Here is a 57264-nt window from a genome sequence, read left to right on the forward strand (position 1 = left end):
GGAGACGAAAGAACATGAAGAAGAACCTGAGAAAGAAATTCGCGGCCGTCGCGCTCACAGCGGGAGTGGCTCTGGGCGGCTGCAAAGTCGGCTCCTCGCAGGCCTCCGAGGTCGGCGCGGCCTCGAATTCCATCGCCTCGGGCTCGTCGGCGGGCTCCGCAAAATTCGCCGCGACGGACGGCGATGGTTTGAAGACGCTCGACTCCCTGCGCAGCGCGTCCGAGAAGTCCGTTCCCTCCGGCGACGTGTATTCGACGACGGTGACGGCCGCCAAAGCGACCGTCGAGAGCGTCATGGCGGAGAATCAGAAGCCGCACGCCGATTCGAACGACGCGCAGTACGACGCCGCCTCGGCAACCAAGATCTCGCTGAACGGCGCGTCCGCTTCGGTCGAGGGCTCCGGCGCCGCGGCAAGCGAGGGCAAAGTGACGATCTCCTCGGCTGGAACCTACGTGCTTTCGGGCAAATTCACCGGCCAGATCCTGGTGACGGCCGCGGATTCCGACAAGGTGAAAATCGTGCTTGACGGCGCCGAGATCTCGTCTTCGACCGACGCCGCGATTCGCGTGAAGAGCGCCGACGAAGCGGTGGTCATCGCCGCCGAGGGCACCGTCAACTCGGTGTCCGACACCTCAAAGTACGCCGATTCCAGCGGCCCCACGGCTGCAATCGCCTCTTCGGCGGACCTGACGCTCGGCGGCGCCGGGACGCTCAACGTGACCGGCAACGGCAACGACGGCGTCTCCAGCTCGGACGGGCTCGTCATTCTGGGCGGCAAGATCAACGTCAAGGCCGCCGACGACGCCGTGCGCGGCCAGGACTACGTCGTCATAGCCGGGGGGACCCTCTCCCTTCAGGCCAAGGGTGACGCGGTCAAGGCCGACAACGAGACCGCCTCGGGCCGCGGATACGTGCTTATGACGGGCGGAAACGTCACGGCGTCGGCGGGCTCCGACGCGATCGACGCGACGTCGGACGTGGTTCTCGCCGGAGGCTCGACGAAGGTGGCGAAATCGCAGGAGGGCGTCGAGGGCGCCACAATCCTCCTGGCCGGAGGCTCGGCGGCCATAACTTCCAGCGACGACGGGTTGAACGCCACCGGCGGCGACTCTCCGTGGCTGTCCGTGACCGGCGGCGACTGGACGGTCAACGCCCAAGGCGACGGATTCGACTCGAACGGCGCAGGCTACATGGGCGGCGGAAAGATGACAGTCTGGGGGCCCACGAACGGCGGAAACGGCGCCATCGACGCCGAAAGCGGCCTGACGATGGCCGGGGGCGCCCTTTTCGCCGCGGGATCCCAGGGCATGGACCAGGCGCCCGCGACGTCCTCCGCGCAGGCCTCGATCAAGGTCACCGGTCAGGCGAGCAAAGGCTCGACCTTCGCTGTGTTCGATTCGAACGGCAAGCAGATCGCCTCTTACACGCTCGTGAAGAACGCGGGTTCCTTCGTGTTCTCCTCGCCCGACATCGTCAAGGGAAAGAAGTACACGATCAAGGTCGACGGCGAGCAAGTCGTGACCGCGACGGCCGGAGACTACGACGAAAACCGCATGAGCATGCCGGGAGGCCGGAGGTGACCGGAGGCGGAAGACAAAGGGGAGGCAGCCGATGACGGGAGGCGGCGGACAAAGGGGGAGACGGCTGATGGCGGGAGGGGCCAGGCAACAAGGCGAGGCTGTCGGCGACGAGAGGCCGCCGGCGATCGCGCTCTAAACGCGACACGCCAGAGCCAGACACGCCGATCCGGGAGAAGATGCCCATCGGGGAGGCGGGGAATCTTTTCCACAGCTTGTGGACAGTTCGGTGGAGTTTTCCACACATGTGGACTCGTTTCGTCCACATGTGTGGAAAACTCCGTTTCTCCGGTGCTGCGAAAGGCAGCAGTCAGGCTTCGCTTCGGCGGACCGCTTCGCCTCGTTGGATCGTTTGCCTCGACGGGCCGCCGTCTTTCGGCGAAGGCGAAAAGGCCTTCGTGGGCGCTGCGTGCCTCTGCGGCACCGAGTCCGCAACGGCCGCACTCGCGTCGGTTTTCGCGAAGAGGCTTCTACGGGGCTCTTGCGGAACCGAATTTGTGTCGGAGGCGCAGGGGAGAATCGTTTCAGCCGCCCGCCGGGCGGCCCGAAACACCCGGTTTGGTGTGGAAAGGAGGAGGATAAGTCGGCCGGTCGGCGTGTCTGTGTGCACAGCTTCTCCACCAGAAAGGAGAGGCAGTCCACAGGGCGAATGACAAGGGTGTCACTTGTCACCCGGACACAAGCCCTTGTGGTCTAACCGAAAACCGACCACAAGGTGTAGTGTCTTCGCGTGTGCCGCTCAGGCGGCGCGACTTGGATTTGATGCGTACCCCGGGTTGGTCGGAGACGACCCGCTCAAGGGATCGGAAGGAGCGGCTCTTATGAGCGTCACTGTTTACACCAAGCCTTCGTGCGTTCAGTGCAACGCGACGAAGCGGGCGCTGGCGAAGGCCGGGCTCGCCTACCGCGAGGTGGACCTGACTCAGGATGCCGAGGCGCTGGAGACGGTCAAGGCGATGGGTTACCAATCCGCGCCCGTGGTTTTCGCCGAGGGCGACCACTGGTCGGGCTTTCGCCCTGACAAGATCAAGGCGCTGACGGCGGCCGCTCGAGAGTCGGCGGCTGTCACAGCGTGACGGTGAACGGGGCCGGGCGGCGCCTGCGGCATCGCCCGGCCCCGTCCGGAGCCCTTCATAGATCGGCAGGCCTCGGATGGCAAAGCTCGTCTACTTTTCATCGGCGACGAACAACACCGAAAGATTCGTCAAGAAGCTGGGCATGCCCGCGTGCCGCATTCCGCTGCGCCCGAAGGAAGGGCCGCTCCGCGTAGACGAGGAGTACGTCCTCGTCGTCCCCACATACGGAGGGGGCAACGCCAAGGGCGCTGTTCCCAAACAGGTCATCAAGTTCCTCAACGACGAACACAACCGCTCCCTCATCCGCGGCGTGATCTCGGGGGGGAATATGAATTTCGGCGCGGCCTACGGCTTGGCCGGCGACATCGTCGCCGCCAAATGCCACGTGCCGCACATGTACAGATTCGAATTGCTCGGGACGCCCTTGGACGTGGCCCGGGTTCGCGAAGGTTTGGAGAAGTTTTGGCAGCAAGCACGTTGACGGACACGGGCGAGGAGAGCTACGAGGACCCGAATCTCGACTACCACGCCCTGAACGCCAAGCTCAACCTCTACGACGCCAATGGCCTCATCCAGTTCGACGCCGACAGGGCCGCGGCGCGCCAGTACTTCCTCCAGCACGTCAACAAGAACACCGTCTACTTCCACGACCTCGAAGAGAAGATGGAGTACCTCGTCAAGGAGGGGTATTACGAGAAAGAGGTGCTCGACCAGTACCCCTTCGACTTCGTCAAGTCGCTCTACAAGGCGGCCTACGCCAAGAAGTTCCGCTTCCCGACTTTCCTGGGCGCCTTCAAGTACTACACGTCCTACACGCTCAAGACCTTCGACGGCACCCGCTACCTCGAGCGCTATGAGGACCGCGTGTGCATGGTGGCTCTCACGCTCGCCCGCGGCGACCAAGATCTCGCCGTCGACCTCATGGAAGAGATCATCTCGGGGCGCTTCCAGCCCGCGACCCCCACATTTCTCAATGCGGGCAAGGCCGCCCGCGGCGAGCTCGTCTCCTGCTTCCTCCTGCGCATCGAGGACAACATGGAGTCGATCGCCCGCGGCATCAACTCCGCGCTCCAGCTGTCCAAGCGCGGCGGCGGCGTCGCCCTCAACCTGTCGAACCTGCGCGAGCTCGGCGCCCCGATCAAGAGAATCCAGAACCAGTCCTCGGGCGTCAACCCCGTCATGAAGCTCCTCGAGGACTCCTTCTCCTACGCCAACCAACTGGGCGCGCGCCAGGGCGCCGGAGCCGTCTACCTCCACGCCCACCACCCGGACATCCTGCGCTTCCTCGACACCAAGCGAGAGAACGCGGATGAGAAGATCCGCATCAAGACCCTCTCCCTCGGCGTCGTCATCCCGGACGTCACGTTCGAGCTGGCGAAGAACAACGAGGACATGTACCTCTTCAGCCCCTACGACGTCGAACGGGTCTACGGCGTGCCCTTCACGGAGATCTCCGTGAGCGAGAAGTACCGCGAGATGGTCGATGACAAGCGCATCCGCAAATCGAAGATCAACGCCCGCGCGTTCTTCCAGACCCTCTCGGAGATCCAATTCGAATCCGGGTACCCGTACATCGTCTTCGAGGACACAGTGAACGCGGCGAACCCGATAAAGGGCAAGGTCACGATGTCGAACCTGTGCTCGGAGATCCTCCAGGTTTCCGAGGCTTCCGAGTACAACCCGGACCTTTCGTACGCGCACGTGGGCAAGGACATCTCGTGCAACCTGGGGTCGATGAACATCGCCAAGGCCATGGACTCGCCCGACCTCGGCAAGACGGTCGAGACCGCCGTGCGCGCCCTCACCGCCGTTTCGGACATGACGGACATCCGCTCGGTTCCCTCCATCGAACGCGGGAACGCCATGAGCCACTCCATCGGCCTGGGCCAGATGAATCTGCACGGCTACCTCGGCCGCGAGCGAGTCTTCTACGGCTCCGAGGAAGGCCTCGATTTCACGAACATGTACTTCTACACGGTGCTGTTCCACGCGATCCGCGCCTCGATGGAGATCGCGCGCGAGCGCGGAGAGCGCTTCGCCGGATTCGAGGATTCGACGTACGCCACGGGCGAGTTCTTTGACAAGTACGTCGAGGGCGCGTGGGAGCCGACGACGCCGAAGGTGCGCGAGCTGTTCGCAAACGTCCACATCCCGACCAGCGAGGACTGGGCGGCGCTGCGCGAGGACGTCCGGCGGTACGGCATGTACAACCAGAACCTTCAGGCGGTTCCGCCGACGGGATCGATCTCTTACATCAACCATTCGACGTCGTCGATCCATCCCATCGTCTCCAAGATCGAAATCCGCAAGGAAGGAAAGATCGGGAGGGTCTACTATCCGGCGCCCTACATGACGAACGACAACCTGGAGTACTACCAGGACGCCTACGAAATCGGCCCCGAAAAGATCATCGACACCTATGCGGCAGCGACCCAGCACGTGGATCAGGGGCTCTCGCTCACGCTGTTCTACCCGGACACCGTGACCACGCGCGACGTCAACCGCAACTACATCTACGCCTGGCGCAAGGGCATCAAGACGCTCTACTACATGCGAATCCGCCAGCAGGCGCTCGAGGGCACGGAGGTCGCCGGCTGCGTCTCGTGCATGCTGTGACCGTCGCGGCACGGAGGTCGCCGGCTGCGTCTCGTGCATGCTGGACGTGCGCCGACGCCCCCGCCTGGGGGCCGCTCTAGTTTCTGCCTCTGCCCCGTATGGGCGGCTCGCCGCGGTCGTCTCGCCAGGAGATTCCCAGGGCTATGTCTCCGTTTCGTGTGGACGGCTCGCCGACTCTGCTAAGACCGCGCGAGCCTTCCTCTCTGCCGTCGAGCGTTTCGGTTGGAGTGCGCGAAGGCGGTGTTGGCGGCTTCTTGTGCTGTCAATCGGCGCGGAGAACACAGGTAATTGGCGTAGAGACCACAGGATGAGCGGCTGGTTAGCGGGGTCTGGCAGCACGAAAGACGGCCTCCAAGCAAAGGAGGCCGTCAGAACATTGATTGCGGCTTTCAGAACATTGATTGCGGCTTAATTGCTGGATTCAGCGCGTTTCCCAGTCTCCGACGACGGAGGAACGCTGCTGCTTGCTGTCTTCTTGGCTCTGCGGCTCCGTGCCTCTGCAAGCTGCTCGCGTGCGGATTTGGTCGCTGGGACGACAGGGACAAGCCGCAGAGTAGAACTTCCAAAGCTGGTAGGTATAAGTTCAAATGCTGGCGCGGTTGACATAATTCGCTCCTTATTTTAAACGCGCAATCTAGCTCGCCAATCGTCGAGAAGACTGCCGAATTCGCTTCGCCGAGTTATTGCTCTGCGCAGTTACAAGTATGCCATTTTGAAGGAGTGAACAAGGAGCACCCCATTCTCTTCGTTTCTGCTGCGAAAGTGGATTGAATCGCCGATGTGTTAGTCGGTAGCTTGAACAATATGTCATAAATCCAAAGTTATAAATGTGGTATAGTTGTATCCGTCATCTAAATCAAAACTAGGAGAGAGTCTGAATGGGTGCCGGCTTTCTGCATCCCTTTCCTGACGAAAGTTACGGGGCGGACCATTACTACATGGCTGCTGTCGTCGTTGACGATCTGGAATATAGAAAGTTGTACGATAGACTGGATCGAGTGGCTTCGACGGCGCATGAGCAGTTCAACCTCGATCTTGACGTTGAGTTCCACGCTCACGACATAATGCAAGGACGCAAATCGTGGGGGTGTTTTCGCGGGCAGGTCCATGAAGCCGTTGTTTTATATCGGGCTGCTGCCCGCGCCGTACGTGAGTCCGGGGCACTGTTGACAATCGAAGGGTCCATGAACCTGAACCGTCGCGTTCGGGGCGTGCAGATCGAGCTGCTCGGACAATTCTTCGCGAATTCGGTTCGCTCCAAGATCGGAAATGGTTGCCCTAAACAAGCTCGGGGCCTTGCAGGCCCCCGGCAGTCAACGCCCCGACCTGCGGTTCGTCGTGCTTCTAGTTTAGTGCGTCCCTTCATTCTCATGTAGGAAACATGTCTCTTGTCATAAGACAAACGTTGCCCACCGACTGACAGCATCCTGCCGCGCGGACGGCTCAAATGGCGAGCCGGGCGATGGCGCGGCGATGCGCGTCGAGCAAACTTGCTCAATGGGTCGCCGCAGCAGTTCGTGAAAACCCGGCTCATGAAAACTCGGCTCTTGAGAACCCGTCGATTTCACCGACAGGCCAGGGCAGCCTCTTTTGCGAGCAGACCCAACGCCGATATGCTGAACACGTGATCGAATTCGAGTCCGTCGGAAAGACGTATCCCGGCGGCGCGGTTGCCGTGGAGAGCTTCACGTACACGGTGCCGAAACATCGAACCGTCGTGCTCGTCGGCTCGTCCGGCTCAGGCAAGACAACGCTGCTGCGCATGGTCAACCGCATGGTCGACCCGACGTCGGGAAGGGTGCTCATCGACGGCGTCGACGTGCGCGAAGCCGATCCCGTCAAACTCCGCCGATCCATCGGATACGTGCTTCAAGACGGCGGGCTCCTTCCGCATCGCACCGTCGCGGACAATGTCGCCACCGTGCCGATCCTCAACGGCACGCCAAGGCGCGAGGCCCGATCCGCGGCGCTGGAGCTTCTCGAACGGGTGGGGCTCGACCCGGAGCTCGGCGCCCGCTACCCGGCTCAGCTTTCCGGGGGCCAACGCCAGCGTGTGGGCGTGGCGCGGGCTCTGGCCGCCGAGCCCGAGATCCTGCTCATGGACGAGCCCTTCGGCGCCGTCGACCCCATCGTTCGCCGCGAGCTTCAAGACGAGCTCGTGCGTCTGCAAGGGGAGATCGGCAAAACGGTCGTCTTCGTGACGCACGACGTCGAAGAGGCGTTCCGCCTGTGCGACGAAGTCGTCGTGCTCGGCGAGGGCGGAAAAATCGCGCAGAGCGGCACGCCGGAAGAGATTCTGGCCGCTCCGGCAAACGACTTCGTGCGCACCTTCGTCGGCGGGACGAAGTCCAACCAAACGCTGCGCGTGCGCCAGGTCGCCGGGCGCAGCGTCGCCGTCGGCGAGGACGGACGCCAGGTGGGGGTCATTGAAGGGCTTGAAGGGCTTGTCAGCGGCGTGAAAGGCGCGGGGGACGACGCCCGGGAGCAGAGCTCCCGAGGACGGGAGGCTCAGCCCCGCCTGCCGCATGCCCTGGACGCCGCTCGGAGTTCTCTGCGCAAGGCGAAGGCGCGGTGGAGGCTCGGAGGCAAATCCGGCGACTCAGCTGAAGGCGGCCCGGTGTGAGCTGGCTGAGCGAGAACTGGCGGTGGGTCGGCGAACTTCTGCGGGCGCACCTGTTCATCGCGCTTCCGGCGACGGCCCTGGCCGTCTTGGTGTCTGTTCCGATCGGCCGCTTCGCGCATCGCTTCCCCAAGGTCGGCGGCGTCATCCTCTCCGGCGCCACGCTGACGTACGCGATCCCGTCGCTGCCGCTGCTCGTGGCCGTGCCGCTCGTCATCGGAACGCCCCTGCGTTCGCCGCTGACCATCATCGCGGCTCTCGGCCTGTACGGCATGGCCCTTCTTGTGAGGACGGCCAGCGACGCCTTCTCCTCGGTGGACCAGACCGTGATCGACGGCGCGACGGCGGTGGGGCATTCGCGCAGGACGCTCCTGTGGACGGTTGAGCTTCCGCTCGCGGTGCCCGTGCTCGTCTCTGGAATCAGGGTCGTCGCCGTCTCGACGGTGGGGCTTGTGACGATCGGGGCGCTCGTGGGAATTCCCAGCGTCGGCACGCTCCTGACCGACGGTTTTCAGCGGGGGATAACGGCCGAGGTCGTGACGGGGGTCGTCGCGACGGTCGCTCTGGCGCTCGCGGTCGACGGGCTCGTCGTCCTGCTCGGCAGGCTTCTCACGCCGTGGACGAGGGCCGGCAAGGCCCCCGGCGCGAAGGGGGAGCAGGCGTGAACTATTTCCTCTCGGCCCTCAAGTGGCTTACAGACTCTGCCAACTGGCGGGGCCCGTCAGGCATCGGCGCGAGGCTCCTCGAGCACGTGATCCTCACTCTCGGCGTCGTCGGGATCGCCGCCGCGATCGCCCTGCCGATCGGGATCGTCGTCGGCCACACGAGGCGAGGCGCGGGCTTCGTCGGCGCCGTCGTCGGCTCTGCGCGGTCGATCCCGACCCTCGGCCTGTTGACAATTTTCGGTTTGATCTTCGGGATCGGGCTCGACGCGCCGATCATCGCGCTCGTCATCCTGGCGATTCCCTCGCTTCTGGCGGGCGCCTACTCGGGGATCCAAGCCATCGACCCCGCCGTGCCCGCAGCTGCGACGGCGATAGGGATGAGCCCCGCCCAAGTGGTCTTCCGCGTGGAGCTGCCGCTGGCTCTGCCCGTCATCGTGGGCGGACTGCGCGCGACAGTGCTCCAGGTGGTGTCCACGGCGACGCTCGCCGCATACGTCGCGGACTGGGGCCTCGGCCGCTTCCTCTTCGCCGGCCTGCGGTCCCACAATTACCCGTTGATGCTCGGCGGATCGCTCGCAGTCATCGCCCTCGCGATCGTGTGCGAATTGCTCCTGTCCGCTCTGCAGCGGGCAACCGTGCGCCGCGCCGCGCCCGCCCACACCGCTTCTAAGGAGTGACATTGTCTTTCATCGCACGCATTCTCCAAAGGGTCGCCGCGAAGAACGGCCTCAGGGGCCTCCGCCCGGAAGAAAGCCGCTTCGCGGGCGCCGCGCAAGCCGCGTCCGCCGAACGGCCTCAAGCTGCGCCCGCGCCGGGGGACCAAGCTGCGCACGCACGTCGGACGAGCGCCGGATCGCGCGTCGCGTCGTGCACCGCGTCCGCGAGGGCGCCGCGCTTCGCCAAGGCGGTCGCGATGCTCGGCGCCGTCGCCCTCGCCGTCGGCTGCTCCAACGCCGATCCCCTGCGCAGGTCCGACGGGAAGGACCGGGCAGGCGAAACGATCGTCGTCGGCTCGCAGGATTATTACTCCAACGAGATTATTGCGGAGATATACGCGCAGGCGCTCGAGGCGAAGGGCTACAAAATCGAGCGGCAGATGAAAATCGGCCAGCGCGAGGTCTACATGCCCGAGGTCCGCTCCGGCTCAATCGACGTCTTTCCGGAATACACGGGCAATCTTCTTCAGTACATCGACTCCAAGGCGAGTGTGACGGCCCCCGAGCCCGTATATCGCGCACTGGAGAAGAAGCTTCCGCGCGAGCTCACTGTGCTCAATCAGGCGCCGGCCGCGGACCAGGACTCCTACGTAGTCACCGCGAAGTTCGCCTCGGAGAACGGAATTCGCACCATAGGCGACCTCGCCAAGGTCAAGGGGCGGCTGGTGCTTGGCGGAAACTCGGAGCTCGAATCGCGCCCGTACGGTCCGAAAGGCCTGAAATCGGCATACGGTGTGGACGTCTCTTTCACGCCCATTGAAGACTCGGGTGGCCCGCTGACGATCAAATCGCTGCGCGAAGGGCGCGCACAGGTCGTCGATCTGTACTCCGGAAACCCGGAGCTCTCCACGGGGGAGTTCGTGGTGCTCCAGGATCCGAAGAACCTCTTCCTCTCCTCGCACGTCGTTCCCCTCGTCTCCTCGAAGCTTCCCGTTCGCGCCGCCAGAATCCTCGACCGCGTCTCCGCCAAGCTCACATCCGAAGACCTGCGCGCGATGGGCGCCCGTTCAGTCAAATCCGGCCAGCCCGCTTCGAAGATCGCCAAGGATTGGCTCAAGGGCAAGGGGTTGGGCTGACTGGTTGGGCTAAGCAGCCGGGTCGATCAGCCCGGCCGGTCAAGGGGCGACGGCTTTTCTGCTTGAATTATTTACAGAATAATTAAAGGGTACTTCTCCCCAAACGATATAGATTCCTTGATCTTTAACTAAGTGTTTGAAAGGTTGGATATATAAATTGAATTATTTGTGTCAGGCCACCTAAAAACATGTAAAAGGAAGGTGATTGCTTGTGGGAACACAATTTGCTTTGACACTCGGAGCCCAGACGGAAGCCGCACGCTCGGTCAATGAGTCCGCAAATGACTTCGCTGACTTGCTGAAGCAATTTGGCGAGAAACTCGAAGGAGAGGTGTCTCCTTTGGCCTTTTCGGCAATCGAGACATTCGGGGAGGGAGTCGGCAAGTGGTTTGAAGCGGCCAAACCTTTCCCGGAAGGACTGGTCAACTATTCCAAGGCGCTGGCGGCAGTCGATTCGACGACGGCGGAGACGGACAAAAAGTCGACTGAGGAGTTTTCCGCCGTCTTTGAGGAAATAGCCGCATTGATGGGAGGCGACGAATGAGCGAGAGAACCTTCAAATACAACGAGGCCTCACTGGCCAACCTGACAACTTTGGTTGAAAACATGAGCGCGAATGTGGAAGATCTCATTTCCACTGCGCGAAAGAAGACCGACGGCCAAATCGGAGCGTGGAGCCGGGAGTCTTCCTCTCGGCAGGCTCAGATCGCTTTCGATCAGCGGCTGGGGAATCGCACGGAAAGTTTGACGCAGGCGCTGGATGAAGCGGCCAACGCTCTGGGCGACATCAAAGACCTGGCCCACAACACAGAAGTTCGCAACGTCGCCGTCATGGACTAAGGGGCGAGAATCATGCCCAGTTATGATTTCGAAGTGGACCTCGAGTCCCTCATAAACGCTTCGACGAAGGCCAGCGAGGCCGTCAAGCAAAAGAAAGAGCAGGACGTAGAGGACGTCGTTCCCACGGAGAGCGACGTCGGAAGCGACACCGTTTGGAAGGCTCTCGACGATTTCCAGGATCGCTGGGAACGCGGAATCAACGACATGACCGATGACATCGAAGAGGTCGCCGGACGCCTGGGACAAGTCGCCACGAACTACGTCGACTTCGACAACAAGGCGAAAGAGCGCATGCAAAAGTTCGCCGAGAAGACCGACGGCCTTGAAACGACGGAATTGATAGGAGAGCAAGATGGGAATTGAGCATACCGGCGCGCCGACCTTCTCCATCTCCGGAAGCCCCTCGGCGATACGCGAGAAGGCGACGACGATGCGTTCGCGCGCCAACCAGTACCAAATTCTGTCCCAGTCGTTGTCGTCTCTGTCCACAGACGGATGGACCGGACGGGCAGCCGACCGATTTCGTGAAAAGTTTTCCGTGGAGCCTGGAAGGTGGCAGCAGGCCGCCACGGGTTTCACGAACGCGGCAGACGCGCTTGATCTGTATGCGACGTCGTTGGAAAACGCCCAAACAACCGCCTCTGACTGCAAGACCAACTACGACGAGGCGAATCGGATCACCAAAGAGGCTCGCGAGGAATACGATGCCGACGTCGAACGCGGAAAGCAGGAGAAGCGCGAATGGGAGCAGGTGAACGGTCCGGGGACGTACAATCTGACGATCGAGCCCTTCTCCGACCCCGGTGAATCCATGCGAAACCAGGCCGTCTCCGATTTCGATTCGGCGGTCAGCACGTTGGAGACCGAAGCAGAGACTTGCGCGAGTACGATACGAGCCTCGTGCGAGGGCGCCCCTGAAAAACGCAACTGGTTGGAGACCGGGGTGGCCGCCGTCGGAGAGGTCCTTTACGGTGCCTTCGAGGCATGCCTAGACGTGGGCAAGCTCCTGCTGGATTTAAATGGGATCAGCCTGCTCTTCGATGATTTGATCCCCTTCCTCACGGGAGAGCTCACTGCCGAGGAACTTGCGATGAAATTCCAGCTGCGGGGCGAATCTGTGGTCGCCTTCGGGAAAGCCCTGTGGGAAAACCCCCTCGAGGTGGGAAAAGAGATCGCAAAGGGGGTGCTCGATTGGGACACGTGGGCGGACAATCCCGCTCGCGCCGTCGGCCACCTGGTTCCCGACATCGTTGTGGCGGTTGCGACGGCAGGCGGCGGCACGGCGGCCACAAAATCGTCGTCGCTGCTGGCGAGGCTGGGCGCCCACGCGGACGACGTCGGCGACGTCGCAGGCGCGGCCCGCCGTGTGGACAGGGCCGCCGACGCCGCCGAGACTTCCCGGAAGCTCGACAAGCTGGATTTCACGGACGTCGGCAAGCCGCCAAAGGACTTCTCGCCGAAACCCGGCCTGACCAAAGAGGGGTGGGAGCACAGCGTCGACGAATGGACCGGGAAGGTCTCGGAGGCCAACCCCGGCCTAGACCAGGACTCCGTCAGAGGCCTTCACCGCTACACGGTCAATGAGGGTTACACTAACATGAACGGCGCCCTGCGCAGCGGGGGCGGATCGCCGGAGACCCATAAGCTGATTGAGGATGCGACGAGGGCCCTCGATCGGCTGCCGACCCCCGAACCGGGAGATTTGCACAGGGGGACGGCGTTGCCCAAGGGCGTGGTCGACAAGATGCTCGACGAGGGCGTTTTCTCTGACCCCGCATTCCTCTCCACGTCGCGAGATTCCTCGGTTGCCGCACAATTTGCGGAGACGGCCGCCAAAAATTCTCCCGACAACATCCCGGTCGAGTTCAGGATCAAGAACGGCACGGCGCCCGACATCCAGTCATTCTCGGCCTACGCAAATGAGGCAGAGCACCTTTACAAGCCCGGGGCCAAGTTCGACGTCGTCGAAATGGTGGAAAAGCAGTTCGGATCCAAGCAAGGTTGGAAGGTCGTCATGAAGGAACAGTAGTGCTCGATTCTCCATTCCGAACGCACTTCACCCTCAATGAGCCAATGAAAGAGGCGAAGCAATGACAAGCGACGATTTGAACCTCGATGCCTTCCTCAAGGCGCTTCTCAGCCTTCCTCCCGCTCCGGGCGTGAGCTTCCGCGGGTGGGTCCATCCGGCCGACCTCGGGACGGTCGACGTGGCGACGAAGCTCCTGACTGCGGCGTCGGTCGACATAGCGGTTGCCACCGCGGGTTTCACGACGTCGGAGCTGGGAATCGTCGTCGGGCGCACGGGCCGCGATCTCGGAGCCTTTTCGGCGATGCCCGAAGCGGAGGAAATCACGTACGCACCGGGCAGGATATTCCGAGGTTATCCCGTCGAGACGGTCGACGATCTCAGCGTGCGAGTCTACGAGGAGTGGGTGATCGGCGACGGCGGGCAGCCGGTCTCGATGGGAATCGACCCGAGCGAAGTGGTCGCCATGGTCTCCGCGACGATCCCGAAGGCCAGAGGCAAGGAACTCGCCGTTCCGCGAGAATACTGCAAACGCTTCACGTCCCCGCTCGAGTGACGCGTGCGCGGTCTGCCTATGCGGCGCCCGGAGGGGCGAGATCTGTCAGCGGCGGGAGAGGCCAACGCGATCGCTCCCTGAGGGGGCGCGCGAGCGGCTTCTGAAAAGACAAGCGGGGCCGGGGCTGGAAGGGCCGTATGCGAGCCCCACATGAAAGATTCGGAGAAGGAGAAGTGCACAGATGTCTGATTCCAAGGCAAAGCCAGAGGGGGCTGAGGACGCAGTCGCCGTCAACGGCGTCGTCGATGGGCGGCGGATATGGATCGAAGAGGAGCCCTGGTATCTTTTCGACGGAGCCTTTCCGGTGCGCTTCGAGGACGGGGCTCTCGACTGGAGGCGGCTTAGCGAGTCCGAACGCGAAGAGGTGGTGCGAGTAGACGCCCACATGCGCGGCTTGTACGGAATCGCGGACCCGGCTCCGCGGGTGCCCGCTCCCGCGCCCGACGTCCCGTGCGACCTGGGCTGGTTCATGCCGATTTCCACGCGCAGAGCCCTGATGGACAGGCAGGGGCGCGTGTGTGAAGGCCGGCTTAAGGGATATCACGAGGTCGCGGGGGAGGGGCGCTTCGCCCTTGAGTTCGCTCTCGACGGCGAAAGCTGGTTTCTCCTCAGAGCTGACGGGCTGCCGTGGGCCGCTTCGAGGCATGCCCGCTACTCACGCGTGCCGTCGGTTTGGGTCGATGTGGACATGTGGCGATACGAAGGCGGCGATTTCCTGGAGATCGGAATCGACGTGGAGCGCCCCGAGAAAACGGACCGCGGACGGTTGAGGACGGTCTACATCGAGCGGTGGCCCGACGACGAAGCCAGGTACGGCACGTGCCCGGGTGCGGGCGAGCCTCGCGAAGTTCTGACGCCGATACGCTGGGACGGGCGCGTATGGTGGCGAAATCCCCGATGGTGGGAAGGCATGTTTCCGTCAAATGAGAGCGGACGCGGGATCGACTACAGGGGCCTTGCTCCGACGCAAAAGAAGACGGAGGGGGCCGTTTCGGCCTATTGCAGTGCAATAAGGCTGTGGGACGAACCCATCGTCCACTACACCCGAGAGCGCCAGGCCCGATGGACCGAGCCGATCGGCCCGGGCGTGACGCTCGAGGATCTGCGCAGGCACTACGAGTCGATGGGCTTGGAGTCGCCCTACTGAGTGCCTGAAGCACTCTGCCAAGAGCATGCGGGCGTCCTGGCGCGGATTCAGGCCCTCCGCGCCCGACGATCTGAAAGGCGCCCCGCGGCCGACGATCTGAAAGGCGCCCCGCGGCCGACGGCGGACTCAGGCGCCGGCAGACTCTTCTTTCTCGTCGTCGCCGGGCTTTTGCTCCGCGCCCGACTTCAGACCTTTGCGCGGCGTCCTTCCCTTGCGATCAGGCTTTCCGGCCGGCTCGACGCAGCGTTCGGCAAGGTCCGCCTCGATCAGGAGCCTGCGGGCACGGGCCAGCCTGCGTTGCGCCGCGAACAGCCTCACGAGCGCCACGGTGAGGAAGACAGACGCGACGGCCGCCGTCGCGAAGAACAGCGGCGAGGCGATGAGCTGCAAGACGCTCACAAAGTTGTTGAAGAACACTGAGGGCTCCAGACGGTCGGTGCGTTGCTGCGGTGTGACAACAGCCAAACATATTTTGCACGTTCATTTCGGCCAGGGAAAACCGCCGCTCCGAAGACGCACCGGCCAAGGGGCGCATGGGCACGCGGCCAAAAGGAGGGCACGCGGTCAAAAGGAGAGCACGCGGCCAAAAGGAGGGCGCGCAGGCCAAAAGGAGACACGCAATTCTGAGGCAGAGGCGTCGGCGGGCCGAGAGGAGGCACTAGAATGGATCGCTGGGAAGGCATCGCCGCACGACGCCGCGAGTTCGCTTTGCGAAGCCGACGCGCCGCCGGGGAATTCCTCGGGCATGCGCGACGTTGAAGCCAGCGGCGTCCAAACAGGAGGGCAGATGGCGAGAATCACAGGGTGCAGGCGGATCGTGCTCGCCGTGGTGTGCGCGTGCCTCATGCTGGCGGGCTGTTCCCGGCCCATTCTCAAGCCGCCTGTGCCTCGTCCGCTTTCGGAAGGCGGGCGGGTCGCCCTCGACTCCCGCGCCAAGCGCCACGTGGGCGGCAACGGCTTCTGGACCAGGGACAGGCTCGCCCGGGCAGTCAGGGGCGGCGGCCCGGACCAGCAGAAGCAGCCGTCGGCCCAGGCAACCCAGCTGCCCGCTTCGGCCCTGAACGACCCCAAACTTTCGAACGTCCAACTCGGCGAGGGGACGGTGGGCGTCGGCGAGAACTTCATCGGACTGCCGCAGACGGGAACCTTCTTCTACCGCACGGGGCCGCGCTCGACCGCCGAGTACCACACATGCTCCGGCTCCGTCGTCAATTCGGCTTCGGGGACGATCGTCGTCTCCGCGGCGCACTGCTGGTACAACGTCAACGCCCAGTCGGTCGTGTTCATCCCCCAATTCTCGTGGGTGAACGGCCGGGCTCGAACGCCGTACGGAGTCTGGGAGATGTCCGGTTCCACCATCCACATCGACCCCCGTTACGAGAGCGAGGGCGACGACGGCGTCGCCTACGACGTCGCCGTCCTCAGCGTCGCCCCGAACGTCGCCAACCAAACGATCCAAGAGGTGACGGGCGGGTTCGACATCTCCCTCGACGCGCAGATCGCCCAGCCGAAGGTGGAGATCGTCGGCTACCCGGCCGACGACTCCAGCAATTCGACGTACACCGCCGCCTACCCCCGCCACTGCCTCAACTCGACCTCCGAGTACCAGGAAGCGGGCACGTCTTTCTTCAACATCAAATGCTCCGGAATGGCCAGCGGCGTCTCCGGCGGGCCGTGGCTCGTTCCGAAGACGGTCAACGGCGTGACCAAGTGGTGCATGGTCGCCGTCACGGGCGGCGGCCAGGACGGCGGCGGATACACCGACGACGAATCCGTGGGCGTGCGCATGTCCGGATTCGTCACCGAGCTCATCGCGAAGGCCGAGGCCTTCGACATGTCGAAAGCCGGCGACTGGAGCGGCGCGCGGCTCATGGCGGCCGGCAACTTCGGCGCCGTGGACGGCGCCGACGACCTCGTCGTCTCCTGGCGCAACGGGACGATGGACGTCTTCCTTGGCTCGGGCAGCCTCACGTTCCCGTTCATGGCCTCCCGGAGGGTCTCGCGCGGGTCGTCGTCGAACCTGCCGCCGCGGATGCTCACGACCGCGGACCTCGACGGCTCGGGCCAGGACGACCTCGTCGCCCTTGGGCAGGACGGGAAAGTCATGATGCTCCAGGACCCGGGCTCGAGAGGGCCCCGCCGGCTGATGCATCTCAACCCCCACGATCCGCTCGAATGGGTTCAGGCACGCCAGATCATCGGCGGCGACTTCAGCCCGGACGGCGACCACAAGAGGGACGACCTCCTCGTTGTGTGGGCCGACGGCACGACGAGCGTCTATCTTCACGTGTCCAAACACGGGCTGGCCCGGGACAAGCCGTGGCCCGTCCGCGGCCTCAAGGGCCTGGTCGGCGACGAAGGCGGCGCGAACGGCCCGCTGGCGAGCGGGATCGACGGCGTCGTCGCAGCGGGGGACTTCGGCGGCGGCCGCCTCACGGACGTCATGGTGGTAGGCAAGGACCGCAGCGGAAGGTTCGCCGCGTGGCTCATCACCGACGACGAGCCGAAGGGCGGCCTCCCGGTTTATCGTATCGCGCCCTATGACATTCGGGCCGCGGGAATCGATCCGAGCCAGGTCAAGGCGCTCGCGGCGGGGGATTTCGACGCCGAGGGAACGGGTTCCGACGTCGTCATCGACATGCGGGGATCGCGGGTGCTCATGCTCGCCAACGTGAAGGCTGGCAAGAATCCGACGCCCTCCGACGTGACGGCGGTCGTCAGCCGGTGACCGCGTCGGCGGCCGTGCAGGCATCGGCAGGCCGGCGGACGAATGCCGTCGACGGGCTTGGTTTCCGGCTCGCATGCCCAGGATTCGCGTGCCGCCTAGGGAGCCGCGCATCACTTTTGGGGACCCGTCGCCAGAGATTCGGTTCGCAATTTGTTGCAGACCGTGAAACAGTAGGGAGGTCGGCTCGCAAGGTCCTCCCGGAAGGAGAATGAGAATGACCCGTAGGCCGTTCGCGCGCACATCGGCCGCGTTCGCGGGTCTTCTCATGGCCCTCGGGGCCTGCGGCCAAACGCCGAAGCCGACGTCGCCGTCCGGCGCGGGAGCGTCCACGACGGAGACCGCCCCCGCGCCCACCCTTGCCGCCCTCAAATACGCACCGAAAATTCCGGGAACGGCCGCTCTCCTCGAACGCAAGGAGAGCGGCCCCGGCGAACTCGCGGGCGTCGTCGTCAGCGGAAAAACGGTGGTCTCTGTGCACCACGACTTCAAGGCGAAGAGCTCGGAGCTGGCCGGATACGTGCCGGGCGAGGCGAAGGCCTCGTGGAAGAAGACCGCAGACGGATGGGTCGACTGCGTCGGAGACTCGCCCACCGTGTGCCTGGCCTCGAACTACGAGGACGGCGAATGGTCGGTGAGCGATCCGCGCATCCTCAATCCGGCCAGCGGGCGGTTCAAAGACCTCAGCGTCGGCCCCGCCGGCACCTTCCAGTTCGTCGGCGTGCGCGAAGGGGTCGCCTACTTCCTCACCTGGGACGGAACGAAAGACGTCCACGTGACGGGGTTCGACGCCGACGGCGCCCCCGTCGCGGACAAGAACTTGAGAATCGCCGCCCCAAAGGTCGCCGCGCCAGAGACTGAGGGGGCCGAAAGGAAGCCCTCGGCGTCGGCGGGCGAAAAGGCTTCGCCGACCCATGGAAAAGCATCCTCCTCCGCGGCCGCCAAGCGGCCGAAGACGCCGCGGGCTTCGAGCGCTTCGCCTTCGAGCGGCAACTCGCCGTCGCGCGCCGGTTCGTCCGGCTCTCCCTCCGACGCCGCTTCGCCTTCGAACGGCCCGTCGTCGAACGGCGTTCCCTCCGGCACGCCGCCGCAAAAGAAATCCGCGCACAGGCCGGCGGCCAGGCCTCCGGTCTCCCAAGCCACGGGAATTCGCGCGCAGATGACCGGTTCTTACCTCGTCGTGCGGACGGACTCTATGTCAGGCGTCTACTTCACCCGCGGAAATCGCTTTGTCAGGAAGGATTTCGACGGCGCCTGCGCGGCGCTCAAGGACGGAGTGGTCTGCGAAACCGAATCGGGCCTGGTCGGAATCGGCGCCGGGGCGGACGACGCGTGGGAACTCGAAGCCGACGTGACCGTGCTGAGCTCGGCAGTCGAGTCCGACTCCAGCCTTGCGGACGCCGAAGCGGACATGCGCTCGCGGCTTGGCCGGGCCAGTGGCGCGGGCGACGCGGCGCCTGGCGAGGACGCCGAGGCTTCGGCGTCGCCGACGCAGTCACACGAGGCCGGCGGCGACGCGGCGGGCGAAGGCACGGCGGGCGAGGGCTCCTCCACCAGTTCGAGCGACGCGGCGCACCCCCTTCCCCCGGGCAAGCGGTACTTGGCCTCGGGGCCGAAGGCGCCGGTGCTCCTTTCCGCCGGCGACGGGAAGCTCTCGATCGACGGCAAGCGCAGCACAGTCATCGGCGAGGCGAAGGTCAAGGGCGTGGACCTCAGCCACGACATCGCCGTCGTCAACGTCGAAACCCACGGCAAGTCTGCGGGCGAGTCCAAGGCGCCCGCCATCGTTTCGTCGATCCTCGTCGACGGCGACGGCGCGACGGTCGCCGGAATCGACAAGACGCGCGCCGACCAGCTGCTCGCAGAGGCGAACGGAGGCGACGCGCTGCGGCCTTACGGCTTTGCCTGGCAGGGGAGCCGTTTGGTCTACACGGACCTGACCGAGGCGGTCATAGGCGTGTATCGAACCGCGGAGAAGGGCAAATGACGGCGCGGCGAGACGACGGGCGAGGGCCCGGCACGAGCGGCGGCGAACAGACGAAAGTCCGCGTGGACGTTTGGCTGTGGAGCGTGCGCCAATGCAAGACCCGCTCGCTGGCGACCTCGGAGTGCAAAGCCGGACACGTCAGGGTGAACGGCGAGACGGCCAAGCCCTCGACTCCCGTCCGAGTCGGCGACGAAGTGCGTTATCGGTACGAGGGATTCGATCGGATTCTCAAGGTCACGGGCGTCATTTCGAAGCGCACGAGCGCGCCCTTGGCGCAGGCGTGCTACGAGAATCTCACGCCGGAGCGCCCGCGCGTGCGCATTCCCGTGATGAGGCGCGAGCCCGGAACCGGCAGGCCGACGAAGAAGGAACGGCGCGAGCTCGACAGGCTGTTTGGCCGGGACTCCAACTTCGGCCGCCTCGGCTGACGTCGCTGGCCGAGAATGCTGCGCCAATCAAAGGGCGGCGCGGGGAGAAGGATCTGGCGGTCCGGGAGAAAGATTTAGGACTCCGCTCTGGCTGGGGAAACCGTGTCTGGCGAACCCGTGCCCTCAGCCCCGCTCGGCGGCGCGATTCGCTCCGCCGAGAGCAGGCCCGCGACGTAGTAGGAGAAGCGCCACATCGCCCACTCCAAGGGCCCGCGTCTGTAGAAGAGGCGCCACAGGCCGCATACGATCAGGGCGCCGACGGACATCCACAGCACGGCCTCCCAGCTGTTGTTCGCAAGGTCCGGCATCGTTCCGAGGATTACGAGATGGGTTGCGTAGACAGTCAGCGACATGGAGCCGACTGCGGCAAGCGGCCGAAGCACGTTGCGGGAAGCCCGGCCGATGAGCAGGCACAGCCCGGTCAGCGCGATCGCGAAGCCTCCCGATCCGACCACTTCGAACACCGTGTTGGCGTGAGGGTTGGCCGTAACCAGCTGCGAGGCTGGGTCGAAGGCGACCGGCGCCCAGTCGAAGGCATGCTCGCGCTGATCGCTGTCGGGGTCGGCCGGAGGCGGATCCGCCTGGCCGTCCGACGACGAATCGGGGGAGACGTGGCTCCCTCCGCTTTCCTCCGTCACAACGGCCCCGCGCACCTGCAGAGTGTCTCTGGAGTCGAACAAAGTGTGCGTGAGGACGTAGCTCCCCCCGTACCCGAGGACCATCAAAGCCGCTCCCAAGGCGACGAGCTTCGCCTGGTGCCTCGCCTCGGCGATGCATGACTTGCCGATCGCCATTCCCGCGAAGATGAAAGCCATGTAGACCAGCCCCGGGTAGTTCCCCGCGATGAGCATCGTCCATAGGAACGGGTCGTTCTCCTGAGCGACAAGCCCGAGCGAGGCCGTCACCCATACGATTGCCACAGAGAGAATCGGGCCGACGACGGCCGTTGCAGCCGCAGCCGTCCACAGCTTGCGCACGCTCCACGATGTGAAGGGCAGGGCCAAGACGAACCAAACGGCGTAATAGCTGAGGACGACGATGACGGGCAGATTGAGCAGAGACGTCAACATCGAGAGGAAGACGAGCATGAAGGCTCGTCCGACGATGCGCTTGCGCGCAGTCGCCATCCGCTCGCCGGTGTAGGGCGCGTCCCTGCCCGTGAGGAGGGACAGCGATATACCTGCGACCAGGGCAAAGAGGATGACGGAGCGCCCGTTGGGAATGTCCGACAGGATTGAGTGGGCCGAGGACCACCTGTCGTCGCCGTCGCCGATCGGCGCGAAGTTCACGTAGATCATTCCCAAGACAGCCAGGCCTCGCGCGACGTCCAAACCGCCGATTCGCCCGAGCCGTCGGGTGGTTTCCCCGCCCGTGGACGCGGAACTGCCGCCCGGGCCGTCCGCCGCCGAATCTTGCGGGTCGAGAGCGTCCGGCTCCTCCGGCAGGGAGGCCTGCGTCTGAGCGGCGGCGTCGGAGTCTCCGGCGTCGTCGCTTGGGGAAAACGAAGCGGGCTCGGTGATGCTCATGGCACAAGTCTAAGGGAGCAAAAGGGGTGAGGGCTAAGGCTTGCGTGCGGAGGCCTGCCGGGCGGGGTCCGCCGGGCTGGCGCGTCCGTTCCATTGCGCGCCGCGACGTGGAAGAATGTCGGGGTACAAGCGGGCAACCCTGAACGAGGAGAATCATGACGCCGCCGAAGATCAAGCTGGTCGATTCCGTCAAGGCGATCAACTGGAACCGAATCGAGGACGAAAAGGACCTGGAGGTCTGGGATCGCCTCACCGGCAACTTCTGGCTCCCTGAAAAGATTCCGCTCTCGAACGACATTCCTTCGTGGAGCACCCTCAAGCCCCACGAACAGCAGATGACCACCCGCGTGTTCACCGGGCTGACGCTGCTCGACACCGTGCAAGGAACCGTGGGGGCCGTTTCGCTCATTCCCGACGCCGTCACCCCGCACGAGGAAGCGGTTCTCACGAACATCGCCTTTATGGAATCAGTTCACGCCAAATCGTATTCGTCGATATTTTCCACCCTTATATCCACTGAAGAGATCGACGAGACTTTCAGGTGGTCGGAAGAGAACGAGTATCTTCAAAAGAAAGCCAAGATTATCCTCGACTACTACCGAGGTGAGGACGCCGAAAAGCGCAAGGTGGCCTCGACGATGCTCGAATCTTTCCTCTTCTATTCGGGCTTCTACGCTCCGATGTACTGGTCCGCGCACGCCAAGCTGACGAACACGGCCGACCTCATCCGCCTCATCATTCGCGACGAAGCCGTCCACGGCTACTACATCGGCTACAAGTACCAGAAGGCACTGGTCAAGGCCTCGCAGGAGCGGCGCGACGAGCTGCAGGAGTATGCCTACAGCCTGGTGATGGACCTCTACGACAACGAGGAGCTTTACACCGAGTCTCTCTACGACGAGATGGGGCTGACCGAGGACGTCAAGATGTTCCTGCGCCACAACGCGAACAAGGCCCTGAACAACCTCGGGTACGAGGCGCTGTTCGGACCGGACCAGACCGCCGTCAACCCGTCCATTCTCGCGGCCCTCTCGCCCAACGCAGACGAAAACCACGATTTCTTCTCCGGGTCGGGCTCCTCCTACGTGATCGGCACAGCCGAGGCCACGACCGACGACGACTGGGACTTCTGAGGGGGCGAAGCTCCCGGCCCCGCGGGTGGCGATTGTCACTGCCGCCGCGGGGCTTGATTTTTTCTTCGAGCACTCCGACGCCGCCGCCCGAGGTTGACGACTAATTCAAACAAAACCCCTGTTTTTCTTCTGGGCGTTTTCGAGGCGTCCACCCAAAGTGGCTGGCCGGCTCGGCTTGTGGGAGGACGAGCGAAACCTTTGTTTTCCTTACTCTTGACGTAGTCGCTCCGGTTCACGCACTTGGAGCGGCCTTCCGCGGCCCGTGTGGGGATGCGGGCCGCGGGGCGGTGCAATTCGACGTCGCCCCGCGCGGCCTAGGAGGGTTTCTCCGTAGATCGTTCGGAATTCTCGCAGGCGCCTTGTGACTGACTTTACATACGGGCAGAGTTCCCCATAGCCTCGGCGGGGCTGAAAAAGACCGTTTAATCTACGATTGTCCTATGCCATGGGAACCATTCCCCACACGTGTCGACATTTGAATAACGCCCATGGCTTAACACGCAAGGACAACTTCATGACAACTTCCTCACCAATTGGGGTCCGCCGGAAAACGCCGGGGATCTTCACGCTCATTTGCACGCTCGCGCTGAGCCTCGGTGCGCTTCTTTCCATGCCCACCGCGGCGAGTGCGAATGAAGTCAAGGTTGTAACCGGCATCACGGTCGAGAACACGTCGCGCGACAGCCAGTCGACGCCTTACCACGTGTGGGACATCACCAAGGTGAAGTTCACCGTGGACACGACCGGATCCGGTGCAAAAGCCGGCGACACCTTCACCATCGGCCTGCCCGACTCGATGCGCACCCAGATCACGTCGTTCCCGATGTACGCGAACGACGGCAAGACCGAGGTCGCCAAGTGCACGGTTCCCGGCGGCGCCGGCCAAACGCTGACCTGCACGTTCACGGACTACGTCAATTCCCACCCCGACATGCAGGGCGGAGGCTGGGTTCGGACCCAGATCTCCAAGTCCGAAGGGGTCGGCAACTTCACGTTCAAGGTTCCCGGAAACCCGATCGTCGTCGGGATTCCAGGCGGAATGATCAAGCCCGGCGACCTGCGCGGACTCCCCGAGAAGGCCTATAAGCAGGGGTGGGTCGAGGGCGAAGTCAGCCCCAACCTCTTCTACTGGAGGATCTGGGTCAACGCCGGAGCCTACGCCAACAGCGGGCAGATCACGGTCAACGACACCTTCAGCGCCGACCACGGCGGGTACAAGCTTTCGGACGAGTCCGGACGGCAACCCGTTCTGCGCGTGTGGAAGGATTCGAAGAAGTTCGAATCCGGGGCCGACGCCGACGAGACGATCAAGGTCGGCCAGAGCGTCGGCGGCGGAACCTTCCAGTTCCAGCCCAACGAGAAGGGCTTCGCGGCGAGCTGGCCCCGCCAGGACGGCTACGTCTACGAGCTCGGCTACTACACGGTCCTCAAGGACCCCTCGCAGGTCAAAGTCGGTGACGCCATACAGAACCACGCGAACGTCAACGGTTCGGACGTCAAGAGCGACGCTGCGATCGCGACCCTCGGCGCCGGGAGGCTTGACGGGGCCGGCTTCGGCTCCATCAGCGTGACCAAGGCGCCGCTCACGGGCGACGCGGCCTCGCAGGTCGACGCCGCGAAGGAGTACACCGTCAAGGCCAGCTACACGGTCGGCGGCAAGGAGAAGTCTGACACTCTCAGCCTCAAGGCCGGCGGCCCCGCCAAGACGATCGGCTCCCTCCCCAAGGGCACGAAGGTCACCCTCTCCGAGATCAAGCCGACCGACGACGGAGTGACCTGGGGAGACCCCGTCTTCTCCTCGAAGGATTCGAACGTCAAGGTGGCCGACGGCGGCAAAAGCGCCGTCGTCACCGTCGGCGACAGGACGCTCACGTCCGTCGTCGTGACGAACAAGGCGAACCGGGTCGCCACGCCTCCGGCGCAGACTACGCCTCCGACGCCGATCGCGCCGCCGACGACGCCGGGCGCCCCCGTGCCCCCGGTTCCCTCAACCCCCTCGGTGACGCCTTCGACTCCGACCGCGACGCCTTCGACTCCCGCAGCGACGCCTTCGACTCCCGCAGCGACGCCTTCGACTCCGACGGCGGCGCCTTCCAAGCCCTCGCTTCCCGATACGGGTGCGGCGGTGCTCTGGCTGGGAGTCATCGGCTTGCTCGCCGTGGTTGTGGGCGGAACCCTCATGTTCCTCCGCAAAAGGGACAAGGGCTGAGGCAAAAGTGCCAAGGTTGAGGCCGAACTAAGGGCCGACGCCGAAACTGCAAAGGCTCGGGCGGGCATCGCACGCACTTCGGAACCGCTCTGAATCGGAAGGCGCCGAGACGCTCCGAGCCAGGCGACGAAAGTCCGATGCAATTCGGGCCGACCGGCGGGCTCCCCGCAAGCGCATCACGCGCTTGCGGGGAGCCCGCCGAATAGTCGGTTCCCGGAAGCGGGGGCGCATTTTGCAACTCTTTGGCGCTGGTAGGGCAGGCCGTCGCGAACAGCATTAAGTCGGGGGCCGCGGGCGCCGTCTTTCGGCTCGGTTTCGCGCTGTGCCGGCGACGGCGAAACTCCCGTGGGAGAGGGAGAAAGCGGCCAACCGGACGGCCCAGAGTTCGGGAGGGCCGCGACGCTGCCGATATCATTGGCCCATGCCTACGAAGATTCAGCGCCAGCTTGCCGCCAACCCGCAGATTCTCGTCGTGTGCACGGGAAACATCTGCCGCTCGCCGATCGGCGAGGTCGTGCTGCGCAACAGGATCGAAGGAGCGGGTCTGGCCTACGGCGTCGCCAGCTGCGGGGTCTCGGACGAGGAGCGCGGCAATCCGATCTATCCTCCCGCCGCCAGGGTTCTCCGCGAAGCCGGGTATGCCGTCCCCGTGCGCAGCGCCCACCGGGCGACGCGGCGCGAACTGGCCGAATCTGGGCTCATTCTGGCGATGACGACGGGGCACGCGCGGGCCCTGCGGAGGATGTGCGCCGACGCCGGGGTCGACGGCGCCCGAATTCACCTGTGGCGAGAGTTCGACGGGGCCGGCCCGGGAGTCGCGCCCGACGGCTGCTTCGGTCCGGGCGGCGCGCTCGCGGACGGGAAAGAGACCCGGGGCCGCTCCGAGTTCTACTACTCCAGCGGCCGGTGGGACGTGGCCGATCCGTGGGGCGGCGGGCCCGAGGAGTATGACCGCACGTTGGCGCAGGTCGAGGCGGGCGCCGACGGGCTGATCGCCGAGCTCACGCGGGGCTGACCTGACTGAGGCGGGGACCGCCAGCCGGGCCTCGCGCGCCCGCTCATTTCATTTCCTTGTTGCCTGCCTCCTGGGCCTTCTTCAGCCCCTCGGGGACCGGATAGGATCCGAGGAAGGTGTCGAGCAGCAAGGGAGTGTAGGCCTTGGTCCCCGCATTGACGGACGGGCCGACGGGCGGCTTCGTCGTCGTTCCCCTCGACGCCTCGACGAACGCCGAAACGTCCACGTTCCTCTTCCTCCAATAGTCGACGAAGGCCGACTGCGCGGCCACGGCCCCCGGGAAGGAGACGCCGCGTTCGGCAAGGGGCAGCTGGCCTTCGGCTGAGCCCAACCATTTGAGGACCTTTGCCGTGGCCGCCTTGTGCTTCGTTTTTGCGTTGCCGACGGCGGCGACCCCGTGAACGGTGGATATGCGGCCCTTCGGCCCGGCCACCATGGGGGCGATGCCCCACTTGAAGCCCTTGGCGTTGTCGGCAACCTCCTTGAGGTTGTACGGGCCGGATTGGAAGAGGGCGAGCTTTCCCTTGACGAACAGGTCTCGGGTGGAATCCCCATTCGTGTTGGTGTCTGCGGCGGGCGGCGCCACGCGGTGCGCATTGATCATCGCCACGAGGTAGGAAAACGCGTTGTTGCCTCGAGGCGAGGCGAAGGCGAATGTGCCGTCGGAGGCCTGGTATGTCCCGCCGGCCTCGGCCAGGAAGGGGAGGTAGACGGCCTGCATGTCGGCCTGCGCGTTGAACCCGTAGGTTGCGATGTTCTTTGCGTCGAAGCCGTCCTCGCCCGGATGCCTGCCGCTCTTGTCGACGGTGAGTTTGCGCGCGGCCCCCAGGAGGGTGTCGCCTTCGCCCGCGTCCGGCGCCCACGTGAGATCCGAGGCGTCGACGCCCGCGGCCTCGACCGCGTCCTTGTTGTAATACAAGGCGATGGAATCCCACAGCTGCGGAACGCCCCACAGCTTTCCTTTGCGCGTGTAAAGATCGACGACGGGCTTCTGCCACTCCTCGTGGTCCGAGCCCACGGCGTCCTCGACGTCCATGAGGTTGCCGTTGTCGGCATACTGCGCGTAATTCGAGGAGTTGACCCAGTAGACGTCGGCCATGTCGCCCGAGGAGATGTCGAGCGGCAGGCGGTCCCAGTAGCGGTTCCAGGAAACCACCTCGACTTTGACGTCGATTTCGGGGTTCTTCTTGCGGAACTCCTTGAACGACTCCCTGTAGGCGGCCGCTGCCTCCTGATCCCACACGCGGAAGGTCACCCGCGTTCCGTCCGAGGAGTCCGAGGAGGAATCGGTCGGGGAGCATGCGGCGAGGGCGAGCGTCGCCGCCGCAGCCAGCGCGGCGAGCTTCCTCTTTTTGCGTGTGAAGAGTCCATGGGGCATCATGGGTGTCCCTTTCGTGACTCGCTCGAAAATGCGGTGTTCGAGGAGGTTGAATGCGGTGATCTTGTGTCTTTTATCCTATAGAACACATTGGGCAGTTGTTGTATTCCATCCAGCGCGCCGCAGTGATTACTGATACGTATGCGATGTTTGTTTCTTTTCGGTGGCCCGTGTGTTCATTGCATGCCGGGCTCGCACTGCGGACCACGTCCGCTCCGGTCGGCAGGGCCGCGGCGCGAATCGCGCGAGCCCGGCGCCCGGCGGTTCAGTGAAGCCCCGAGATCCCCAGGGATCTGACAATCTGGCGATGGAAGACGACGTAGAGGACGATGAGGGGCGCAAGCGCCAGGACGGTCGCGGCCATGACAAGCGTCCACTCGTCGGAATGCTCTTGCTGCAGCGCCTGCGTGGCCACCGTGAACACGTGCCACGTCGGTTCCGGGGCGATGATCGACGGCCACATGAAGGAGTTCCACTGCGAGACGACGGTGATGAGCAGGAGTGTGGCCAGAATCGGGCGATTCATGGGAAGCATGATCGACCAGAGGGTGCGCCAGTGGCCTGCGCCGTCGAGCTTGGCGGCGTCGAGCACGTCGCTCGGAACCCCCTGGAAGTTCTGCCGAAGGAGGAAGATCGCGTAAGGGGAGCCCAGAAGGAAGGGGACGACGAGTCCCGCGAAAGTGTTCTTCAGCCCGGCGTGGGTGAGCGCGGCAAACAGCGGGATCATCGTGACCACCGCCGGAACCATGAGGGTTGCGACGTAGGTCCAGAAGATGAACTCCCTGCCGGGAAATCTCAGGCGCGCGAAAGCGTAGGCGGCTAGCACGGAGCAGACCATTTGGCCGACGGTCAAGACCGCGACCGCCTGGACCGTCACGGCCAGCGGAACCACGAAGTTCGCACGGTCCCCGAACAGCGACGTGTAATTCTCGACAGTCGGGGAGGACGGCGGCGAAAGCGGGTCGCCGCCGGCGAACTCCTCCGGGCTTTTCAGGCTGGTGAAGACGGAGAAGACGAAAGGTGCGACCGTCAGGATCGCCCCGGCGGCGAGAAACGCGTAGGTCGCCAACGTCGCCGCCCACCAGCTTGCCCGTTTGCGCGTCCGCCTGGCCGGCGATTTCGGCTCGGCGGAGATCTGCGCGCCGCGTGCGCGCCCGGCGGCGCCTCGCATGTTCTCACTCACGTTCGTACACCGTCCGTTTCGAGAAATGGCGCTGCTGAATGAGGGTCGCCGCCACGACGAAGACGAGGAGGACCACCGCCATGGCGCTCGCGCGCCCGATCCGGTTGGGGGCGCCGAAGGCCGTCCGATAGATCTGCGCGGCGACGACGTCCGTGGTCCCGCCCGGATAGCCCGGGTTTCCCCCGGTCAGCCCGTAGACGAGGTCGAAGGCTTGAAAGGAGGAAATAAAAGACGTGACGAGCACGAAGAACGTGGTGGGGCGCAGCATCGGCAGGCGTATGCGCGTCAGGAGCCTGACCGGCCCGGCGCCGTCGAGCTTCGCCGCCTCGACGACGGACTGGGGAATCGCCTGCAGGCCGGCGAGGAAGAACAGCGAGATGTAGCCGACGTTTTGCCACACGTAGACGAAGGCGACGGTCGGCAGGGCGAGGGAGGCGTCGCTCATCCATTCGACTCTGTCGCCGACAAGTGCGTTGACGAGCCCGTTCGAGGGGTCGAGAAGCCATTTCCACACGATTCCCAGCGTGAGGGGAGCGCAGACCCACGGCAGGACGTAGAGCACTTGGAAAACGCCGGATCCGGGGAGCTTGCGGTTGAGGGCGACGGCGATGAGGAGGCCCGCCGTGACCGCCGCAGGGATCGCCATGAGGGAAAAAGCCGCGGTGACGAGGATCGAACGCCGGAATCCGGGGTCGCCGAGGATGTGCGCGTAGTTGTCCAGGCCGACGAAGCGCGGCGGCGATATGAGGTTCCAGTCCGTCAGCGAGGCGAGGAGGATGAAGAAAATCGGCGCGACGAGGAAGAGCCCCACGCCCACGAGAGAGGGGGAGAGCATGGCGAAGGCGGTCAGCCTCTCGCCGCGGGCCCGAGCCACTAAGCGGTCACCGTGAAGATCGTTCCCAATGCGACCGTGATGCCGAGCAAACACGTCGATGCGAGCATTCCCCCGGCCCACCCCGGCTTCGGCGAAAGCGGGCTGCGGCGCATGGGCAGGATGGGCGCGTCCGATTTGAGCTTGCGCGGCTGCTTTTTGAGCTGGGCCATGAGCTCCTTTTGGCGCGCGGAAGGCTCGTCGACGGCGGCGAGCTCGCCCTTGCCGGGCTCGACCTGCTGGAGCGCCAGAAGGGTCCCGACCTCGGGGTCCTTGGCGTGCTTCTTGCGCATCCCGCCGAGGGTGACGATCGATCGAAAAGGCTTCGCGCCGTCGACCGGCTGGACGACGACGGGGACCCTCAGGCCGCGCCTGGTGAGCCTCGACTCCACGGACTCCGAGGTGGCGAGGGTCCGCGCGACGACGGGGGCTCCCAGGCCGTCTTTCGGCCGCACGATCCAAGGGGCGAGGAAGAGGAAGGAAAGCCCGAACAGGAGAAGGCCCACGTACAGGACGTTGCCGCTCGTCAGGCGGTCGCCGTAGGCGAGGACGGCCACAACCGTTCCGATGCAGTTGCCGACGAACAAGCCGGTTCCGGCGCGCCGCAGATTGTCGATGGGGCGGCTCGCGGGAATGACGGCGGAACTCAGGACGTCCCGGACGGGGTGTTGTGTAGACATGCGGCTCCTCGATCGAAGGGGTGGCTCCAGTCTATGCCCTGCCCGCCGCTCGATTTCGCGCGGCGCAGCCTTCGCGCGTTCCCGGAAGCCGCCGCCGCACCGCTCGCGCTCGTGCGGTCGCGCGCGGGCTGCCCTTGCTTAGACCGAGCCTTGTTCTGGCTGCGCCGCCCGGACTGAGCCTTGCTTGGGCTGCGCCGACCGAAACGAGCGCTACTCGGGCTGCGACTCGGCCGTGCGCCGCCTGGCGAGAATCTCTTCGAGGGGCCGGTAATGGGCGCGAACGGCCTTTCTGTACCCCTTGAGGTCGCCGGCCTCGGCCGCGTCGAGGATCGCGCGGTGCGCCCGGGCGGTGGCTTCCAGCCCGGCCTCGATGTGCTCGGCGAGGTCGGGGATCACCGCCATGTGCACGAGCCACAGCGCCGAGACCATCTGCTTGGCGATGGAGTTCCCTACGGCGTCCAGGATCCCCGAGTGGAAGGTTGCGTCCTCTTCGAGATACCGTTCGCCGGCGGCGGCCTTCTCATCCATGGCGGACACGGCCGCGTGGAGCACGGGGTTCTCCGTCCCCTTGAGCGCCGCGACGACGTCGGCCGAGATTCCCAGGTCGAGGTACTTCCGCAGGGCGACGACGTCGGCCAGGGAATCCGCCCCGGAGCCCGAGGTGAGCGAGGAGCGGAGAATCAGCGTGTCGACGAGGGGGCGCAGGGACATGTCGCCGACGAACGTGCCGCGCCCCTGATGGACGCGGACGATGTCGAGGGCTTCGAGCTTTCGCAGGGCCTCTCTCACGGACGAGCGCGAGACTCCGAGCTCGGCGCAGAGGACCGCCTCGGTGGGCAGCGGGGAGCCGGGCTGGAGGTCGTGGGAGAGGATGTAGGCGCGCACCGCCTGCATCGTTGCAGTGGAGCGGTTGACGAAGGGCGTCGCCGCGGCGGATTCGCCCCGCGGATCTTGGAATATGTCAGACGACTCGGCGATGATCTGTTGCAAGAATTTGTCAGACATCATATGCTGAGTATACGCGATACCCTTAGGGGGCGCACCGCTCACTACACTCAATGGAGAGGAATACCCATGAATCGCAAGAGGTTTGGCGCGAGGGCACTGGCCGTGGCGGCCGCGTGCACGCTCGCGCTGAGCGCCTGTGGAGGCAGTGGAGGCGCCTCCTCGACGTCGAAGTCTCCGGCTCCGACGGCCGCTCCCTCGCCTACCGACAAGCTCCTGACGGGCGGCGACATCAAAGCCGCGGTCGCCTACGAGACGAACAACTACCATCCGTCGTCGACGTCTTCGGCGTTGGCGCAGGGCGCGAATTGGCACGTCGTCGAGGGGCTCTACGAACTCGACATGCACACGTACAAGCCGTACAAGGCCCTCGCTGCCACAGACGACCCGGTCAAGGTCAGCGACACCCAGTACGAGGTCAAGCTCCGCGACGGAGCGAAGTTCTCCGACGGAAAGCCCGTCACGGCCGACGACGTCGTGGCCTCCTTCCAGCGTTCGATGAAGGAAGGAAACATCTATCTGCCGATGCTCTCCTTCATCAAGGACGTGCAGAAGAAGGACGACACGACCGTCTCAATCAACCTCAACTACCCCTTCTCGCTGGTCAAGGCCCGCCTCTCGCTCGTCAAAATCGTTCCGGCCGCGGCCTCCGACGAGGCCCTGACCTCCAAGCCGATCGGCACGGGCCCGTGGGCGTACGAGGCGATCGATTCGACGCACATCGCCTTCGCCCCCAACCCGAATTACAACGGCTCCAAGCCCGCCAAGGCCAAGCACATGGAGTGGAAGATCCTCAAGGACGACACCGCCCGGGTGACCGCGATGCAGCAGAAGACCGTCTCCGTCATGGAGTCGGTGCCCGCCGAGTCCGCCGACCTCCTGAAGTCCGCCGGCGCCGAGATCACCGAGGTCCAGGGCTTCAACCTGCCCTTCCTCATGTTCAACACGAAGAAGGCGCCCTTCGACAACCCGAAGGTTCGGCAGGCCCTCTTCTACGCCGTCAACACCGAGAAGCTCATTGACCTCGGCACGTCCGGCACGGCGACGGCGGCGTCGTCCTTCCTCCCCGAAACCCACCCGAACTACCACAAGGCTTCGACCGTCTACAAGTACGACCCGGAGAAGGCCAAGAAGCTCCTCAAGGAGGCCGGAGTCAAGAACCTGCACTTGACGCTCCTGACCACCGACCACACGTGGATCACCAAGCTTTCGCCGCAGATCGTCGAAGACCTCAAGGCGGTGGGCGTGACGGTCGAGCTGAAGGCGCTCGCCTCCAGCTCCCTTTACAAGGACTACACCGACGTCGACAATCCGAATTTCGACATGGTTCTGGCCCCCGGCGACCCGTCGGTTTTCGGCAACGACCCCGACCTTCTCATGAACTGGTGGTACGGCGACAACAGCTGGACCCAAAAGCGCACCCAGTGGAAGGATTCCGAGGGATACAAGAAGCTTCACGCAGCGCTTGACAAGGCCGTCCGCGCGACGGGCGACGAGCAGCAGAAGGCGTGGAACGAGGCCTACGACATCGTGGCCAAGGACGTCCCCCTCTACCCGCTGTTCCACCGCAAGGTCGTGACCGCCTACTACCCGAAGAAGGTCTCGGCATACGCGCCGATCAGCACCACCGGCATCGACTTCGTCGGCGCCGGTGCTGGCAGCGAAAGCGGAGCCAAGTGATCTGCAGGGGCGGCGGGCAGCCGCTCGCCGCCCCTGTCCTTGGCGCGCCTCTGCCTGTGCCCGCCGCCCGGCTCGCCCGCCGCCGGGCCAGGCCCGGCGTTTCCCGGCCCCTCGCTTTACCAGACCAACCATCACATCGTCATGACGCGTGCGGCCCGCAGCGGCCGGACGCTCGCAACCACCGTGCGTCAGGCGGGCTTTGCCGGCCGGTGCGCAACACCAGGAGATCCTCGTGAACAATCTCGTGAGACTCATCGGACGGCGCCTCGTCGCGCTGCCGATCATGGTTCTCGGCGTGACGTTCCTCGTGTTCTTCCTCATGTCCTTCTCGAAGATCGATGAGGCTTATACGGCCCTCGGCGAAGGAGCGTCTCAGAAGGCGCTGGAGGAATACCGCGAAAGCCACGGCCTCAACGATCCGTTCTTCGTTCGCTACGGTTCCTTTCTCTGGAACTTCTTCACCAAGGGCGACCTCGGCAGCTACGGCGCCAATCGCGCCCCCGTGAGCGACAGAGTCGCAGAAGCCTTTCCGGTGACGCTTCAGCTCACCTTCCTCGGCCTGCTGATCGCCGTCGTCATCTCTGTGTTCTTTGGCGTCGTCGCGGCCCTCTACCGAGACCGGTGGCCGGACAAGGCGATTCGCGTCTTCTCCATCGCGGCCATCGCGACGCCGTCGTTCTGGCTGGGCGTCCTCCTCATTTTGGCCTTCGCCATCAACAGCCCGATCTTCGACGTTTCGGGCGAGCTCGTCCCCTTCAGTGAGGATCCCGGCGCGTGGCTCAACCGAATGCTGCTGCCGGCGTTCGCATTGGGCGTGCCCGTGGCGGGGTCGCTCACCCGGGTGATCCGCACAGCCGTCGTCGAAGAGCTCGACAAAGACTACGTGCGCACGGCCATCGGGGCGGGAATCCCCAAACGCGTCGTCGTCTCGCGCAACGTGCTGCGCAACGCCCTCATCACGCCGATCACGGTCCTGGGCCTGCGCATCGGATACCTCATGGGAGGCGCGGTCGTCATCGAGATCATCTTCAATCTCAACGGCATGGGACGGGCGATCCTCGAGGGCGTCAAAGAGAACTACCCGGCCCTCGTGCAGGGAGTGACCCTCATCGTGGCCCTGTCGTTCATCGTCGTCAACATCCTGGTCGACATGCTCTACGTCCTCGTCAACCCGCGAATCAGGGAGGTCTGAGATGCGCCGCAAGCTCACCGAAAAGATGGAGGGGCGCGTTCGCCTCCGCCGCTGGAGGGCGATGAATGCCGGAGCGAAGATCTCGCTCGTCTTCCTCGGATTCATGGCCCTTCTCGCCGTTCTCGCGCCGATCGCGGCGCCGCACGATCCGTACGCGACGTTCGGCAAGAACCTCGAGCCCGGCACGCACGAGGTGTGGGTCGGCGCGGCCAAGGAACACCTGACGTTCCTCTTCGGAACGGACGGAAGCGGCCGCGACATCCTTTCGCGCATGCTCTACGGCGCCCGGTACTCGCTCGTCATCGGATTGGCCGCCACTGCCTTTGCGCTGCTGTGCGGCGCCGTGATCGGCTCGGTGGCAGCCGTTTCCCGCAAGTGGATCTCCGAAGTGATCATGCGGATCATGGACATCGTCATGTCCTTCCCGGGCATCGCGCTCGCAGCCGTGTTCATCTCCGTGTTCGGCACAACCCTCCCGGTCATCATCCTCGCCATCGGATTTCTTTACATCCCGCAGATCACCCGCGTGGTCCGCGCAAACGTCATAGCCGAATACGGCGAGGACTACGTCAACGCCGTGGTCGTCTCCGGCGCCCGCGCCCCCTGGATCCTCGTCAAGCACGTGGCGCGCAACAGCGTCGCCCCGATCATGGTCTTCGCAACCGTCCTCGTGGCGGACGCCATCGTCTTCGAGGCGTCGCTCTCCTTCATCCAGGCCGGCATCCAGGAGCCGACGCCGACGTGGGGCAATCTCTTGGCAAACGCCCGCGCCGGCGTCATCTACAACTACTGGTGGGCCGCCCTCTTCCCGGGCTTGGCCATCATGCTCACGGTCCTGTGCCTCAACGTGCTCTCGGAGGGGATGACCGACGCCATAGTCGCCGCGCCGAAGGGCCCGGTCGACGTTCCCGAGACCTCCTCCGACGCCGAACGCGAAGCCGACAAGATGCTCGTGGACCCCGTGGCCGCGCACAGGCTCCAAGCCGAGGCGCTGAGCAACCGGCTCGACGCCCTCAAGGAAATGGAGACCCTGAGGAAAGACCGCCACATTCCCGTTTCCGAGGAGCCGCCGCTTCTTCAGGTCAAGGACCTTTGCATCAGGTTCCCGCGCCACGGCGACGTCAACGTGGTGGACCACGTCAGCTTCTCGGTGCGGCCGGGCGAGACGATGGGCCTAGTAGGCGAATCGGGCTGCGGAAAATCCATCACATCCCTTGCAATCATGGGCCTGCTCGATCCCCGGGCCGAAATCTCCGGCGAGATCCTCTACGACGGCAAGAACCTCCTGGAGCTCTCGCCCTTAGAGCGCAACGCGCTGCGCGGGCACGAGCTCGCGATGGTCTACCAGGACGCGCTGTCCTCCCTCAACCCGTCGATGCTCATCAAATCCCAGATGAAACAGCTGACCAAACGCGGGGGAACGCGGTCGATGGAGGATCTGCTGGAGCTCGTCGGGCTAGACCCCCACCGAACCCTCAACTCCTATCCGCACGAGCTCTCGGGAGGCCAGCGCCAGCGCGTCCTCATCGCCATGGCGCTGACCCGCGACCCCAAGCTCGTCATCGCCGACGAGCCCACCACCGCCCTCGACGTCACCGTGCAAAAGCAGGTCATCGAACTGCTCAACAAGCTGCGCGACGAACTCGGCTTTGCGATGGTGTTCGTCTCCCACGACCTCGCCCTCGTGGCCGAGGCAGCCCACTCCATCACGGTGATGTACGCGGGCCAGGTGGTCGAGCAGGCCTCGACCGTCGAGCTGATGACCGACCCTCGCCACGAATACACCCGCGGGCTTCTCGGCTCGGTCCTCTCGATCGAGGCGGCCTTCGGGCGGCTCCACCAGGTTCCTGGCACGGTCCCGTCCCCGAAGGACTTCCCCTCCGGCGACCGCTTCGCCCCGCGCTCGAGCCACCCCGGCGTGGGCGGCGACGTACGGCCCGTCATGCGCCGAGTCGAGGGCAGCTGGCACTTCTACGCCGACCATCCCGAAGGGTACGCGGCGATCGCGGCAGCGGCCGTGTCCGCTGCGATCGCGATCCCTTCGGCTGCCAGCCCGGATCGCGCGCCGAATGCGAGCCCCGCATCCGCGCCGGGCCTCGGCCTTGCGCGCGACGAAGGCGCCGCAAACGGCGTCGGCCGTGTGCGCGACGAGAGCGCCGCGCCCGAAGACGGGCGCCCCACACTAAAAACGGAGGAGGAAAAATGAGCGCCGAAACCCTTCTGGCGAGGACGGCCGGGGGCTCGGTCGCCGGTTCCGCTCCCGCAGACGTCGCGCATCCCGTTGAGAGCGGCTCGGCAGAGTCGCCCCGCGGGCGCGGCGGCGGGTCCGGGCCGATCATCGAGCTCGACGACGTCCACGTGACGTTTAGAACGCGGACCGCAGGAAAGTCCATCAGGGCCGTGCGCGGGGTGAGCCTCAAGCTCATGCCGGGCGAGACGATCGGCATCGTCGGCGAGTCCGGCTGCGGCAAGTCGACCACGGCCAACGTCATGTGCGGGCTGCAAAAGCCCACCGCCGGCCGCGTCTATTTCCAGGGCCGCGAGGTCACCAAGCGAACGGTCGAGGACAGGCGCGCCATCGGGCGGGTCATATCGGTCGTCTTCCAGGACCCGGCCACCGCCCTCAACGCGAGGATGGCCGTTCGCGACCAGCTGGCCGACCCCCTCCACGTGCACAAGGTCGGGACGAAGCGGGAGCGCGAGGCGCGGGTGCGCGAGCTCGTCTCGCTGGTGGGACTGCCGACGTCGGCCCTCGACGCCCTCCCGGGCCAGCTTTCCGGCGGTCAGCGCCAGAGGGTCGCCATCGCACGCGCGCTCGCGATCAAGCCCGCGGCGATCATCGCCGACGAGCCGACGTCGGCCCTCGACGTCTCGGTCCGCGCGCAAATCCTCAACCTCCTGACCGACCTGAAGGACGAGCTCGGGCTGGCGATGGTGTTCATCAGCCACGACATCCAGACCGTGCGCTACGTTTCCGACAGGATCGTTGTGATGAACGGCGGCCAGATCGTCGAGGAGGGGCCGGCGGCGACGCTGCTGGCCGACCCGCAGGATCCCTACACACGCAAGCTCCTGAGTGCGGCGCCTTCGCTTTTGCACCCGAGCATTCCAGACGACCTCGCATCCGCGGATGAAGAATCGCGCGGTACAGCAAAGGAAGAGAGCACATGGCAGCCCACGCCGACTTCAGCGGAGTGATCCCGCCCGTCGTCACGCCGCTCACCGCCGATCGCGAACTCGACCGCGCAAGCTTGAAGCGGTCGATCGATCGAATGATCGACCGCGGGGTGCACGGCCTTTTCCTTCTCGGATCCTCGAGCGAGGTCGTGTTTTGCACCGACTCGCGCCGCAGGGAGATCGTCGAGACGGGCATCGAGGCCGCCGCGGGCCGGGTTCCGGTGCTCGTGGGCGTCATCGACGCTCAGACGGAGAGAATGGTCGAACACGCCCGCGCAGCGCGCGAGCTCGGGGCCGACGCCGTCGTCGCGACCGCCCCCTTCTACGCGCTCGGCGGCCCCGACGAGATCGAGGCCAACTTCCGCGCCATTCGCGAAGAGGTCGACCTTCCGCTGTTCGCCTACGACCTGCCGGTGTGCGTCCACAAGAAGCTGGACGCGGACATGCTCGTCGGGCTCGGAAGCGAGGGGGTCCTCGCGGGTGTCAAGGATTCCTCGGGCGACGACGTCAACTTCCGCTTCCTCGTCCAAAAGAATCGGGCGGCCGGAAGCCCGCTCAAGCTGTTCACGGGCCACGAGGTCGTCGTCGACGGCGCATTCCTTTCCGGGGCCGACGGCGTCGTTCCCGGACTGGGCAACGTCGATCCGTACGGGTACGTCCAGCAGTACAAGGCCTACCGCGAAGGCGACTGGGACGCTGTCGCCCAAATCCAGGACAGGCTGGCGCTGCTCATGACGATCACCTCGGTGACGGAGGGCGCCGTGGGCTTCGGCGCCGGCGTCGGGGCGTTCAAGACGGCGCTTCAGCTTTTGGGCGTGTTCGAGACCAACCAGATGCCGCGCCCCGTGCGCGCGCTCGAGGGCGGGAACGTCGAAGCCGTCCGGAACGTGCTCGTCGCCGCGGGGATGCTTGCGCGATGAGCGGCGCGGCGGAGCCTTCGCCCGAGGGGGAGGCGGAGGGACGGCGCCTCGTCCTCGACATCGGAGGCACGAAGATAGCGGCGGGAGTCTGCACTCCAGGTCAGCCTTCCGTGCGCCATCGGGCGACCCGACCCACCCGGCCGCGCCGCGGGGGCGCGGCGGTTGTGGAGACGGCGCTCGAGCTGGCCCGCGAGGTCGCCCGGAAGGCGGGCGGCCCGCTGGCCGGCGTCGCAGCGGCCAGCGCCGGAGTCATCGACCGTGCGACGGGCACGGTCGTCTCCGCCACCGACCTCATGCCCGGCTGGGCCGGGACGGCTCTCGGCCCGGCCCTCGCCGAAGCCCTCGGAGTTCCCGCGTTCGTGCTCAACGACGTCCACGCCCACGCGCTCGGGGAAATGCGGTTCGGGGCGGGCGCAGGCCTGCGCAACGCGCTGGTGGCGGCGGTCGGAACGGGAATCGGCGGGGCGATCGTCGCCGAGGGAAAAGTCCTGTTCGGCCCGCGGAACCTCGCCGGGCACGTCGGCCACGTCGGCCACCGGCTCGGCGAGGGCTTCGCATGCTCGTGCGGGCGCGACGGCCACATCGAGCCCGTCGCCTCCGGAACCGGCGTCGTCCGCCTTTATCGTTCTCGCGGCGGATCCCCGGACGTGAACGACGGCGCAGAGCTTCGCCGCCTGGCGGACCGGGGCGACGTCGAAGCGCAAAGGGCTTTCTCCGACGCCGGCGCCGCCCTCGGAGAGGCTCTCGGGTCGCTCGCCAATTGCCTCGACCCGGAGGCAATCGTGCTGTCCGGTTCCCTCAGCGGCGTCGGAGAATACTGGTGGGCGCCCCTGCGAGCCGGGTATCGCCGGCAGGCAATGGATCCCGTACGCGGCGTCCCGCTCGTGCGAGGAACGCTTGGCGGGGACGCCCCCTTGCTGGGCGCGCTCGCCTACGCCGCTGAGTTTCAGGAGGAAGAATGCACCCGTTGATCGCCTCGCTTCGAGGCCGCCTCATCGTTTCCTGCCAGGCCTATCCCGGCGAGCCCATGCGCTGCCCGGAGACGATGGCACAGATTGCGCTCGCCGCCGAGCGCGGAGGGGCCGCCGCGATCCGGTGTCAGGGACTGGCGGACATCGCAGCCGTCAAGGGCCGGGTCGAAGTGCCCGTCATCGGCCTGTGGAAAGAGGGACGCGAGGGCGTCTACATCACGCCCACGCTGCGCCACGCCAGAGCGTGCTCGAACGCCGGGGCCGACGTCGTCGCCGTCGACGCGACGGGGCGCCCGCGGCCCGATGGCCTGACTTTCGCCGAAACCGTGAGGGCGTTGAAATCCGAGGGCGTCCTGGTCATGGCGGACTGCGGCTCCATCGACGACGCAGGGCGGGCCGCCGCAGCGGGATGCGCGATCCTGTCGACGACGCTTGCGGGCTACACGGGCCAGCGCCCTCGCACCGACGGGCCCGACGTCGAACTGCTCGAGCTCATGGTCGCCGAGTTCCCAGAATTTCCGGTCATATGCGAGGGCCGAATCCACACCCCCGAACACGCCGAGGCCGTGATGGCAGCGGGCGCGTGGGCGGCGGTGGTCGGAACGGCCGTCACGCATCCGACGACGATAACCGGATGGTTCGATGACTCCGTGCGGCGAGGGGGCGAACGCGCGAAGCGATGAGGCCCGCAGCGTTCTGAGCCGTTCGCGTTCCTCGCCGGCGGGGAGCGTTGCCCATGTACTTTCCCGCGGGACTGCCGTAGCGTAATGGAAATTGTCGGTTGCCCGCCGCCCATATGCGAACTGCAAAGGAAAACGATGCCGCTACCGCGTTCTTCCGTCGAAGGTGAGTCCGAGCTCAGCGAGTCCTTCCACGATTCAGGCGGACGGGAGAAGCCCTCTGCGAACCGCGGGCAGGCACTGGCGGTGGCGATCGCGTTCGCTTTCGGGTCGGTTGTAATGCTCGGCTGGCTGGTGTCCGACCGCGGCGAGGATCCAGCGGACGGGGCGACGCCGGCGGGTGCGTCCGAGACCCGGTCGGCTGCTTCCTCGGCGGACGGCGCGGGCGGCGACGGCGGAATCCCTACGGACGCTGCGACCGTGGAAGTCGCCGGCCTCAAGGGCAAGAGCGCCTCACGAATCCTGGCCAAGGCGACGTCCTCGAAAATCGATGCGGCCCTCTCCGACGGGAAGGGCTGGACGGGCGGCCCGCTCAGGGTCGAGGCCGAGTCGTTCTCCCGCGTCGTCGTTGGAAAAGTCGATCGAAACAAGGGCGAGACGGCGCCCTCGGAAAAAGATGCAGAGTACTTCGTTGAGGCCTCGCTCAAAGTCAGGAACGCGGGCTCGGGCGACGTTCCCTTCTACGACGTCGATTTCGTCCTCGTCGATTCCGAGCGCGGCCTTGTCAGCTCGTCGAAGGGCGACGAGGGCCTGGACGAGGGCATAACGCTCAAGGGGGGCGAGGAAACCACCGTCAAGCTGCGCTTCAAAGTGAACAAGGACCTGCAGGAGGCCAAGTTTTTCTTCGGAACGTCGGACAGCTCGGGCATGGTTTTCTACGAAGTCAGCGAACCTGTGACGCTCAGATGATCCGGCTGGGTTTGAGGGCCTTTTTAGGAGACGCTTCGGCCCGATGGGAGTAAAGTTGGCAGCGCACCGCCACCGACGTCGGCGTCACGCAACATAACTAGAAAGTTTAACTTTTAATGCAACTAAATATCTGATCGCGCTTTTAAATGTGATTAAAAGCCTCATATTTTTATACGATCTACTTAATAGTTGTTTTAAATCAGATCGTATTGATTAATTGCTTTTATTTTGTTAAGGTGATCTTATGGAAATGGCGAAAGCGGCGTCCATGGCGCGAGAGCTGATGGACGGACACGGGTTGCACGGGTGGCGGCTCGATTTCGATCGGGCCCGGCGCCGTGCTGGTGTGACGAGATATGCTGAACGCACGATCTCCCTGTCTTCGCTCATCGTTCCGCTGTGCACGGTCGATCAGGTGCGGGACACGGTCCTCCACGAGATCGCCCATGCTCTCGTGGGGCCCGAGCACGGACACGACCCCGTGTGGAAAAAGATGGCCGTAAAACTCGGGGCTTTGCCGCGGGCGTCGGCGCGCGGCCTGCCGATGCCCCCCGCGCCGTGGATCGGACGGTGCCCGGAAGGGCATACGGTCGAGCGTTTCCGTCGGCCGAGGTCCCCGGTGTCGTGCGCCAGGTGTTCCCCCCGTTTCGACAAGCGCTTCCAGCTGCGCTGGGTGCGGCGGTAAGGGGAGCGCACCTCCGAACGCACATTGTGGAGGCGCTTTTCACACTGGTAGGATACGGTGCTAGCATGATAGCGTCGATTTGCAAGAGTGCATCGGGTCGATTGCCTGGGCGAGACACGACGATGGGAATGACATGACAGATTTTTCATACGGATCCGGGGGACGGCAGGAACCCGGAAGAGACGGATACGCCGCTGGGACCGGACCTTGGAGTTCTGAGCAAGGGCCTCAATCAGGCGCGCCCTACAACCAGCAGCCCCTCGGCTACGAGGGAGCCTTTGCCTCCAACAGCCCCAACGCGCCGAGCCAGGCCTCCGCCCCCGATGCGGCGGCCTGGGAGTACGACTACGCGCCGAGCGTCACGCCCGGGTCTTCCCGCCCGTTCTCCCAGCCGCCGGCCGGGGGCCCTCCGTTCGGCGACCCGCGACAGGCGATGGGCTACGGCGGCGCCGGATACCCGCCCGGAGCCGCCTTCCAGCAGCCGAGGAGGAGAGTCTCGCCCGCGATAGTCGTAGTGGCGGTCATAGCGGTCGTCGGCGTCGTGGTCGGAGCGCTCTGGGCGACCGGCGTGTTCGGAAAGAGCAAGCCCGAGGCCGATCCGACCCCCAGCGTCACGACGACGGATCCGACCGACGACGATACGACGGACCCGACCGACGACGATACGACGGATCCGTCCGACGACGACACGACGGACCCGACCGACGACGACACGACGCAAAGCAACGATCCTCAAGACCCGTTGGGGCAGATCGGCTACCAGATAAAGCCGGTGACGAAACAGGGCGACACCTACACGCTCCAGGACACCACTGTTCAGGTTCTCGAATACAAAGCCGACGCCCGGGAACAAGTGAAGGTTGCCAACAGTCGAGACTACAAAGACGATGAGGCCTACGTCGGCGTCAAGATTCGGTTGACCAACAATGGGTCGCAACGCACATACCCCTTTGATTACAGGTTCTACGTCGGCGATCCGTCGTCCAACAACCTCATGTTCGAAGTTGAAGACAGTTCTCAAGGAGCGTTGACGTCGTCGAAATACGTGGAAGTAGGAAAGCCGATCGAGGGGTGGGTGTACTTCAGCGCACTGGATCCCCCGAACGCCGGGAAGATGAAGCTGTACGTCCGCACTCCCGGCGATCATTACCCGAAGAAGGTCGCCTACCGATGCGAGGAGCCGATAGGTTAAGGTCAAGTCCGCGCGAGGACCTTGGCGATGCGCTTGGCCGAAACCTTGCCGTTCGTCCCGAGCTGCTGGGCGAAAAGGGAGACCCGCAGCTCTTCGACCATCCAGCGGGCCTCGTCCAAGGCCGCCGCGGCGCTCGGGTCGTAGGCACGTGAAGCGGCGGCGGCTCGAGCGGCTTCGACCTTGTCGTTCACGTCTTGAATCTGCCAGGCCAGCGCGTCGTCCCCGGAGGGATTCGTGGCGGCCTTCTGGATGCGGATATACGCAGCTCGAAGGTAGCGTTCGATGTGCGGCAGCCTGGCAGCGGGTGTGCGGGAGACGAAACCCGACGGAACCAGGTTCGCCACCTGCTCCTTGACGTCGGCGAGGGTGGCCAGCAGCGCGGGCGAACGGCTCTCGGTTATCCACTTGTCGACCTCGGCCCGCCGCGCGCAAATCTCGGCGACGTCGAGGCTGATTCGGTAAACCTCGTCCTCGTGGCGCTGCTTGGCCCAGGCGCGCAGCTCGTCCCACTGGCTGCGCGTGCGGACGTCGGCGACGTCGAGGCCGTTCTCGGCCGCCCACTTCGCGGCGAGATTGCGGGCCGACGCCAACTGGATGTCCGCGACCAGGGCGGACGTGTCAGGGTACGGGCTCCCCGCGAGCGCCAACGCTTGAGCTCCCGGCCAGCGGCTCGTGATCCGAGCCTCGGGCAGGGCGATCGCCGCTGCCAGCAAAGCTGCAAGCCCGCGGCGGTGTTCCCGGGCTTGGAGCGCCGGATCGGCCAAGACGTCAAGCCTGACTTTGCCGTCGGCCCCCGCTGCGAGCGCCGGGTAGCCGCGCACCGTCATTCCGTGGGCGCCAGTCGTCTCGACCGACGTCGGAATGACGCCCCCGGACGCGTCCGGCCAGCCTCCGAGGCTCTCGCCGAGCGGCAACGCGGCGCCCTCTGCGGCGCCGCCCGCAAGTCGGAAGTGCGCCTCGTCCAAAGCCTGCGCGACGGCGCCTTTGACCACGGATTCGACCGCCGAGCGGGTGCGCGGCGCGAGTTCCAGCTTGAGCCTTTCGAGGCTCGTCGATTCGTCGAGCACGGCGCCGCGTTCGGACCTCACGCGGAAGAGGACGGAGAGATGCTCGGGCAGCCGGGCTTCCTCCCATGCCGCGTCGTCGATCCAGAAGCCGCGAAGCCGAAAGACGGCTTCGGCGAAGGCCCGGCGGAAGCTTGGCGCGCCCTCCTGTCCGTGGGCGACGTCCTCCCAGCGAGGCAGAAGCGGGAGGATCTGCCGGGCGACGTCGGGCGCGGGGACGAGTTGGCGGCGCACGCGTTTGGGCAGCGCGCGGATCGTCCCCGTCACGAGGTCTTCGCGCATTCCTGGAACGAGCCAGTCGAACCCTTCGGGGCGCACCTGCGGCAGAAGCGTGACGGGAATGGTGACGGTGACGCCGTCGGCGTAGGCGCCGGGGGAGAAGGAGTATTCGATCGGCAGGCGGATCTCGCCCTGCCGCCATTCGGCGGGGTAGTCGTTTTCGTCGGCCTCGGCCTCGCCCACCAGGAGCTCTTGGGTGAAGTCGAGCAGGTGGGGATCGTCGCGTTTGGCCTTTTTCCACCAGGAGTCGAAGTGCCGGCCGGAGACCACGAAGTCTGGGATGCGCTCGTCGTAAAAGGCGGCGAGGGCTTCGGGCCCGGCGACGAGGCCGCGGCGGCGCATTTTCTCTTCGAGCTCCCGCGCCTCTTCGAGGGCCCGCTCGTTGTCCTTGAGAAACGCGTGGTGCGTTCGCCAGTCGCCTTCGACCAGCCCGTGGAGAATGAACATCTCGCGGGCTTCCTCGCGGGCAGACTCCGAGCCGGTCGATGCCAGGAGCACGGGCCTGTCCGCAGCGAGCGTCATCCCGTACAGCGTGACCTTTTCCTTGCACATGGCGGCGCCGTTCCGCGAGCTCCAGAAGGGCTCCGAATACGTTCGCTTTACAAGATTCTTGGCCAAGGGCTCGATCCACTGCGGCTCGATCGCGGCCACCGTGCGGGCGAAGAGCCTGGACGTCTCGACCAGCTCGGCCGCCATGACCCACGCGGGGGTGCGCTTGCTCAGCCCCGAGCCCGGCCAGATCACGAAGTGGGCGCCGCGGGCGCCTTCGTAATCGCGCGAGCGCTGTGAATAGTTGCCGAGGTTGGACAGGAGGCCGACGAGCATGGAGCGATGGATCGCGCCCGCTTCGGGAGTGTCCGCTCCCCGCCCGAAATCCCGGCACGCCGCGGCTGCGGCGCCTGAATTGGGCGCGCCTCCGAGCGCGGGGGCGCCGTTCTCCCCGGCCTGCCTTATCTGCGCGCGGCCGGGCAGGCCGATGGACGCCGCGTCAATGCCGAGGGGTTTGGCGAGTTGGCGCAGCTGCGCGACGACGTCGGCCCATTCGCGAAAGCGCAGATAGTTGAGGAACTCGGTGCGGCACATTCGACGAAACGCCGAGCCGGAGAGCTCGCGACGCTGGGTGTTGAGGTAGCGCCACAGGGTGAGGTACGCGAGGAAATCGGAGGAGCGCGCCGTGAAGCGGGCGTGCAGCTGGTCGGCCTGCGGGCGCTTTTCGGCTGGGCGCTCGCGCACGTCTTGGACGGATAGAGCGGCGACCAGCACGAGCACTTCCGAGGCGCAGCCGTTTTTGTCCGCTTCGAGGAGCATGCGCCCTAGCCGGGGGTCGATGGGGAGCCTCGCCAGCCGCCGGCCGACGGGTGTGAGCCGGGCGCCGTCTATCGCCCCGATTTCGGTCAGAAGCTGGGCGCCCGCGCGCACGGCCCGCTCCTCGGGAGGGTCGATGAACGGAAAGTCCGCGACGTTCCCCAATCCCAGTGCAAGCATTTGGAGGATGACCGACGCGAGGGAGGTTCGCTGGATCTCAGGCTGAGTGAACTTCTCGCGCCCGTCGAAGTCTTCCTGCGAATACAGCCGGATGCAGATGCCGTCCGCCACGCGTCCGCTGCGGCCCGCGCGCTGGTTCGCGCTCGCCTGCGAGATCGGCTCGATCGGAAGGCGCTGCACCTTGGTTCGCGCGGAATAGCGCGAAATTCGAGCGGTTCCCGGGTCGACGACGTAGCGGATGCCCGGAACGGTCAGCGAGGTCTCGGCGATATTCGTGGCGAGGATGATGCGGCGATGGGGGCGCCGTTCGAAAATGCGATGCTGCTCGGCCGCCGACAGGCGCGAATACAGGGGGAGCACCTCGACGGCGTCGGGAACCGAGGACCGCCCGCCCGGCTCGATGTGCCTGCGTCCGAGTTCGTCGGCGAAGGCGGCCTGCGCGTCGCGAATCTCGCCCTCGCCCGAGAGGAAGACGAGGATGTCGCCTGGCCCCTCGGCCATGAGCTCCTCGCAGGCCTCGACGATCCCGGTTACTTGGTCGGTCGCTTCGCCGCCGTCGTCCCCGACAAGCGGACGGTAGCGGATTTCGACGGGGTACGTGCGCCCGGAGACTTCGACGACGGGTGCGTTGAAATGCTTGGCGAAGCGCTGCGTGTCGATCGTGGCGGAGGTGATGATGACCTTGAGGTCGGGCCGCCGCGGCAGGAGGCGGGCCAGGTATCCCAGCAGGAAGTCGATGTTGAGGGAGCGCTCGTGGGCTTCGTCGATGATGATCGTGTCGTACCGGGCAAGTTCCGGGTCGGACTGGATTTCGGCGAGCAGGATGCCGTCGGTCATGAGCTTGACGAGGGTGCCGGGGGAGACTTCCTCCGTGAAGCGCACCTGGTAGCCGACCTGCGCGCCGAGGTCGACGCCGAGCTCGTGGGCGAGCCGGTCTGCCACCGCGCGGGCCGCGATGCGCCTGGGCTGCGTGTGGCCGATCATGGCGCTCGTTCCGCGGCCCAGCTCCAGGCAAATTTTCGGCAGCTGGGTGGTTTTTCCCGACCCGGTCTCTCCCGCGACGACGACGACCTGGTTGTCGCGAATTGCCCGCGCGATCTCGTCTCGGCGGGCGGAAACGGGCAGATCGGGGTAGGCGATTTTCGGCACGGATCTCTTGCGCGCCTCCACCTGCTCGGCGGTGAGCGGCGCCTGCCGCTTGTCGCGGCCCTGCTCGCGGCCTGCGCCGTCGCTCTTGTCGCGCTTATGATTGGGTCGCTTATCCGAGCGCTTTCTTCCGGGGTTTCCGGCGCCTTTGGGGTCTCCCGCTTGCCCGCTGGGACGGGCGGAACTGGCGGAGCCCTCTGTGTCTGACGGCGTGGGGCGGGGATCGGCGGAGGAATTGTCTCGAAGCATACGGGCCAATTCTCCCACGTGCCCCCGGGTCACTCGAATTGCGCGGCGAGCTGGGCCAGGCAGGCCTTCCAGAACTCCTTGGTCTCGGCGACATAGGCGGCGTCGTGCAAGCCCGAATGCTCCACGGAGATCTGAGTGCGGCTCTCGCCGGAGGACGTCGGCTCGAGCTCGTGCACGCCCACCGTGATGAGCGAGCCGTCGGCGGCCTCGAGCCGAAGCGACCTGCCGGGGGTCCGCCCGCGCACCCCGAACTCGCAGTCGAGCCAGTCGCGGCGAAGGTCGTCGTCGTCGAGGAACGGCCACACGGCCTCTGCCGGGTGCCGAATCGTCTTCCACGCGCCCGTGCGCAGGGGGCCCTTGCGCGTCCTGCCCTGGTGCCGGGCGCGTTCGTAGTCGATCGTGAGCGACTGGGCCCACCAGGCGTCGACCTCGTGCTTGACACCCAGCCAGCGCGCGATGCGCCTTCGGTCCCAGCTCTCGGCTCCGGCCTTGTCGAGAAGCGCGAACCATCGCTGGCGCGACCGCCCGGTGGCGGCTTTCAGGCGATCGTCGCTGATCGCGGGACTGTGTGCCGACGTCGTTGTTCCGCTCATCATTCCTCCTGGCAGTAGTCTAGCCATAAGGTGTGGCTTCGGTCATATTTGACGGGGGCGCGGCCCTTCTGAGCTTTGATCGGCATCGACGGATAAAATCGATGCTGAACCGACACGCACAGTTAGGAGTGATTATGGGAGTGAAGTCTCTGGCACTTGGATTGGCCGCCGGATACGTTCTGGGGGCCCGCGCCGGGCGCCAGCGCTACGAGCAGATCGCCAAGGTCAGCTCGAAGGTCTGGAACTCGAAGCCCGTTCAGGCCGGGGTCGGCAAGGCACGCGACGCCGCAGGGGCCGGCTATTCTTCGGCGAAGGCCAAATTCTCGCCAAAGGACGACGACGAAATCGAGGCGGCCGCCGTCGAATTCTGAGTCTCTAGGGCGGGCCTGACGTGAGTGTCGCGCAGATCTTCACACACGCTTTTACTTTCTTCGACGTCTTCGGAGTGGTCTTGGCCGGAGTACTCGGCGGAATGGTCGCGCGCGAAGAGCGTTTCGACCTCGTCGGCTTCGTGGCGCTCGCCGTCATGGTGGCTTTGGGCGGGGGGATGCTGCGAGACGCCCTGCTGCAAAAGGGCCCGCCCGTCGCGCTGACAAACCCGTTCTACATCGGCGGGGCGTTCCTGGGCGCCCTCATCGCCTTCGCCATGCGTATGACGGGCAAATGGTGGAATCGCTTTTTCATCGTCGCCGACGCCTTCGTCGTGAGCACGTGGGCCGCCACCGGCGCGATCAAGACGCTCGAGGCCGGCTACGGGGTGGGCCCGGCGATGCTTCTGGGCGTCATCACGGGTGTCGGGGGCGGCATGTTCCGCGACATTGCGGTGGGGAGGACCCCGGCGATCTTCGGCGGAAACACGCTGTACGCGACGGGTGCGCTCGTGGCGACGTGGCCCGCGATCGTCCTTTGGAGCCTGCATAAGCCCTTCCTCGCCCTCGTCTCCGGCATGGCCGTCGGCGGGCTGCTGTGCGTCGCGGCCCGCCGGTTCAAATGGAAGCTGCCCGTCAACAACGACTATTCGCTCACTCAGCGCGTCCGGGTGAGCTTCGAGGAATACGCGCGGGCCAAGGCCGTCGAGCGGACGATGCGCCTCGACAAGGCCCAGCGCGAGAAGGTCCGCCTCGACAAACGCAGGGGCGAGAAATGGCGGCGCGAAAAGACGATGACGAGCCGACGCCGCCGCCTGCGCCGCCGCAGAATCCTGGACGAGTGAACGGCCTGCACGCCCGTCGTCGACCGCTGCCCCTTTGCCGAATAGAAGTCCGCAGAGCGGAATAGAGAGTCCGCAAAGCGGAAAAGAGGGTGTCGGTATGCGGATCTTTGTTATAGAATCACAGTGTGACTGCAGGCGCCTCATCGAAGAGGAGCCGCCACGCCCCAGAATCAAGCACTAAGGAGATTTCCATGAAGATCGGTTTCATCGGCCTCGGCATCATGGGCCGCCCGATGGCCAAGAACCTCGTCAAGGCGGGGCATGAGCTCTACGTCAACGACTTCCACAAGGAAGCGGTCGATGACCTCGTGGCCCAGGGGGCCACCGCCGTCGCGAACGCCAAAGAAGCTGCCCTCGCCTCGGAGCTCGTCATCACGATGCTTCCCAACTCGCCGCACGTCAAGACGGTCGCCCTCGGCGAAAACGGGATCGTCGAAGGCGCGCACGAAGGCCTCGTCTACGTCGACATGTCCTCTATCGCGCCACTCGTTTCGCGCGAGGTTCACGACGAACTGGCCAAAGTCGGCATCCCCATGCTCGACGCGCCGGTCTCGGGCGGCGAGCCCAAGGCGATCGACGGCACCCTGGCCGTCATGGTCGGCGGCGACAAGGCGGTGTTCGAGCAGGTCGCGCCCGTCCTCGACGTCATGGCCGGATCGGTCACCTACGTCGGCGCCATCGGGGCCGGCAACATCGCGAAGCTCGCCAACCAGACGATCGTCGCGGTCAACATCGCGGCGTGCGCGGAGGCGTTTGTGCTGGCTCAGAAGGCCGGCGTGGACCCCGAGGCCGTCTTCCAGGCGATCCGCGGCGGCCTTGCCGGGTCGACCGTCATGGACGCCAAGGTTCCGATGATGCTCGCCCGGAATTTCGCCCCGGGCTTCCGCATCAACCTGCATATCAAGGACCTCAACAACGTCCTCGACACCGGCCACGGCGTGAACTCGCCGCTGCCGCTGACCGCAGCGGTTCGCGACATGATGAGCGTGCTCCAGGGCGACGGCTTCGACACCGACGACCATTCCGGCCTGCTCAAGTACTACGAGAAGCTCTCCGACATCGAGCTTCGCCCCGGCGAGCCCGAGGAGTGAGCGCCTGCTGAACGCGACGGCCTCGGCGCCCGTGCGTCCACGCCGAGGCCCCGCGGCTAGCGCTTTCGGTTTTCGTTGCCGCGCTGCCAGTTTCGTTGCGGCGCGGCTCAGGAGGTTCAATTGAAGATCGTATGCGCGCCTGACAGTTTCAAGGAGTCGATGAGCGCCGCGGAGGCGGCGGCGGCTCTGGCCGAGGGCGTGCGCCGGGTCGCACCCGACGCCGAGTGCGCGGAGATTCCCATGGCCGACGGCGGCGAAGGCTTCACCGAGTCCCTCGCCGACGCGCTCGGCCTTTCCGCCGTCGAAGCGCCGGTGCTCGACGCCTACGGGCGCCCCGCACTCGCCCGTTTCGCCCTCGCCGAAGGGCTGGCCGTCATGGAGTGCGCCCAGGCCATCGGGCTCGGAATGGTTCCCCCCGAGCGGCGCCGCATCCGCGAGGCCAGCACGTTCGGCGTCGGCCAGATGATCCTCGCCGCGCTCGACGGCGGGGCGCGCGAGTTCCTTTTCGGCATCGGCGGCTCGGCCACGAACGACGGCGGGGCCGGGATGCTGCGCGCCCTCGGAGTGCGCTTCCTCGACGCCGAGGGCCGCGAGCTCGACGGCTCCCCCGCCTCCCTCGCGAGGCTCGACTCGATCGACGCCTCCGGGCTTGATCCCCGTGCCGCGGCGGCGACCTTCAAGATCGCCTGCGACGTCGACAACCCCCTGCTCGGCCCGCGCGGATCTTCCGCCGTTTACGGGCCGCAAAAGGGCGCGTCCCCGGAAGACGTCGCCTTCCTGGACGGAACCCTGGAGCGCCTGGCGAGGACCGCCGGGCACCTTGACTCCTTCGCCGCGGCCCCGGGGGCGGGCGCAGCCGGGGGGCTGGGCTACGCCTTCTCCGCATTTCTCGGCGGCGAGCTGCAGTCCGGGGCGGACCTCGTCGTGGAGGCCGTCGGATTGGCGGAAGCCGTCAAGGGGGCCGACTTCGTCTTCACCGGAGAAGGGGCGATGGACAGGCAGACGCTCATGGGCAAAACCCTGTCGGGGGTCGCGCGGGCGGCCGCGGGCGTGCCGATCGTCGCCTTCGCCGGGAGCCTCGGCGAAGGCGTGGAGGAGCTCTACAGCCACGGCTTCGTCGGCCTCGTGCCGATCGTCGCGGGCGTGACCACTCTGGAGGAGGCTCTCGCGGGCGGACGCGAGGCTCTGGCCGACGCCGCCGAAAGGACGGTGAGGCTCCTGCTGGCGGGGGCGGCTCGGAGCGCCGATCTGCTGTGAAAAGGACTTTCTTGCATTAAAGCGGCCAAAACTTGGAACTTATAATGCATCGTCGTGCTTCGCGCAGCTCCCGGCCCGTCGAAGCCGACGGTGACGCCTCTGCGCCGCGGGCGCCTCCCTCGGCCGCAAGCTCCGCAAACATTCAGCAGGTGACGCCGCTGCTGCTGCCCTTTGCCACGTCGCTGCTGCAGCTCTTTCCGCCGACTTCCACGCGCGCCTTGTGCCGTGCGGCTGAGCATTGACCCCTCGGAGCAGGAAGTGTAACCTGGATCTCGTTAGGTTGCCCTTACCGGCGAGGGGTTCGCATGAGTGAAAATCGCGAGGCAAAGGCGCGAAAGAGCCTCGAAAAGGCGAGGGCGGGGCAGGCCGCCGTCAAGCGGCTTTCTCGCCCGGTCAGGGGATGGATCGGCGTCGCGCAGCTCCTCACGGTCGCATCGGCCGCGCTCGGCGTCGTGCCCTACATCGCCCTCGTCCGCCTGGGGGACCTTCTGCTGAGCGCCTACCGAAGGGATTCGCCGGTCGACGCGGATCGGGCCCGCGGAGTCCTCATGCTCCTTCTGGCCGCCTACGGCGCCCGGCTCGGCCTCTACTTCGTCGCGCTCCTCCTCACACACGTGGCAGACCTCAAAATGCGCGACGGCCTGCGCCGCTCGATCGTGGAACGGCTTTCGCGCGCGCCTCTCGCGTGGTTCTCCGACAAGGGATCCGGCGCGGTGCGCAAGGCGGTCCAGGACGACGCGTCGATGGTCCACACGGTCATCGCCCACGGCCCCGTCGACAAGACGAACGCCCTCGTTTCGCCGCTCGCCCTGCTCGTATACGTCTTCACGCTCGACTGGCGCCTGGGCCTGCTGTCCGTCTGCACCGTGCCGATGTACGGGCTCACCTACAGCCTGACATTGAGGGGCATGGCGGAGAAGACGGCGGAAATGGACGAGAAACTCGAAAGGGTCTCCTCCACGATGGTCGAATTCATCGCCGGAATCGCGGTGGTCAAGGCCTTCGGCAGGGTCGGCCATGCGCACGCGAACTACATAGAGCAGGCTGAGAAATTCGGAAAGTTCTACAGGGCCTGGGCGATGCCGCTCGTGACGACCGCGGCCCTGTCCCAGATGTGGATTTCGATTCCGGTGCTGCTGTTCGTCAATCTGGGAGGCGGAGCTTTGCTTATCGACGCAGGCGTCGTCGACGTTCCCAGCGGATATGACACCGTCATCGGCGGCGACACGGCCCTTTCCGGAGGGCAGGAGCAGCGGATCGCCATCGCGCGGGCCGTGCTGCTCGATACGCCGGTCCTCATTCTCGACGAGGCGACGGCGATGGCCGACCCGGAGTCGGAAGCCGAGATCCAGCAAGCCTTGACCGCGCTGGCGAAGGGGAAAACGGTTCTCGTGATCGCCCACAGGCCGGGGTCGATACGCGGGGCCGATCAGATCGTCGTCCTCGAAGGCGGCCGGGTGCGCGCCGCAGAAGGGAAGGAAGGAAAATGAACCGTCCCCGGGCGCTTTTCTCCAGTTTCAGACGGCTGATGGACAGCGAGTCCTGGGCGATGGTGGCCCGCGCCCTCGTCTTGGCCGCCGCGAGCGGGGCGCTGACCGGATTGGCGCTGCTCGCACTTCTTCCGGCGTCGGCGGCCCTCGCCTCGGGCGGCGCGGGCAGGTGGCTCGTCGTCCTCGCCTGCGTCGGCGCGGCCGCGGCGATCCTCGAGTTCATGCAGATCCGCACGGGGTACCGGGGCGCCCTCGGATTCATGCGCACCCTTCACCACGCCGTGGGCGACAAGATCGCGACCTTGCCCTTGGGGTGGTTCAAGGCGGACACGGCGGGGAGGCTCTCGCGCCTGTCCTCCCAGGAGCTCGTCAACCTCGCGGAGGCGACGGGCCATTTTCTGTACTCTATGGTCTCCAACGCTGCCTCCGTCGTCGTCATCTGGATCGGCGCATGGTTCTGGGATTGGCGCCTGGGCCTGCTCATGACTTTCGCCGCGCCGATGCTCGCGTTGTTCATGAACGCAGCCAGGCGGCTGACCGCGCGGGGGCACGCCTTGACCGAGCCTACCGAGGAGGAGCTCGCTTCCCGCATCGTCGAGTTCTCCCGTTGCCAGGGCGCTTTGAGGTCATGCAACGCCGCGTCCGCCGGACTGGAAAATGCATTTTCAACGAATGCCAAAGCGGGGCGCTCGGCAATGCTGTGGTCGTCGCTGGGGCTGCTGATGTCCGGGACGCTCACGCAGATCATCGTCACGTCGATGGTTTACCTCGTCGGCCTGTTGGCCGTCGGAGGCGAGTTCCAGCCGCTGGAGGCTATCGCGGCCATCGGCATGTGCCTGCGTTTCACGACGATGCTCGACGCCGTCTCCAACGGCCTTTTCGGCCTGGAGGAGCGCCGCCAAAGCCTGATCGGCATTGACGAGGTCATGGACGCCCCGTCGCAGGCCGTCCCCGAGGTTTCCAAGAAGCAGACGGACCCCGGCGCGGTTGCCCTTCGCGACGTCGATTTCGCCTATGAAAGCGAGCACCCGGTGCTGCGCGGGGTGAGCTTCGAGGTTCCCGCTCGGTCAATGTGCGCGATCGTGGGGCCGTCGGGGTCGGGCAAAACGACCATCGCCCGTCTTATCTCCCGTTTTTACGACGTCGACACGGGCTCCGTGGCGGTCGGCGGCGCGGACGTCAGGGAACTGACGACCGAGGATCTCATGGCCCAGCTTTCGATGGTTTTCCAGGACGTTTACCTTTTCGACGACACGTTGGAGGCGAACATCCGCATCGGCTCTCCCGGGGCCGACGACGCCGAGCTGCGCCGCGCGGCCGATCTGGCCGGGGTGACCGAGATCGTTCGGCGCCTCCCGGAGGGGTGGAGCTCGCGGGTCGGCGAGGGCGGGCGCAGCCTTTCCGGCGGCGAGCGCCAGCGCGTGTCGGTTGCCCGGGCGTTGCTCAAGCGGGCGCCCATCGTCCTCTTCGACGAGGCGACGAGCGCCCTCGACGCCGAGAACGAGGCGCACATCGTCGAGGCGATGGAGGAGCTGCGGCGCCACTCGACCCTCCTCGTCATTGCGCACAAGCTCGAAACGATCCTCGCCGCGGACAAGGTGATCGTGCTCAATTCCCGCGGCGAGGTTGCGCAGGAGGGCACGCACGAGCAGCTGATCGCCGTTCCCGGCACGTACGCGGATTTTTGGGCGCAGCGCGAATCCGCTGCGGGGTGGCGCTTGGTGCGTCACACGCCCGCCCGCCAGCGGGCGAGGAGTTCGTACCCGTCGCGGCCGTAGACGGTGGGCACGTGGCGGCTGGCGCGGCCGGCGAGTTTGCCTTCGCGGTTTCCCGGCATCCCGTGGGTGAGCACCTGTTCGACCGCGTCGAGTTGGCGCAGCGCGATGAATTCGACGCGGGAGGGGTGCTCGCGCGCCAGATCCGCGTAGATGAGCGGGTCGTGCTGCCCGTCGTCGCCCACGAGGATCCATTTGATGTGCGGAAACATGATGAGGAGGTTGCGCAGCTGCGTCATTTTGTGCTCCTTGCCGGAGCGGAAGAGGCCGGTTGGCGTGGGGCCCCAGTCGGTGAGAAGCAGCGGGCCGTCGGGAAGGCCGTGTTCGAGGATGAACTGGCTGAGGGTGGGCGCCGTGTTCCATGCGCCCGTCGACAGGTAGAAGACGGGGGAGCCGGGCTCGATGATCGCCTTGTAGAACTCGGAGATTCCAGGCACGGCCTTTCGGGCGTTGGTGTGCAGCACGAACGAGTTCCAGAGTGCGAGCATCGGGCGGGGGAGCCAGGTGATCATGATCGTGTCGTCGACGTCGGAGATGATTCCCGTGCTCACGCCGGGGTCGACGACGATGACCGGCGCCTGCACCGGGTCGCCCGCGGCGGGGGTGATCGTCACGCGGTGGCGTCCGGGTTCGAGTCCGTGGTCCTCGATGAGGAGGTCGATGTAGCCCGACTCCGATGTAAAGGTCTCGACGTCGCGTCCGTTGACGGTGACGGTGACGGGGAGGTACCCGACCTGGGTGGTGAAGAACTGGCGCCACCCCCGTTTGGCCTGCTGCGCGAAGGCCATCTGCCAGTCTGTTGCGTTTGGGTTCGCCATGAGCGCCCGGGCCATGACGCGGACGGCCGACGTCGAACCGTACCCCGTGTACGGGTACAACCGCGGAAGCCACCCTTTTTTGCGGCGGGAGACGATCCCGCGGCGGTTGTTCTCACGTTCGATCTGACGGACGATGTCTGCGAGACCCATAGCAACAAGCCTAGACTAAAGCATCCGGGCACTGCTCACACGCCTCCTTCGCGCGCCCCTTCATGCCTTCGTATGCCGATGACCGACCCGTCCGCTCTCGTGAAGATGAACCCCCCGTCGTGGTGGCGTATGGAGATCATGTCGCGATGGACGAGGGCATGGTGGTGCCAGCATAGAAGGATCGCGTTTGCCAGGTTCGTTTTTCCTCCGGATTGCCACGGCAATGCGTGGTGAATCTGCCCGTGGGCGAGGGTGTCCGAGCATCCCGGGTATCGACAGGTGCGGTCCCTCGCGACGACCGCCCGGGTTTGAGCGGGGGTGAAAAGGCGTTTTTCTCGTCCGACGTCGAGAACCTCTCCGGTCGCCGATAGAACGACGCGGGCGATTGACGAGTCGCATAACAATCGCGCCAGCTGACTCATCGACAAGGCCGATCCGTCATCCAGTTTGGCGGCTTCAAGCCCGTTGAGCGCCTTGACGTCCAGGGAGGCCGGGATCGCCCCGAGCAAGCTGCCGAGTTGCTCCGCCTGGCTGTCGAGGAAAGCCAGGCATTGGCCCAACCTCCCCTGCCCGCGTCCGGTTTCGGTGCAAGATCCGCGCTCGCCGTTTCCGCCGTGCCGGCTCTCGCCGCCGCAGTTTCCTTCCTCTTTTTCGGCGTCGGACGCAAGAATCGAGCACCCGTGGACCGGAGGAGCCGCCTGCGCTTTGGCCGCGCCGTACAAAGAGCCGGCCGCGCCGCTCAGGGACTTTTCCACGCCCACGAGGGTCGATAAGGGCACATGCACCGAAATGTGCGGCCGGATGCGGGCGCCCGTGGAGAGGGCTCCGGCGTTGAGCTGCGCGGTCGCCAGCTCGACGAAGGCGCAGGCTCGCCGCTCAGGCAACGTCCGGACGTCGTCGGCGCTTTTTCGCCCCATGATCGCGCTCAGCGCCGTATCGACGACGGCCGCCGCCTCGTCCGAGAACCACCCCGTGACCCGCATGCCCGAGCCTTCGCGGGTGAAGGCAAGGGATTCGCGCGAGGCGTCTTTCTTCTCCGCCTCCACGCCCGACGCGGCGTCGTGGGCGAAGGCGCGGGCTTTGATTCGCCGTTCGAATTCGCGCGGGGCGCACTTCTGGGCGTGGGAGATCAGCTCGTCCTGAACGCCGTCCTCAGTCAGTTTCTCTTTCAGGGCGGGGGTGGAAAACACTCGGCGGACGGCGTCGACGTGTTCCGGGAAGATCTCGCCGTCCGTCAAAGCCGCCGACAGCTTCCACAAGTCGGATTCGAGGGCTTGGGCCCGCTTGATCTCTCGCGAAGCCGCGGCTGGAGACTGGCCGGAGGCCTTCTCGTTCCACTGCGTCAGCGTCCGAGTTCCCGAGGAACGCCAACTCCTCTTTTTGTCGATTGCCAGGAGCATCCGTCCGCGGATCGCGCCGAGGCGGGAAATCAGCTTGGCCAGCGCCTCGGCGTCGGCGAGAAGCTCGTCCCCGGAAAGCCCAGACAGGTCTTCTTCGCTCACCCGCGATATGAGCTCCCCGATCGCGTCGAGACAGCCCGCCACGCGACTTTCGCCGGTCTTTGACGGCCAGTCGCCGGGAACGCCCTCGCGTGCGCCGATCGACGGCGCGCGGCCTTCGCCTGCACGAGATCCGGGGCGCTGCGGCCGAAGCCCACGCCCATCGAGAATCGCAGGGCGGGCAGGGCGGCCGACAAGGCTCCCAGAGGCCGCCGTCGGGCTCGCAGCAACGGAGTTCATTTGGCCGCCTAACTCGCTTTGGTTTCTTCCGTCCCTTCGATTCCCTTCACCGTCATCCTAACGCTAAAAGAAGGAATTGTCAATTTTTTGTTCGATAGAGACAGCCCTGCACGATGCCGGTCGCTGACGGATACCGGTCGAGGACGGACGCTGATCGAGGACGGACGCCGTTTGCGGAGCGACGCCGGTCGCGAACAACTTGAACAAAACTTCAGCTGCCCGGCGGTGAGCATCGACCCCCAGGCTCTCGATGCAGACGCGCCTCCACACTCGCGGAGGCTGACCCGGTTTGACGATTCGAAGTCGCTCCGCGGCCCGTGCGCTTTCGCGTTCGCGGGGGCTAACCGTCAGCAACTCCGGCCGGGCGCGTCTGCGCTTCCGCGTTCGCGGGGGCTAACCGTCAGCAACTCCGGCCGGGCGCGTCTGCGCCTCCGCGCTCGCAGGGGCTAACCTG

The 57264-nt window shown here is 65.6% G+C and carries 49 protein-coding genes (1 of these 49 only partly in view); 38 read left to right on the top strand and 11 right to left on the bottom strand.

What is annotated here, in order from left to right; all coding sequences use genetic code 11:
* The 16 genes from A4H34_RS02325 to A4H34_RS02405 all read left to right on the top strand — a co-directional run.
* On the top strand, positions 1–18 hold the 3' portion of the coding sequence (locus A4H34_RS02325) for a VTC domain-containing protein (RefSeq protein ID WP_082903007.1). It extends 843 nt beyond the left edge of the window; the window shows 18 of its 861 coding nt (coding positions 844–861); its start codon lies beyond the left edge, outside the window; its stop codon occupies positions 16–18.
* Positions 15–1580, top strand: coding sequence for a carbohydrate-binding domain-containing protein (locus A4H34_RS02330; protein WP_064230937.1), 1566 nt, complete (start codon positions 15–17; stop codon positions 1578–1580). Before A4H34_RS02325 ends, A4H34_RS02330 begins: the two co-directional genes overlap by 4 nt.
* Before the next feature lie 818 nt (positions 1581–2398).
* Positions 2399–2653, top strand: a complete 255-nt coding sequence (nrdH, locus tag A4H34_RS02340) for a glutaredoxin-like protein NrdH (protein WP_009197985.1) — start codon at positions 2399–2401, stop codon at positions 2651–2653.
* Positions 2654–2729: 76 nt separating this feature from the next.
* Positions 2730–3134 carry a class Ib ribonucleoside-diphosphate reductase assembly flavoprotein NrdI gene (nrdI, locus tag A4H34_RS02345; RefSeq protein WP_009197984.1) on the top strand — a complete coding sequence of 135 codons (405 nt, stop codon included), beginning with the start codon at positions 2730–2732 and terminating at the stop codon, positions 3132–3134.
* Entirely contained in the window at positions 3116–5269 is a 2154-nt protein-coding gene (nrdE, locus tag A4H34_RS02350; RefSeq protein WP_040322476.1) for a class 1b ribonucleoside-diphosphate reductase subunit alpha, read from the top strand. The genes nrdI and nrdE overlap by 19 nt, the downstream gene beginning before the upstream one ends.
* A 938-nt stretch (positions 5270–6207) precedes the next feature.
* A complete protein-coding gene (locus A4H34_RS10835; RefSeq protein ID WP_138587135.1) occupies positions 6208–6645 on the top strand; it encodes a hypothetical protein in 438 nt (145 codons plus the stop codon).
* 248 nt (positions 6646–6893) lie between these two features.
* A complete protein-coding gene (locus A4H34_RS02360) occupies positions 6894–7892 on the top strand; it encodes an ABC transporter ATP-binding protein (RefSeq protein WP_064230940.1) in 999 nt (332 codons plus the stop codon).
* A complete protein-coding gene (locus tag A4H34_RS02365; RefSeq protein ID WP_064230941.1) occupies positions 7889–8554 on the top strand; it encodes an ABC transporter permease in 666 nt (221 codons plus the stop codon). Before A4H34_RS02360 ends, A4H34_RS02365 begins: the two co-directional genes overlap by 4 nt.
* The gene (locus tag A4H34_RS02370) at positions 8551–9231 is read left to right on the top strand and encodes an ABC transporter permease (protein ID WP_064230942.1); all 681 of its coding nucleotides are present in this window, start codon (positions 8551–8553) and stop codon (positions 9229–9231) included. Before A4H34_RS02365 ends, A4H34_RS02370 begins: the two co-directional genes overlap by 4 nt.
* Entirely contained in the window at positions 9228–10346 is a 1119-nt protein-coding gene (locus A4H34_RS02375) for an ABC transporter substrate-binding protein (protein ID WP_156510216.1), read from the top strand. The genes A4H34_RS02370 and A4H34_RS02375 overlap by 4 nt, the downstream gene beginning before the upstream one ends.
* A gap of 340 nt (positions 10347–10686) precedes the next feature.
* Entirely contained in the window at positions 10687–10890 is a 204-nt protein-coding gene (locus A4H34_RS10840) for a hypothetical protein (RefSeq protein WP_156510217.1), read from the top strand.
* Positions 10887–11186 carry a hypothetical protein gene (locus tag A4H34_RS02385; protein ID WP_064230944.1) on the top strand — a complete coding sequence of 100 codons (300 nt, stop codon included), beginning with the start codon at positions 10887–10889 and terminating at the stop codon, positions 11184–11186. The genes A4H34_RS10840 and A4H34_RS02385 overlap by 4 nt, the downstream gene beginning before the upstream one ends.
* A 12-nt stretch (positions 11187–11198) precedes the next feature.
* Positions 11199–11549: a hypothetical protein gene (locus A4H34_RS02390; protein ID WP_064230945.1), complete on the top strand. Its 351-nt coding sequence runs from the start codon at positions 11199–11201 to the stop codon at positions 11547–11549.
* Positions 11539–13215 (top strand): putative T7SS-secreted protein, encoded by a 1677-nt coding sequence (locus A4H34_RS02395; RefSeq protein WP_064230946.1) that lies wholly within the window; start codon positions 11539–11541, stop codon positions 13213–13215. The genes A4H34_RS02390 and A4H34_RS02395 overlap by 11 nt, the downstream gene beginning before the upstream one ends.
* A 61-nt stretch (positions 13216–13276) precedes the next feature.
* On the top strand, positions 13277–13768 hold the full coding sequence (locus tag A4H34_RS02400; protein WP_064230947.1) for a hypothetical protein: 492 nt from the start codon (positions 13277–13279) through the stop codon (positions 13766–13768).
* A 181-nt stretch (positions 13769–13949) separates the two neighbouring features.
* Positions 13950–14915, top strand: a complete 966-nt coding sequence (locus A4H34_RS02405) for a hypothetical protein (RefSeq protein ID WP_064230948.1) — start codon at positions 13950–13952, stop codon at positions 14913–14915.
* Positions 14916–15041: 126 nt separating this feature from the next.
* On the opposite strand, the gene A4H34_RS02410 is transcribed toward A4H34_RS02405, so the two are convergent.
* Positions 15042–15314: a hypothetical protein gene (locus A4H34_RS02410; protein ID WP_138587137.1), complete on the bottom strand. Its 273-nt coding sequence runs from the start codon at positions 15312–15314 to the stop codon at positions 15042–15044.
* Between the two features lie 388 nt (positions 15315–15702).
* Between A4H34_RS02410 and A4H34_RS02415 the strand changes: the two genes are divergently transcribed.
* From A4H34_RS02415 to A4H34_RS02425, 3 genes are all read left to right on the top strand, one after another.
* Complete coding sequence (locus A4H34_RS02415) at positions 15703–17643, top strand: trypsin-like serine peptidase (RefSeq protein ID WP_064230949.1); 1941 nt, start codon at positions 15703–15705, stop codon at positions 17641–17643.
* A 214-nt stretch (positions 17644–17857) separates the two neighbouring features.
* On the top strand, positions 17858–19627 hold the full coding sequence (locus A4H34_RS02420) for a hypothetical protein (RefSeq protein ID WP_064230950.1): 1770 nt from the start codon (positions 17858–17860) through the stop codon (positions 19625–19627).
* A complete protein-coding gene (locus A4H34_RS02425) occupies positions 19624–20055 on the top strand; it encodes an RNA-binding S4 domain-containing protein (protein ID WP_064230951.1) in 432 nt (143 codons plus the stop codon). Before A4H34_RS02420 ends, A4H34_RS02425 begins: the two co-directional genes overlap by 4 nt.
* Before the next feature lie 74 nt (positions 20056–20129).
* Here A4H34_RS02425 and A4H34_RS02430 read toward each other — a convergent pair whose 3' ends face one another.
* Entirely contained in the window at positions 20130–21581 is a 1452-nt protein-coding gene (locus A4H34_RS02430) for a heparan-alpha-glucosaminide N-acetyltransferase domain-containing protein (protein ID WP_064230952.1), read from the bottom strand.
* Between the two features lie 155 nt (positions 21582–21736).
* Here A4H34_RS02430 and nrdF point away from each other — a divergent pair, with 155 nt between their 5' ends.
* The 3 genes from nrdF (at position 21737) to A4H34_RS02445 (ending at position 25938) form a co-directional block, all read left to right on the top strand.
* Positions 21737–22714 (top strand): class 1b ribonucleoside-diphosphate reductase subunit beta, encoded by a 978-nt coding sequence (gene nrdF / locus A4H34_RS02435; RefSeq protein ID WP_064230953.1) that lies wholly within the window; start codon positions 21737–21739, stop codon positions 22712–22714.
* Positions 22715–23228: 514 nt separating this feature from the next.
* Entirely contained in the window at positions 23229–24923 is a 1695-nt protein-coding gene (locus A4H34_RS02440; RefSeq protein WP_064230954.1) for an Ig-like domain-containing protein, read from the top strand.
* Positions 24924–25344: 421 nt separating this feature from the next.
* Positions 25345–25938 (top strand): low molecular weight protein-tyrosine-phosphatase, encoded by a 594-nt coding sequence (locus A4H34_RS02445; RefSeq protein ID WP_082903012.1) that lies wholly within the window; start codon positions 25345–25347, stop codon positions 25936–25938.
* Between the two features lie 43 nt (positions 25939–25981).
* Here the strand turns inward: A4H34_RS02445 and A4H34_RS02450 are convergent, their stop codons facing one another.
* From A4H34_RS02450 to A4H34_RS02470, 5 genes are all read right to left on the bottom strand, one after another.
* The gene (locus A4H34_RS02450) at positions 25982–27319 is read right to left on the bottom strand and encodes an ABC transporter substrate-binding protein (RefSeq protein ID WP_064230955.1); all 1338 of its coding nucleotides are present in this window, start codon (positions 27317–27319) and stop codon (positions 25982–25984) included.
* Between the two features lie 262 nt (positions 27320–27581).
* On the bottom strand, positions 27582–28499 hold the full coding sequence (locus A4H34_RS02455) for a carbohydrate ABC transporter permease (RefSeq protein ID WP_231870923.1): 918 nt from the start codon (positions 28497–28499) through the stop codon (positions 27582–27584).
* Entirely contained in the window at positions 28492–29373 is an 882-nt protein-coding gene (locus tag A4H34_RS02460) for a carbohydrate ABC transporter permease (protein ID WP_009197957.1), read from the bottom strand. The genes A4H34_RS02455 and A4H34_RS02460 overlap by 8 nt, the downstream gene beginning before the upstream one ends.
* Positions 29373–30050 (bottom strand): hypothetical protein, encoded by a 678-nt coding sequence (locus tag A4H34_RS02465; RefSeq protein WP_064230956.1) that lies wholly within the window; start codon positions 30048–30050, stop codon positions 29373–29375. The genes A4H34_RS02460 and A4H34_RS02465 overlap by 1 nt, the downstream gene beginning before the upstream one ends.
* Before the next feature lie 210 nt (positions 30051–30260).
* The gene (locus A4H34_RS02470) at positions 30261–31058 is read right to left on the bottom strand and encodes a FadR/GntR family transcriptional regulator (protein ID WP_064230957.1); all 798 of its coding nucleotides are present in this window, start codon (positions 31056–31058) and stop codon (positions 30261–30263) included.
* Between the two features lie 66 nt (positions 31059–31124).
* Between A4H34_RS02470 and A4H34_RS02475 the strand changes: the two genes are divergently transcribed.
* The 10 genes from A4H34_RS02475 to A4H34_RS02520 all read left to right on the top strand — a co-directional run bounded on the left by A4H34_RS02475 (position 31125) and on the right by A4H34_RS02520 (position 42461).
* Positions 31125–32735, top strand: coding sequence for an ABC transporter substrate-binding protein (locus A4H34_RS02475; RefSeq protein WP_064230958.1), 1611 nt, complete (start codon positions 31125–31127; stop codon positions 32733–32735).
* A 232-nt stretch (positions 32736–32967) separates the two neighbouring features.
* Positions 32968–33927 carry an ABC transporter permease gene (locus A4H34_RS02480; protein WP_064230959.1) on the top strand — a complete coding sequence of 320 codons (960 nt, stop codon included), beginning with the start codon at positions 32968–32970 and terminating at the stop codon, positions 33925–33927.
* A gap of 1 nt (position 33928) precedes the next feature.
* Positions 33929–36133, top strand: a complete 2205-nt coding sequence (locus A4H34_RS02485; RefSeq protein WP_064230960.1) for a dipeptide/oligopeptide/nickel ABC transporter permease/ATP-binding protein — start codon at positions 33929–33931, stop codon at positions 36131–36133.
* Positions 36130–37125 (top strand): ABC transporter ATP-binding protein, encoded by a 996-nt coding sequence (locus A4H34_RS02490; protein ID WP_064230961.1) that lies wholly within the window; start codon positions 36130–36132, stop codon positions 37123–37125. The genes A4H34_RS02485 and A4H34_RS02490 overlap by 4 nt, the downstream gene beginning before the upstream one ends.
* Positions 37095–38024 carry a dihydrodipicolinate synthase family protein gene (locus tag A4H34_RS02495; RefSeq protein WP_009197949.1) on the top strand — a complete coding sequence of 310 codons (930 nt, stop codon included), beginning with the start codon at positions 37095–37097 and terminating at the stop codon, positions 38022–38024. The genes A4H34_RS02490 and A4H34_RS02495 overlap by 31 nt, the downstream gene beginning before the upstream one ends.
* Positions 38021–38995, top strand: coding sequence for an ROK family protein (locus A4H34_RS02500; protein ID WP_064230962.1), 975 nt, complete (start codon positions 38021–38023; stop codon positions 38993–38995). The genes A4H34_RS02495 and A4H34_RS02500 overlap by 4 nt, the downstream gene beginning before the upstream one ends.
* Entirely contained in the window at positions 38983–39678 is a 696-nt protein-coding gene (locus A4H34_RS02505; protein ID WP_064230963.1) for an N-acetylmannosamine-6-phosphate 2-epimerase, read from the top strand. The genes A4H34_RS02500 and A4H34_RS02505 overlap by 13 nt, the downstream gene beginning before the upstream one ends.
* A 135-nt stretch (positions 39679–39813) precedes the next feature.
* Entirely contained in the window at positions 39814–40584 is a 771-nt protein-coding gene (locus A4H34_RS02510) for a DUF4352 domain-containing protein (protein WP_064230964.1), read from the top strand.
* Positions 40585–40828: 244 nt separating this feature from the next.
* Positions 40829–41269, top strand: coding sequence for a SprT-like domain-containing protein (locus A4H34_RS02515; RefSeq protein ID WP_009197945.1), 441 nt, complete (start codon positions 40829–40831; stop codon positions 41267–41269).
* 133 nt (positions 41270–41402) lie between these two features.
* Positions 41403–42461: a hypothetical protein gene (locus A4H34_RS02520; RefSeq protein WP_064230965.1), complete on the top strand. Its 1059-nt coding sequence runs from the start codon at positions 41403–41405 to the stop codon at positions 42459–42461.
* 2 nt (positions 42462–42463) lie between these two features.
* Here the strand turns inward: A4H34_RS02520 and hrpA are convergent, their stop codons facing one another.
* Complete coding sequence (gene hrpA, locus A4H34_RS02525; protein WP_231870924.1) at positions 42464–46684, bottom strand: ATP-dependent RNA helicase HrpA; 4221 nt, start codon at positions 46682–46684, stop codon at positions 42464–42466.
* Positions 46685–46713: 29 nt separating this feature from the next.
* Positions 46714–47280 (bottom strand): hypothetical protein, encoded by a 567-nt coding sequence (locus tag A4H34_RS02530; protein WP_156510220.1) that lies wholly within the window; start codon positions 47278–47280, stop codon positions 46714–46716.
* Between the two features lie 131 nt (positions 47281–47411).
* On the opposite strand from A4H34_RS02530, the gene A4H34_RS11190 reads away from it, so the two are divergent.
* The 6 genes from A4H34_RS11190 to A4H34_RS11490 all read left to right on the top strand — a co-directional run bounded on the left by A4H34_RS11190 (position 47412) and on the right by A4H34_RS11490 (position 54106).
* Positions 47412–47648, top strand: coding sequence for a hypothetical protein (locus A4H34_RS11190; RefSeq protein WP_050758758.1), 237 nt, complete (start codon positions 47412–47414; stop codon positions 47646–47648).
* Positions 47649–47668: 20 nt separating this feature from the next.
* On the top strand, positions 47669–48490 hold the full coding sequence (locus tag A4H34_RS02540; RefSeq protein WP_064230967.1) for a trimeric intracellular cation channel family protein: 822 nt from the start codon (positions 47669–47671) through the stop codon (positions 48488–48490).
* A 191-nt stretch (positions 48491–48681) separates the two neighbouring features.
* Positions 48682–49581 carry a 2-hydroxy-3-oxopropionate reductase gene (gene garR, locus A4H34_RS02545; RefSeq protein WP_009197939.1) on the top strand — a complete coding sequence of 300 codons (900 nt, stop codon included), beginning with the start codon at positions 48682–48684 and terminating at the stop codon, positions 49579–49581.
* A gap of 120 nt (positions 49582–49701) precedes the next feature.
* A complete protein-coding gene (locus A4H34_RS02550) occupies positions 49702–50838 on the top strand; it encodes a glycerate kinase (RefSeq protein ID WP_064230968.1) in 1137 nt (378 codons plus the stop codon).
* A 305-nt stretch (positions 50839–51143) separates the two neighbouring features.
* Positions 51144–52328, top strand: coding sequence for an ABC transporter transmembrane domain-containing protein (locus A4H34_RS11485; protein ID WP_064230969.1), 1185 nt, complete (start codon positions 51144–51146; stop codon positions 52326–52328).
* On the top strand, positions 52325–54106 hold the full coding sequence (locus A4H34_RS11490; protein ID WP_064230970.1) for an ABC transporter ATP-binding protein: 1782 nt from the start codon (positions 52325–52327) through the stop codon (positions 54104–54106). The genes A4H34_RS11485 and A4H34_RS11490 overlap by 4 nt, the downstream gene beginning before the upstream one ends.
* Here A4H34_RS11490 and A4H34_RS02570 read toward each other — a convergent pair.
* Both A4H34_RS02570 and A4H34_RS02575 read right to left on the bottom strand, forming a co-directional pair.
* A complete protein-coding gene (locus A4H34_RS02570; RefSeq protein ID WP_064230971.1) occupies positions 54055–55071 on the bottom strand; it encodes an App1 family protein in 1017 nt (338 codons plus the stop codon). The two genes, A4H34_RS11490 and A4H34_RS02570, sit on opposite strands and share 52 nt — an antisense overlap.
* Positions 55072–55106: 35 nt before the next feature.
* Positions 55107–56810 (bottom strand): HNH endonuclease signature motif containing protein, encoded by a 1704-nt coding sequence (locus A4H34_RS02575; protein ID WP_064230972.1) that lies wholly within the window; start codon positions 56808–56810, stop codon positions 55107–55109.
* Positions 56811–57264: the final 454 nt, after the last annotated feature.

Source organism: Peptidiphaga gingivicola, from assembly GCF_001652275.1.
Taxonomy (GTDB): Bacteria; Actinomycetota; Actinomycetes; order Actinomycetales; family Actinomycetaceae; genus Peptidiphaga; species Peptidiphaga gingivicola.

Coding starts and splice junctions, on each gene's coding strand:
- A4H34_RS02330 (WP_064230937.1), top strand. CDS start 15: ATGAAGAAGAACCTGAGAAAGAAATTCGCGGCCGTCGCGCTCACAGCG.
- nrdH (WP_009197985.1), top strand. CDS start 2,399: ATGAGCGTCACTGTTTACACCAAGCCTTCGTGCGTTCAGTGCAACGCG.
- nrdI (WP_009197984.1), top strand. CDS start 2,730: ATGGCAAAGCTCGTCTACTTTTCATCGGCGACGAACAACACCGAAAGA.
- A4H34_RS10835 (WP_138587135.1), top strand. CDS start 6,208: ATGGCTGCTGTCGTCGTTGACGATCTGGAATATAGAAAGTTGTACGAT.
- A4H34_RS02385 (WP_064230944.1), top strand. CDS start 10,887: ATGAGCGAGAGAACCTTCAAATACAACGAGGCCTCACTGGCCAACCTG.
- A4H34_RS02390 (WP_064230945.1), top strand. CDS start 11,199: ATGCCCAGTTATGATTTCGAAGTGGACCTCGAGTCCCTCATAAACGCT.
- A4H34_RS02395 (WP_064230946.1), top strand. CDS start 11,539: ATGGGAATTGAGCATACCGGCGCGCCGACCTTCTCCATCTCCGGAAGC.
- A4H34_RS02400 (WP_064230947.1), top strand. CDS start 13,277: ATGACAAGCGACGATTTGAACCTCGATGCCTTCCTCAAGGCGCTTCTC.
- A4H34_RS02405 (WP_064230948.1), top strand. CDS start 13,950: ATGTCTGATTCCAAGGCAAAGCCAGAGGGGGCTGAGGACGCAGTCGCC.
- A4H34_RS02415 (WP_064230949.1), top strand. CDS start 15,703: ATGGCGAGAATCACAGGGTGCAGGCGGATCGTGCTCGCCGTGGTGTGC.
- A4H34_RS02420 (WP_064230950.1), top strand. CDS start 17,858: ATGACCCGTAGGCCGTTCGCGCGCACATCGGCCGCGTTCGCGGGTCTT.
- A4H34_RS02425 (WP_064230951.1), top strand. CDS start 19,624: ATGACGGCGCGGCGAGACGACGGGCGAGGGCCCGGCACGAGCGGCGGC.
- A4H34_RS02430 (WP_064230952.1), bottom strand. CDS start 21,581: ATGAGCATCACCGAGCCCGCTTCGTTTTCCCCAAGCGACGACGCCGGA.
- nrdF (WP_064230953.1), top strand. CDS start 21,737: ATGACGCCGCCGAAGATCAAGCTGGTCGATTCCGTCAAGGCGATCAAC.
- A4H34_RS02440 (WP_064230954.1), top strand. CDS start 23,229: ATGACAACTTCCTCACCAATTGGGGTCCGCCGGAAAACGCCGGGGATC.
- A4H34_RS02445 (WP_082903012.1), top strand. CDS start 25,345: ATGCCTACGAAGATTCAGCGCCAGCTTGCCGCCAACCCGCAGATTCTC.
- A4H34_RS02450 (WP_064230955.1), bottom strand. CDS start 27,319: ATGATGCCCCATGGACTCTTCACACGCAAAAAGAGGAAGCTCGCCGCG.
- A4H34_RS02465 (WP_064230956.1), bottom strand. CDS start 30,050: ATGTCTACACAACACCCCGTCCGGGACGTCCTGAGTTCCGCCGTCATT.
- A4H34_RS02470 (WP_064230957.1), bottom strand. CDS start 31,058: ATGATGTCTGACAAATTCTTGCAACAGATCATCGCCGAGTCGTCTGAC.
- A4H34_RS02475 (WP_064230958.1), top strand. CDS start 31,125: ATGAATCGCAAGAGGTTTGGCGCGAGGGCACTGGCCGTGGCGGCCGCG.
- A4H34_RS02485 (WP_064230960.1), top strand. CDS start 33,929: ATGCGCCGCAAGCTCACCGAAAAGATGGAGGGGCGCGTTCGCCTCCGC.
- A4H34_RS02490 (WP_064230961.1), top strand. CDS start 36,130: ATGAGCGCCGAAACCCTTCTGGCGAGGACGGCCGGGGGCTCGGTCGCC.
- A4H34_RS02495 (WP_009197949.1), top strand. CDS start 37,095: ATGGCAGCCCACGCCGACTTCAGCGGAGTGATCCCGCCCGTCGTCACG.
- A4H34_RS02500 (WP_064230962.1), top strand. CDS start 38,021: ATGAGCGGCGCGGCGGAGCCTTCGCCCGAGGGGGAGGCGGAGGGACGG.
- A4H34_RS02505 (WP_064230963.1), top strand. CDS start 38,983: ATGCACCCGTTGATCGCCTCGCTTCGAGGCCGCCTCATCGTTTCCTGC.
- A4H34_RS02510 (WP_064230964.1), top strand. CDS start 39,814: ATGCCGCTACCGCGTTCTTCCGTCGAAGGTGAGTCCGAGCTCAGCGAG.
- A4H34_RS02515 (WP_009197945.1), top strand. CDS start 40,829: ATGGAAATGGCGAAAGCGGCGTCCATGGCGCGAGAGCTGATGGACGGA.
- A4H34_RS02520 (WP_064230965.1), top strand. CDS start 41,403: ATGACAGATTTTTCATACGGATCCGGGGGACGGCAGGAACCCGGAAGA.
- hrpA (WP_231870924.1), bottom strand. CDS start 46,684: ATGCTTCGAGACAATTCCTCCGCCGATCCCCGCCCCACGCCGTCAGAC.
- A4H34_RS02530 (WP_156510220.1), bottom strand. CDS start 47,280: ATGATGAGCGGAACAACGACGTCGGCACACAGTCCCGCGATCAGCGAC.
- A4H34_RS11190 (WP_050758758.1), top strand. CDS start 47,412: ATGGGAGTGAAGTCTCTGGCACTTGGATTGGCCGCCGGATACGTTCTG.
- garR (WP_009197939.1), top strand. CDS start 48,682: ATGAAGATCGGTTTCATCGGCCTCGGCATCATGGGCCGCCCGATGGCC.
- A4H34_RS11485 (WP_064230969.1), top strand. CDS start 51,144: ATGAGTGAAAATCGCGAGGCAAAGGCGCGAAAGAGCCTCGAAAAGGCG.
- A4H34_RS11490 (WP_064230970.1), top strand. CDS start 52,325: ATGAACCGTCCCCGGGCGCTTTTCTCCAGTTTCAGACGGCTGATGGAC.
- A4H34_RS02570 (WP_064230971.1), bottom strand. CDS start 55,071: ATGGGTCTCGCAGACATCGTCCGTCAGATCGAACGTGAGAACAACCGC.
- A4H34_RS02575 (WP_064230972.1), bottom strand. CDS start 56,810: ATGAACTCCGTTGCTGCGAGCCCGACGGCGGCCTCTGGGAGCCTTGTC.